This is a genomic window from Paenibacillus sp. OK060, from assembly GCF_900101205.1.
Taxonomy (GTDB): domain Bacteria; phylum Bacillota; class Bacilli; order Paenibacillales; family Paenibacillaceae; genus Paenibacillus; species Paenibacillus marchantiae.
In genome coordinates this window covers 57,672-115,342 of record NZ_FNFR01000011.1, presented here as the reverse complement: position 1 = coordinate 115,342, position 57,671 = coordinate 57,672, and the positions used below count along the sequence as shown (strand labels likewise).

50 protein-coding genes (2 of these 50 cut by a window edge) are annotated in these 57,671 nt (G+C 45.8%); 16 read left to right on the top strand and 34 right to left on the bottom strand.

What is annotated here, in order from left to right:
- A protein-coding gene (locus BLS14_RS29005) for a MerR family transcriptional regulator (RefSeq protein ID WP_090955253.1) crosses the window boundary here: on the top strand, positions 1–691 show its 3' portion. The gene continues 293 nt to the left of window position 1, outside the view; the window shows 691 of its 984 coding nt (coding positions 294–984); its start codon lies off the left edge, out of view; the stop codon is at positions 689–691.
- A gap of 26 nt (positions 692–717) precedes the next feature.
- Here BLS14_RS29005 and BLS14_RS29000 read toward each other — a convergent pair whose 3' ends face one another.
- The 13 genes from BLS14_RS29000 to BLS14_RS28940 form a co-directional block, all read right to left on the bottom strand.
- Positions 718–2,178: an alpha/beta hydrolase family protein gene (locus BLS14_RS29000; protein WP_090955251.1), complete on the bottom strand. Its 1,461-nt coding sequence runs from the start codon at positions 2,176–2,178 to the stop codon at positions 718–720.
- A gap of 227 nt (positions 2,179–2,405) precedes the next feature.
- Complete coding sequence (locus tag BLS14_RS28995; RefSeq protein WP_063567139.1) at positions 2,406–3,785, bottom strand: amino acid permease; 1,380 nt, start codon at positions 3,783–3,785, stop codon at positions 2,406–2,408.
- A gap of 314 nt (positions 3,786–4,099) precedes the next feature.
- Positions 4,100–4,621 (bottom strand): GNAT family N-acetyltransferase, encoded by a 522-nt coding sequence (locus BLS14_RS28990; RefSeq protein WP_063567138.1) that lies wholly within the window; start codon positions 4,619–4,621, stop codon positions 4,100–4,102.
- On the bottom strand, positions 4,618–5,826 hold the full coding sequence (locus BLS14_RS28985) for a Gfo/Idh/MocA family oxidoreductase (RefSeq protein ID WP_090955249.1): 1,209 nt from the start codon (positions 5,824–5,826) through the stop codon (positions 4,618–4,620). The genes BLS14_RS28990 and BLS14_RS28985 overlap by 4 nt, the downstream gene beginning before the upstream one ends.
- Positions 5,823–6,677 (bottom strand): metallophosphoesterase family protein, encoded by an 855-nt coding sequence (locus BLS14_RS28980; RefSeq protein WP_176854832.1) that lies wholly within the window; start codon positions 6,675–6,677, stop codon positions 5,823–5,825. The genes BLS14_RS28985 and BLS14_RS28980 overlap by 4 nt, the downstream gene beginning before the upstream one ends.
- A gap of 14 nt (positions 6,678–6,691) precedes the next feature.
- Positions 6,692–7,600, bottom strand: a complete 909-nt coding sequence (locus BLS14_RS28975) for a carbohydrate ABC transporter permease (RefSeq protein WP_090955245.1) — start codon at positions 7,598–7,600, stop codon at positions 6,692–6,694.
- A gap of 22 nt (positions 7,601–7,622) precedes the next feature.
- Positions 7,623–8,513 (bottom strand): carbohydrate ABC transporter permease, encoded by an 891-nt coding sequence (locus tag BLS14_RS28970; protein WP_090955243.1) that lies wholly within the window; start codon positions 8,511–8,513, stop codon positions 7,623–7,625.
- Positions 8,514–8,640: 127 nt separating this feature from the next.
- Positions 8,641–10,008, bottom strand: a complete 1,368-nt coding sequence (locus BLS14_RS28965) for an ABC transporter substrate-binding protein (RefSeq protein ID WP_176854830.1) — start codon at positions 10,006–10,008, stop codon at positions 8,641–8,643.
- Positions 10,009–10,053: 45 nt separating this feature from the next.
- Positions 10,054–10,920, bottom strand: a complete 867-nt coding sequence (locus BLS14_RS28960) for a DUF6923 family protein (protein WP_090955241.1) — start codon at positions 10,918–10,920, stop codon at positions 10,054–10,056.
- A 173-nt stretch (positions 10,921–11,093) separates the two neighbouring features.
- Positions 11,094–11,945 (bottom strand): helix-turn-helix domain-containing protein, encoded by an 852-nt coding sequence (locus tag BLS14_RS28955; protein WP_090955239.1) that lies wholly within the window; start codon positions 11,943–11,945, stop codon positions 11,094–11,096.
- 229 nt (positions 11,946–12,174) lie between these two features.
- Positions 12,175–13,536, bottom strand: coding sequence for a HAMP domain-containing sensor histidine kinase (locus BLS14_RS28950; protein WP_063567132.1), 1,362 nt, complete (start codon positions 13,534–13,536; stop codon positions 12,175–12,177).
- Positions 13,533–14,207, bottom strand: a complete 675-nt coding sequence (locus BLS14_RS28945) for a response regulator transcription factor (RefSeq protein WP_063567131.1) — start codon at positions 14,205–14,207, stop codon at positions 13,533–13,535. Before BLS14_RS28945 ends, BLS14_RS28950 begins: the two co-directional genes overlap by 4 nt.
- 54 nt (positions 14,208–14,261) lie before the next feature.
- The gene (locus BLS14_RS28940) at positions 14,262–16,235 is read right to left on the bottom strand and encodes a serine hydrolase domain-containing protein (RefSeq protein ID WP_090955238.1); all 1,974 of its coding nucleotides are present in this window, start codon (positions 16,233–16,235) and stop codon (positions 14,262–14,264) included.
- 164 nt (positions 16,236–16,399) lie between these two features.
- Between BLS14_RS28940 and BLS14_RS33630 the strand changes: the two genes are divergently transcribed.
- The 3 genes from BLS14_RS33630 to BLS14_RS28925 all read left to right on the top strand — a co-directional run bounded on the left by BLS14_RS33630 (position 16,400) and on the right by BLS14_RS28925 (position 18,604).
- Positions 16,400–16,771: a DUF6713 family protein gene (locus tag BLS14_RS33630; RefSeq protein WP_338020313.1), complete on the top strand. Its 372-nt coding sequence runs from the start codon at positions 16,400–16,402 to the stop codon at positions 16,769–16,771.
- Between the two features lie 237 nt (positions 16,772–17,008).
- Entirely contained in the window at positions 17,009–17,404 is a 396-nt protein-coding gene (locus BLS14_RS28930) for a hypothetical protein (RefSeq protein WP_072735676.1), read from the top strand.
- A gap of 210 nt (positions 17,405–17,614) precedes the next feature.
- Positions 17,615–18,604 carry a DUF4003 family protein gene (locus tag BLS14_RS28925; RefSeq protein WP_072735677.1) on the top strand — a complete coding sequence of 330 codons (990 nt, stop codon included), beginning with the start codon at positions 17,615–17,617 and terminating at the stop codon, positions 18,602–18,604.
- Positions 18,605–18,700: 96 nt separating this feature from the next.
- On the opposite strand, the gene BLS14_RS28920 is transcribed toward BLS14_RS28925, so the two are convergent.
- Complete coding sequence (locus BLS14_RS28920) at positions 18,701–19,690, bottom strand: phosphotransferase enzyme family protein (RefSeq protein ID WP_090955237.1); 990 nt, start codon at positions 19,688–19,690, stop codon at positions 18,701–18,703.
- A gap of 249 nt (positions 19,691–19,939) precedes the next feature.
- On the opposite strand from BLS14_RS28920, the gene BLS14_RS28915 reads away from it, so the two are divergent.
- Complete coding sequence (locus BLS14_RS28915; RefSeq protein ID WP_090955235.1) at positions 19,940–20,884, top strand: alpha/beta hydrolase fold domain-containing protein; 945 nt, start codon at positions 19,940–19,942, stop codon at positions 20,882–20,884.
- Between the two features lie 113 nt (positions 20,885–20,997).
- Positions 20,998–21,321 carry a hypothetical protein gene (locus BLS14_RS28910; protein ID WP_064642206.1) on the top strand — a complete coding sequence of 108 codons (324 nt, stop codon included), beginning with the start codon at positions 20,998–21,000 and terminating at the stop codon, positions 21,319–21,321.
- Between the two features lie 143 nt (positions 21,322–21,464).
- Here the strand turns inward: BLS14_RS28910 and BLS14_RS28905 are convergent, their stop codons facing one another.
- On the bottom strand, positions 21,465–21,680 hold the full coding sequence (locus tag BLS14_RS28905) for a hypothetical protein (protein ID WP_063567124.1): 216 nt from the start codon (positions 21,678–21,680) through the stop codon (positions 21,465–21,467).
- A gap of 397 nt (positions 21,681–22,077) precedes the next feature.
- Between BLS14_RS28905 and BLS14_RS28900 the strand changes: the two genes are divergently transcribed.
- Positions 22,078–23,418, top strand: coding sequence for a lytic polysaccharide monooxygenase (locus tag BLS14_RS28900; protein WP_090955233.1), 1,341 nt, complete (start codon positions 22,078–22,080; stop codon positions 23,416–23,418).
- Between the two features lie 157 nt (positions 23,419–23,575).
- On the opposite strand, the gene gnpA is transcribed toward BLS14_RS28900, so the two are convergent.
- Positions 23,576–25,750 (bottom strand): 1,3-beta-galactosyl-N-acetylhexosamine phosphorylase, encoded by a 2,175-nt coding sequence (gene gnpA, locus BLS14_RS28895; protein ID WP_090955231.1) that lies wholly within the window; start codon positions 25,748–25,750, stop codon positions 23,576–23,578.
- Between the two features lie 13 nt (positions 25,751–25,763).
- Entirely contained in the window at positions 25,764–26,783 is a 1,020-nt protein-coding gene (locus BLS14_RS28890) for a glycoside hydrolase family 88/105 protein (RefSeq protein WP_090955229.1), read from the bottom strand.
- A gap of 172 nt (positions 26,784–26,955) precedes the next feature.
- Here BLS14_RS28890 and BLS14_RS28885 point away from each other — a divergent pair, with 172 nt between their 5' ends.
- Together BLS14_RS28885 and BLS14_RS33510 are read left to right on the top strand one after the other, a co-directional pair.
- On the top strand, positions 26,956–27,900 hold the full coding sequence (locus BLS14_RS28885) for an AraC family transcriptional regulator (RefSeq protein WP_090955227.1): 945 nt from the start codon (positions 26,956–26,958) through the stop codon (positions 27,898–27,900).
- A 298-nt stretch (positions 27,901–28,198) separates the two neighbouring features.
- Positions 28,199–30,004: a flagellin gene (locus tag BLS14_RS33510; RefSeq protein ID WP_063567119.1), complete on the top strand. Its 1,806-nt coding sequence runs from the start codon at positions 28,199–28,201 to the stop codon at positions 30,002–30,004.
- Between the two features lie 78 nt (positions 30,005–30,082).
- On the opposite strand, the gene BLS14_RS28875 is transcribed toward BLS14_RS33510, so the two are convergent.
- From BLS14_RS28875 to lpdA, 5 genes are all read right to left on the bottom strand, one after another.
- Positions 30,083–30,436: a hypothetical protein gene (locus BLS14_RS28875; RefSeq protein WP_176854827.1), complete on the bottom strand. Its 354-nt coding sequence runs from the start codon at positions 30,434–30,436 to the stop codon at positions 30,083–30,085.
- Positions 30,437–30,528: 92 nt separating this feature from the next.
- The gene (locus tag BLS14_RS28870; protein ID WP_090955223.1) at positions 30,529–31,707 is read right to left on the bottom strand and encodes a DUF4317 domain-containing protein; all 1,179 of its coding nucleotides are present in this window, start codon (positions 31,705–31,707) and stop codon (positions 30,529–30,531) included.
- 170 nt (positions 31,708–31,877) lie between these two features.
- Positions 31,878–33,050 carry an ABC transporter permease gene (locus BLS14_RS28865; protein ID WP_090955221.1) on the bottom strand — a complete coding sequence of 391 codons (1,173 nt, stop codon included), beginning with the start codon at positions 33,048–33,050 and terminating at the stop codon, positions 31,878–31,880.
- On the bottom strand, positions 33,034–33,666 hold the full coding sequence (locus BLS14_RS28860) for a biotin/lipoyl-containing protein (RefSeq protein ID WP_090955220.1): 633 nt from the start codon (positions 33,664–33,666) through the stop codon (positions 33,034–33,036). Before BLS14_RS28860 ends, BLS14_RS28865 begins: the two co-directional genes overlap by 17 nt.
- A 223-nt stretch (positions 33,667–33,889) precedes the next feature.
- Positions 33,890–35,293, bottom strand: a complete 1,404-nt coding sequence (lpdA, locus tag BLS14_RS28855) for a dihydrolipoyl dehydrogenase (protein ID WP_090955218.1) — start codon at positions 35,291–35,293, stop codon at positions 33,890–33,892.
- A 201-nt stretch (positions 35,294–35,494) separates the two neighbouring features.
- Here lpdA and BLS14_RS28850 point away from each other — a divergent pair, with 201 nt between their 5' ends.
- Together BLS14_RS28850 and BLS14_RS33625 are read left to right on the top strand one after the other, a co-directional pair.
- Positions 35,495–36,064 carry a TetR/AcrR family transcriptional regulator gene (locus tag BLS14_RS28850; RefSeq protein WP_090955216.1) on the top strand — a complete coding sequence of 190 codons (570 nt, stop codon included), beginning with the start codon at positions 35,495–35,497 and terminating at the stop codon, positions 36,062–36,064.
- A gap of 315 nt (positions 36,065–36,379) precedes the next feature.
- Positions 36,380–36,460: a putative holin-like toxin gene (locus BLS14_RS33625; RefSeq protein WP_370739116.1), complete on the top strand. Its 81-nt coding sequence runs from the start codon at positions 36,380–36,382 to the stop codon at positions 36,458–36,460.
- Between the two features lie 217 nt (positions 36,461–36,677).
- Here BLS14_RS33625 and BLS14_RS28845 read toward each other — a convergent pair whose 3' ends face one another.
- The 4 genes from BLS14_RS28845 to BLS14_RS28830 all read right to left on the bottom strand — a co-directional run bounded on the left by BLS14_RS28845 (position 36,678) and on the right by BLS14_RS28830 (position 40,729).
- Complete coding sequence (locus BLS14_RS28845; RefSeq protein ID WP_090955213.1) at positions 36,678–37,385, bottom strand: DNA alkylation repair protein; 708 nt, start codon at positions 37,383–37,385, stop codon at positions 36,678–36,680.
- A gap of 370 nt (positions 37,386–37,755) precedes the next feature.
- Positions 37,756–38,916 (bottom strand): cobalamin-independent methionine synthase II family protein, encoded by a 1,161-nt coding sequence (locus BLS14_RS28840; protein WP_090955212.1) that lies wholly within the window; start codon positions 38,914–38,916, stop codon positions 37,756–37,758.
- A gap of 241 nt (positions 38,917–39,157) precedes the next feature.
- Positions 39,158–39,727 (bottom strand): SF0329 family protein, encoded by a 570-nt coding sequence (locus BLS14_RS28835; RefSeq protein ID WP_090955210.1) that lies wholly within the window; start codon positions 39,725–39,727, stop codon positions 39,158–39,160.
- Between the two features lie 15 nt (positions 39,728–39,742).
- Complete coding sequence (locus BLS14_RS28830) at positions 39,743–40,729, bottom strand: tRNA dihydrouridine synthase (RefSeq protein WP_090955208.1); 987 nt, start codon at positions 40,727–40,729, stop codon at positions 39,743–39,745.
- 553 nt (positions 40,730–41,282) lie between these two features.
- On the opposite strand from BLS14_RS28830, the gene BLS14_RS28825 reads away from it, so the two are divergent.
- Positions 41,283–41,489 (top strand): DUF2536 family protein, encoded by a 207-nt coding sequence (locus tag BLS14_RS28825; RefSeq protein ID WP_090811784.1) that lies wholly within the window; start codon positions 41,283–41,285, stop codon positions 41,487–41,489.
- A gap of 92 nt (positions 41,490–41,581) precedes the next feature.
- On the opposite strand, the gene BLS14_RS28820 is transcribed toward BLS14_RS28825, so the two are convergent.
- Entirely contained in the window at positions 41,582–46,048 is a 4,467-nt protein-coding gene (locus tag BLS14_RS28820; protein WP_090955307.1) for an endo-1,4-beta-xylanase, read from the bottom strand.
- A gap of 427 nt (positions 46,049–46,475) precedes the next feature.
- Between BLS14_RS28820 and BLS14_RS28815 the strand changes: the two genes are divergently transcribed.
- Positions 46,476–48,341, top strand: a complete 1,866-nt coding sequence (locus BLS14_RS28815) for a leucine-rich repeat domain-containing protein (RefSeq protein ID WP_090955206.1) — start codon at positions 46,476–46,478, stop codon at positions 48,339–48,341.
- Positions 48,342–48,450: 109 nt separating this feature from the next.
- On the opposite strand, the gene BLS14_RS28810 is transcribed toward BLS14_RS28815, so the two are convergent.
- Positions 48,451–49,032, bottom strand: a complete 582-nt coding sequence (locus tag BLS14_RS28810; protein ID WP_072735700.1) for a TetR/AcrR family transcriptional regulator — start codon at positions 49,030–49,032, stop codon at positions 48,451–48,453.
- 148 nt (positions 49,033–49,180) lie between these two features.
- Here BLS14_RS28810 and BLS14_RS28805 point away from each other — a divergent pair, with 148 nt between their 5' ends.
- On the top strand, positions 49,181–50,119 hold the full coding sequence (locus BLS14_RS28805) for a ketopantoate reductase family protein (RefSeq protein ID WP_090955204.1): 939 nt from the start codon (positions 49,181–49,183) through the stop codon (positions 50,117–50,119).
- 194 nt (positions 50,120–50,313) lie between these two features.
- On the opposite strand, the gene rlmD is transcribed toward BLS14_RS28805, so the two are convergent.
- Both rlmD and BLS14_RS28795 read right to left on the bottom strand, forming a co-directional pair.
- Positions 50,314–52,041 carry a 23S rRNA (uracil(1939)-C(5))-methyltransferase RlmD gene (gene rlmD / locus BLS14_RS28800; RefSeq protein WP_090955305.1) on the bottom strand — a complete coding sequence of 576 codons (1,728 nt, stop codon included), beginning with the start codon at positions 52,039–52,041 and terminating at the stop codon, positions 50,314–50,316.
- 108 nt (positions 52,042–52,149) lie between these two features.
- Positions 52,150–53,031 carry a diacylglycerol kinase gene (locus BLS14_RS28795; protein WP_063568189.1) on the bottom strand — a complete coding sequence of 294 codons (882 nt, stop codon included), beginning with the start codon at positions 53,029–53,031 and terminating at the stop codon, positions 52,150–52,152.
- A gap of 612 nt (positions 53,032–53,643) precedes the next feature.
- On the opposite strand from BLS14_RS28795, the gene BLS14_RS28790 reads away from it, so the two are divergent.
- Positions 53,644–54,360 (top strand): NPP1 family protein, encoded by a 717-nt coding sequence (locus tag BLS14_RS28790; RefSeq protein ID WP_090955203.1) that lies wholly within the window; start codon positions 53,644–53,646, stop codon positions 54,358–54,360.
- A gap of 67 nt (positions 54,361–54,427) precedes the next feature.
- On the opposite strand, the gene BLS14_RS28785 is transcribed toward BLS14_RS28790, so the two are convergent.
- Together BLS14_RS28785 and BLS14_RS28780 are read right to left on the bottom strand one after the other, a co-directional pair.
- The gene (locus BLS14_RS28785; protein WP_090955201.1) at positions 54,428–54,844 is read right to left on the bottom strand and encodes a DUF4395 domain-containing protein; all 417 of its coding nucleotides are present in this window, start codon (positions 54,842–54,844) and stop codon (positions 54,428–54,430) included.
- Positions 54,845–54,919: 75 nt separating this feature from the next.
- Positions 54,920–55,846 carry a ketopantoate reductase family protein gene (locus BLS14_RS28780; protein WP_090955199.1) on the bottom strand — a complete coding sequence of 309 codons (927 nt, stop codon included), beginning with the start codon at positions 55,844–55,846 and terminating at the stop codon, positions 54,920–54,922.
- 168 nt (positions 55,847–56,014) lie between these two features.
- Here BLS14_RS28780 and BLS14_RS28775 point away from each other — a divergent pair, with 168 nt between their 5' ends.
- The gene (locus BLS14_RS28775; protein ID WP_090955197.1) at positions 56,015–56,575 is read left to right on the top strand and encodes a TetR/AcrR family transcriptional regulator; all 561 of its coding nucleotides are present in this window, start codon (positions 56,015–56,017) and stop codon (positions 56,573–56,575) included.
- 2 nt (positions 56,576–56,577) lie between these two features.
- Here BLS14_RS28775 and bioC read toward each other — a convergent pair whose 3' ends face one another.
- Positions 56,578–57,441, bottom strand: coding sequence for a malonyl-ACP O-methyltransferase BioC (gene bioC / locus BLS14_RS28770; RefSeq protein WP_090955195.1), 864 nt, complete (start codon positions 57,439–57,441; stop codon positions 56,578–56,580).
- Positions 57,422–57,671: the end of an alpha/beta fold hydrolase gene (locus BLS14_RS28765; protein ID WP_256336736.1), read on the bottom strand. The gene runs 548 nt beyond the window's last position; 250 of the gene's 798 nt are visible here — the last part of the coding sequence; the start codon falls outside the window, past its right edge — the gene reads right to left on this strand; it ends in the stop codon at positions 57,422–57,424. The genes bioC and BLS14_RS28765 overlap by 20 nt, the downstream gene beginning before the upstream one ends.

Sequence of the window (57,671 nt, the reverse complement as noted above, 5' to 3'; positions counted from 1 at the left end):
GAATTCCATGCTCTCCATTCTGCAACAAGCCAAACAGCAGGAAGTGGAAGATACGCTTCATTCCGGACAGTCTCTTACCTATGTTTCAAGCCTGGTGGATTCACTGACCGTCAATGCCCAAAAAAGAAAACAATTCATCTCCGCCAAAATGGAAGAATCTCACCTGCTGGACGAAATCCCGCACGAATGGAGAGTTTCGTTTCTGCATTTTTTCGATAAATACATGATGAAAGATACAAAGCTGTCTGCCCAGCAAACACTGGCATGGAAGGAAATCCAGGATATCATTAACGATCCGGCCTATATCGCCGATCTGGCCCGTCTCGAACTTCCGTTCTTCACCATGGCGAATCATCCACAGATTGAAGCAGATGCCTGGGTAAAAAAAATGGAGACCCTCCGCATTCGTGCCACTGAAGCTCTAGACAAACGTTGGCCGTTAGATAGCCCTGCAGTGCAGAGCATGGTGTGGGATTTTGTGATGATGTACGCCAGTATTGAACATGCTGGAGATCCGGAAGCATTTTTTCGCAAACAAGCTCGATATATGCTCGACTCCGTAACAGAGCGCATCCTTCGTTTTAACAAGCTCTGCAAGATCGTGAATCCTGAATGGAGCGAGATCGTGGACGGCATTAATCTGTTGCAGGAAGGCATGCGACTGCGGTTAAAACAAATGGAAGAAGTCTGAATTCCAGTCCTCTTCCATTTTTACATTCAACCTTTTTTCAATGAATAGGATGTGTGTTCTCCCACTTCACTGTCCAACTGGAGCGGTTGCCCTTTCAGATAGTGGTTAAAGAAGTCGATTGTTGTATCATTTACAATTTGGTGTGCTTTCCTTGCATCTACACCCTGTGACCATTCCAGAATGGGAGATATCAGATAGAGGTCCGAGAAGCTTAAATGTTTGGTATTACTCAGCTCCATCCAGTAGTTCCCTCCCGCGGTCACCAGTTCATAACGTGCATACACTTCTTCGTAGTATTTCTCAGCTTCCGGACGAGTCGTGCCCATAGCTGCAATCTCATCGTCACTCATGACACTTGTACCTGCAACGGTTGTATCCGCGCTCATCATGAGAAACGGTTTGCCTACACCTTCAGCAGGAATACGCTTCTCTCCAAACAATACGCCATCCATGTTCATACCTGCTTTGACACGAGGATCATCCATCAGCATCTGTACGGTTGTTGCCCCGCCAAATGAATGTCCAAACATGCCGATGTTGTCCAGATCCAGATGACCGTTAAAACGCCCGTTTGCGTCATTGGCAGCCAGTTTCTCCACTTGATCCAGCACAAATTGCGCATCCTTCACCCATGTCTCGTTGAGCTTGTCCATATAACTGAACTGCAGTTGATCGAAGCCTTCCTTGCCCTCGGATTCAAATTGCGCCACACGCCCGTCCGGGAACACCGAGACCAGACTGCTATACGTATGATTAATACCCACAACAATATAACCTTGGCTGACCAATTGCTCCACCTGGAACGTATTTTGGTTTTCATAACCATGTAGGCCATGAGAGAAAAGAATGACCGGATACTTGGCTTCCGCATCAGACAATGATGCCTCCTGAATGGCATGGGTTTTGACTTGAATCAGGTTTGAAAATAAAAGCTTTGGCAGCTTCAGCACATCATTAAAGGCTGTTGCATACACTTTCGGATCATTCACATAAGGAGTCGTTGTTCCCTTGGTGTCTTTATCCGTTGGATACCAGATCTGCACCATCAGTTCCCGTTTGTCTCCGGTAGTACTCGTCAGCAATTCCTCCCGGCTCTCATCCGTCCAATCGTAGGATACCGTACCGATTCCGTAAGGTCCTGTTGGTTTATCAAACGAAAATACCGGGAACAGGAGTGGCAGCCCGATTGTCACAGCAGCGTATACCAATACCAACAGCGATGTTCCGATGATTCGAACACGTCCGAATTTCCGCATAACGGTTGATTTTGACCTTTTAGCGATTAACACAATCAGTGGAACCAGTGTGAGCAAATACGCCGGAATCATGGGCCAACGCAATCCCTCAAGCACCCCATGTACCAGCAATAATACAACCGATATGACCCATCCTCCCCACACCATTTTCCGAGGTTTGTTTCGGCCCCCAATCAACCACACCAGCATTACTACATTGAAAATAAGATAAATCCATTCCAGTGTTCTCATTATTCCTTGCCCCCTTCTCTGCCACAACTGAAATTAAAATATATCGTGCAGCAGCTCTTCTATTTCCAATCATAAAACCTCCAGTTACAGGAGATTCAAGCATGAATTTTGAAAACAAAAAAATGCACTCCCTGTATGACACTGGATCTCCCGAAGGTTCTCCCATGTATTCAAGGAATGCACGTATGATATTACGATATTAACATCAACGATTTTATAATATAAGGTTAGTGATCTTCGCCTTCATCTACCCGCTGTCTTTTTCCTATGCCAAAAACGAAATATCCGATCACAACGATCGCCATAAATGTAGCCCCAACAATGAGGGGTAACCGCGTATCCGGGTTAAATGCCATACCGATAATAACGAGCGTCAGATATACGATGATGATATAGTTGCTGATTGGGAACCATTTGGATTTAAAATTGTGTTCAGCCATCTCATTGCCCCAACGCTTTCTGAACCTGAACTGGCTGAAGGCCAGCGCGAACCACGGAACCATCCCCGGAAGAACACTTGCGCTATAGATGTACAGGAACAGTTTGGAGTCCGGCATCAGGTAGTTGAGCACCACACCCACCAGCAGCAAGGAAATCGTGATGATAATACTGTTGCGGGGAACCCCGCCTTTGGACAGCTTTTTGAAAAAGGCCGGTGCCTGTCCATTCTCCGCAAGCGTGTAAAGCATACGTCCTGCACTATAGATCCCACTGTTACATCCCGACATCGCGGCGGTAAGCACAACAAAGTTGATAATTCCCGCAGCAGCGACAATCCCGACTTTGGCAAACGTCAGTACAAACGGACTTCCCGTCTCTCCCACTTCATTCCAAGGATACAATGTCACGATGACAAAAATGGCCCCAACGTAAAAAATGAGAATACGCCACACGATGTTTTTGATCGCTTTACGCAGCGTGATCTTCGGATTTTCCGCTTCACCTGCCGTAATCCCTACCATTTCAACGCCCTGGTATGCAGCCGTTACGATACACAGGGCAAAGAGGAAACCTTTGATCCCTCCTGGGAAAAATCCGCCATGGCTCACCAGATTCGATAGCCCAATGGGCTGTCCTCCGTTCCCCCAGCCGAAGAAGATCAGTCCGGTTCCGATCACGATCATGAAGACAATTGCCATCACCTTGATCAGTGCAAACCAGAATTCGAATTCTCCATAGTACTTTACCGCTGCCAGATTCGCTGCTGCAATAATAAGCACCCCAGCCAAGGCAGGCAGCCATTGTGGAATATCCGGGAACCAGTAGCCTACATAAATCCCAATCGCGGTGACTTCCGCCATACCAACCGTTACCCAGAGGAACCAGTAACTCCAGGCAGTCAGGAACCCGGCGAGTGGACTGATATACTTATGAGCAAATGTGGCAAATGAACCGGTGACAGGCTCCTGAATCAACATTTCCCCCATAATACGCATGACAAAAAAGATAATGATCCCGGCCAGCAAATAGGCCAGCAGCACCGAAGGACCTGCCCATTTGATAGTACTTGCCGATCCCATGAACAATCCGACCCCGATCGTACCTCCGAGTGCAATCAGCTCTACATGGCGGGGCTTTAGCCCTCTAGATAGTTGCTTTGATTCCAAACGATTCTCCCCTTTTCACATCCACATTAACGCAATGCAGAATTACTTCACCAAATTGTACGAGATGTGCCACAGAAATACAACAAGGAATGTAAGGAAGCGGATTCAGTGCACAAAATCATGTTACACGTCTTTGGCGGGTCAGCGTTTTCGCAACAGGTAACTGCTATACAAAAAATCCACCAGCCGCGAAGCACTAGTGGATATACGGTGAAATGATTTAGCTGGCACAAGGCTTGAGCGAATAACAGTACCGCCTAATAACTCCGTTCGGGGGCAATACGTAAATGACAAAAACCTTTCTGAATGCCAAGTTAACGCATCAGTTCGTTGAATACCTTTTCCCAACGGCCACTGTGTCCATCCTCCATGAATAATGGAACAAATCCCAATCGGAGATAGATTGCAATTGCAGGGAGCCTGAAGTCATCCGTCTCAAGCAGGGCCGCTTGCTTCCCCTCATCTCTCATTCGGTGCAAGGCCGCTAGTGCAATGGTATATCCAAGCCCTTTCCCGGAGTGCCCCGGCAGAGCACCCACCATATGCAGATATCCACAGTCGATATCCCTGTCCTCTTTCTCCCATGCTACAGCAGTGGCAACGGCAAGCCCCTGATAACAGAGAAACAGAATCTTCTCGGGCAAAAACGGCGGCTGAAATCCGATCTTGTCGCCGAAGGCAATCTCCCTGGCAAAAGAAATTCGGATCACATGCTCCCATTCCGTTACATCACCGGATTGAAACGATCTCAAGCTGTAGCCTTCCGGTATGTCCAGCTGCGGCAGATCTGCCAAAGTATCCTTTTTCATGACCAGCTTGGAGCGTTCATCCCTCATCCTGTAAAGCCTGCCTTTACTCTAAAGTTTGGAAAGGAAACCATGTTCCCGCCCTGCTTCACGGATTGCATCGAGAGGAAAAAGACCGCGCTCCAGGTCACGGCATCATACACATCAACCAGCGGGCTGCGGTTTTCCTGAATCGCCGAGATGAATTCCTCCAGCACCAGAAAATCGCCCCCACCATGCTTCGTGCCCGCCGCTAAGTGACCCCACTGCTTCCATTTGGGATGATCATATTCAGGCTGATAACAGGACATTTTCTCCCATACTTCTGAGCCATCCTCTCCGTTTACCGGAGAGCGGTTCTGCAGCCATACGAGATCTTCCTCATAGGGATGACGCGCGGACAAGTAGGCTCCCCTAGTTCCCTGTAGCATGTAATGAGTTTTATTATGCGGCCGGACGGAGACCCAGTCGATACGCAGCGTAATCAGAACGCCATTCTCGGTCACCAGCGCGGCGACGGCTGAATCCCCTTGACTCCAGTAACCTTCACGGGCAGCAGGATGGTCCTTGCCAAACTGCTCGCTAAAATAATTCTGCAACGCCCTCGGTTTGGAAACTTGCGTCGAGATGCTTTTAAGCCGATCTCCTCCCGGTTTATTCAGCCCGATCCACTGCGCGGCAGGCCCAATCGAATGCGTCGGATAATTGACCCCGTTATAATTTTGGTGGAGCTGTCCTCGCCAAGTAAGTGAGCCGTCCGGATGATGAATCAGATGACGTAAATCATGAATATAGCCACCCTCAACATGGGTAATCTCCCCGAATAACCCTTGTTGCGCCATGTAATTAACCGTAAGATTGGACCTGGAGAAACAATAGTTTTCTGACATCATATATTTCAAACCTGTGCGCTCCACCGTCTCGACCAATTCCCAGGCTTCCTCAAGCGACTGCACAGCAATCACCTCACTTAACACATGCTTGCCTGCGTTCAGTGCATCAATGGAATGTCGAGCATGCATATGCATGGGGCTAATTACAAAGACGGCATCAATAGAAGCGTCCTGCAGCATTTCCGAATAATCGCTATACGTTCTGATCCCCGGAAAAATCCCTTTCCATTGCTCCAGAACCAGTTCATTCAAATCACAAGTAGCCGTCAGATCAATACGATCAGCCAGAGAATGCAAGGCATTCAGAAAGCTTGCCCCCCGGTTGCCTCCGACTATAGCCAGCCTTACCCGCCTGCGGGTCATCGCGTCATCCCTTTCTTCTGAGAGGATAGTGACACAATCAGTTCTGCCGAATGGCCGTCGCCTTTGGCATCAGGATGCGGTTCATAATCATACATGCCTTTGACAAAAATGTTTGCCAGCTCCTGATACGGTGTCCCCTTCAGCAAAATAGTATTGATGCTCAACTGCTGCTCCTGTAGGTTCACGAGCAGCACCGCAGGGATATCCGTTACGGCTGCCAATTGTACGAAATGCCAATGATCACGTTGGAAGACAGACTGAACATGATTATGTCCGTTAAAGAAAACGCCCGGTCCCTGATGTTCATTCAGTATCGACCAGATATCGAGTGCTGCATCAAGAGACATCATCGGCTCCGTGGATCTGGCCGTTGTAGCGTATACCGGATGATGGGCGAACACGAGCAGCGGCTTCGGTCCGTACCTGTTCATCTGTTCGCGCAGCCAGTTCAGTTGCTCTTCATCGATCATACCGCCCCAATGGTCGGGATTCTCACGCGCAGTGTCTAGTACTAGCAGCACTGCCTCCTCTTCTTCAATGGCCAGATAGCGATGCTGTCCCGTCCTTGCCTGAAGATCGACCTTGGAACAGGTATGCGTGTCATGATTGCCAAACGCATATAAAAATTCACCTTGCGATAGCTCACTTTTAACCTTGCTCATAATAAAATCGAACTCCGAGGGTTCGCCGGCATGTGTCAGATCACCAATAGACAGATGATAGTCAGCGGAGAATGCCAAAAACTCTGACAGATAACCGGTATAGAAAGCCTCCCTGGCCTGAATCATCTGATCATCCACCTCTACCAACTCGCTAGAATAGTGCAAATCGCCCATTACAATCAGTCTCATTATCATAATCTCCCTTATCCTTTGATGCCTGAATGCATAAAGCTACTGATAAACTGCCGTTGGAACAACAGAAAGCCAATCAGCATCGGCGCCGTTACAATCAGGGTTGCTGCGCTGACATCCGTCCACTGAGCACCTGCTTCGGTTGATTTGGCAAACATCGCCAGTCCTACAGTCAGCAGACGATTTTCCGGGGAATTCGTCACAATAAGCGGCCAAAGAAAATCGTTCCAGTGAAAGCTGATGGAAACGATCGCAAACGAAAGATAGACGGGCCTCGACAGCGGCATATAAATACGCAGCAAAATGCCTAGTGAAGAGCAACCCTCTACACGCGCAGCCTCATCCAGTTCGTTCGGAAGCTGCTTAAAGGCCTGCCTTAACAGGAAAACGCCAAACGCAGAAGCAAAATAAGGCAGCATAATACCGATCTTTGTATCCAGCAGTCCCAACTCGTTAATGATTTGGTAGTTGGAGAAAATGAGTACATCCGATGGGACCATTATCTGGACGAGAAAGAGCATAAAGACAAACTGGCGCCCAACAAAAGCAACGCGGGCAAACGCATATGCGGCCAGGGTTAATGTAACAATCTGAACTGCAAATATTCCAGAGGTTACAAGTAGAGTATTCCACATGTATTGTCCGAACGGTGCCCCTTGCCAGACCCGACTGAAATTATCCAGCGTAAAATCCCAGGACCAACCTGCGCCAATGGACGCATCCTTTGGAAGAAAGGCATTGCGCAGCATCCACATTAGCGGAATCAGCCAAGCGGCAGCAAACAACAGCATAATTGCATGCCACAACGCTTGTCCGGCCATCCGGCGGCGCTTTGCGGATCGAAACTTCCGGTTCAGCGACTGCTTGGCCTTTTCTGGCCGCAATGTAGCGGACAAGGACAGCTCGGCAGCATTTTTCATGATTCCTATCCCCTTTCACCTTCTACTGATAATGAATTTTGCGTTCCCATCCCGCAAACTGAAAGCAGGATATGACAAGAAGCAGAACGATCATTACCACGGTCATTGCCGCCGCCATCCCTTGGTCATTGAAACTAAAAGTCGTCTCATAGATATAATATAGAAGCAGGCTGCTGGCATGATCCGGCCCTCCCTTGGTCATCATCCACAGATGATCCACCCATTTGAAGGCGTTCGTAATCGCGACGACGGTGACAAACAGCGTTGTGGGCATCGTCAATGGAATGGTGATCCGCAGCTGCTGCGTCCACACGCCAATCCCGTCTACTGAAGCCGACTCGTAAAGATCTTTCGGAATTTGCTGCAGGCCAGCCAGATAAAAGATCATGAAATATCCGGCTTCCTTCCAGACAGTCATCACAATCAGAGAGCCAAGCACCGTATCCGGATTGCCAAGCAGATTAACCTCGCTTCCTGTGAACCAGGAAGCAAACCGGGCAAACAAACCAAACTGAGGCATATAAAGAAACAGCCAAATGCTCGCAGCGGCGATCATTGGAATCATATTCGGGTAGAAAAAAGCAATACGGACCACACCTTTGCCCCGGATCGCTTTATCTGCGAACAACGCCATGACAAAGGCCAGCGCCATCGAGACGGGAACCGTACCGACCGCGAACCAGATGTTATTTCGAAACACTTCAACAAAAACAGGATCATGCAGCAATGCCTTATAGTTGTCCATTCCTACGAATACGGGCATACGAACGGCCAAATTATGCTCAAATAGACTGAGCCATGCCGATTTAAGCATTGGATAATAGGTGAACATGCCAAGAAACAGAAGGGATGGTAACACAAGTCCCCACCCAAACCCGTTCCGCCTAAGCTTTTCGTTCCAGCGGGTATTCATGCACGATTTTCCTCCTTGTACAATCTGCGCCTTACATCCCTGCAACTGCGGAAAGAAATATCGGCGGGAAGTACTGTAATGGCTTCCCGCCAGGATCATAACTGAGGAAGGTTCTAATTCAGCAGCTTTATTTGTTAAAAGGAGCGAGCACACGATCCGCTTCTTCTTGTGCGGCCTTCAATGCACTGGCCGCATCGATTTTGCCAGCCAGCGCGGATTGAATCTGGTTGGTCAGTGCGGAGGACACCTTGCCGTGATTATGCGTGGATAACTCCCGGAACGCATACTGCAACTGGTCGCGGGCCACGAGTGCCTGCGGGAATCCATCTGTGTACGCCTTCATGGCATCCGTATCGTAGGTGGATTTGCGAACCCCGACATAGCCGGATGAAGAACTGAACAGTGCAGCCTGTTCCGGAGCAGTCATATACTTGGCAAATTCCCAAGCCGCTGCCTGTTTCTCCGGTGTGGTATCTTTGAAAATATACATATTCCCCCCGCCCGTAGGCGATCCGTATTGCTTATTGGCTGGTGCGAAGGCTACACCAAAATCGAATTTGGCGTTGGTTTTCACGTTCGTCAAGTTGCCGCTGGTGTGCATCATCATAGCCGTTTTACCTTCAATAAAATCGGTTGGCGTAGCCGCCCAATCAATAACCCCTTCCGGCATTACCTTGTACTTATGGGACAAGTCAAGCCAGAATTGCAGAGCTTCGACGTTCTCTGGCGTATTGAAATTGGCCTTCCTGCCGTCGTCCCCCATAATGCTCTGCTTGGGGTCGCTCGTATTTTGGCGGGCAAGCATCTGGAACATCCAGTAGGAGTCATCATTCCCCGGAATCTCCAGCCCTGTATGTCCATCACGATTCAGCTTCCCGGCATATTCCACCAGCTCATCCCAGTTTGTCGGCGGCTTATTCGGGTCCAGACCAGCAGCTTTGAACATATCTTTGTTGTAATACAAAATAATTGTGCTTCGCTGGAACGGTACACTGTACGTATGTCCATCCGCTTGGGTATCCTCCACAAAGGCCGGATAGAAATCATCCTTGTTATATTCCGCATCCTTGGCGATAAAATCATCCAGAGGAATAATCGCGTCCGTGTTCATCATGCTGTACAGCTCAGTCGACATCATAACAGCCACATCTGGCGGCTGCTTGGCCTGTACACCTGCCTGAATTTTGATCGTATTATCTCCGTAGTTTCCGGTATAGACCGGTTTAACCTTAATATCCGGAAATTTTTCCATAAAAGATGCGCTCATCCCGTCAATAACCTTTGTAAGTGGCCCACCTACGTTAACCGGGTAATAGAACGAAATTTCAACCGGCTCCTTGGGAGTCTGATCCAAAGTGGTGTTTGCATCAGCTGTCGAAGCCGTTGTACCTGTACCCGCCTTGGTATCAGCTGCATTACCCCCTCCCTGACCGCACCCGACCAGCATTAACGTTAACCCCAGCGCAATCAGCGCCATTTTCCCCTGCTTTAGCATTTGTTTTCTCCCCTCATATGTGCAGAGCGTTCCTGTTGGCTCTGTTTAAAATGCATAATGTCTGAAATTCATGCTTACACGGTTGGAGTCTACATCAAGGATATGCAGGACAGCACCTTCGGCTGTTGGAAGTACAGTGATGCCTTGCGCTTCATTACTACTTCCGAGGTTCCGGTCAAAGGCCAGCGTGACAGCTCCGGTATCCGGATCAATCCGGTAGACGGATTTCTTGGAATTATTATCGGAGGAGGCATACAGCGCACCATTATATATCTCTGCGCCTTGAATACGATCAATCGTCTGACTAAGCGGTACGGTTTTGATGAGGGACATGTCACTGAGTCGAAACACATTCAGCACCGGGGCATTGTTCCACTGGGCCGTATAGACCTGACCGCGATCGGCATCTACGGCTACCCATGGCACACCACCGGGATGAAGGTTCAGCGGAAGCGCATAGGAGGTTCCGGTATATTGAAGTGTGGAGGCATTATAGACAGCAATGTAGGGATGTTCGTATTTCTTGCTATCTTCAATAGGAGCATAAATCAACCCGTTGTAATAGGAAATGTCACCAATGTGGTCACCGCCCTGCACTGCTATCTCAGCCGGGATTGCTGCCGCATTTCGTTTCTGAACCGTCTTTCCGTCCAGTGCCGTCTTTAATAAACCAAGCTGCGAGTTGAAAATCCATGAGTTTCCATCTGTTGTGACCCCTTGTCCGCGCTCAAAGGCATCCGTTAGCCAAAAGGTTTGCTTGGACACCTCATGCCAAGATTCGGCGGCCTGTGCAGCATATACCGCATTTTCCGCAGCTTCGGCCGATACGGGCACCGCCCATGCTCCTGATGTAAGAGAACCTGCACTTAACATTCCCGCACAAACCCAGCCTGACACTTTTCTCAGTTTCATGATATTAACGCCTCCTGAATTGTAGGTCTGCTCCAATAATGGTTCGTCCATTATAGAAGCAGTGACCCCCGTTTTAGCCAGCGGGATTCACTGCCCGATCGGCTTAAACTAATTGTAGCTTTCAGGCCAAGCACGTCTGTTGGACAAAATGCGGTTTTTATTGAACAAAACAATCATTTTAGAATGATCCGGTTCGAAGAAACCTCGTTCATATACTGTTTGGGCGTCGTTCCAGCGATCCGCTTGAACATTCTTGTGAAGTGACCCTGATCGGAAAAACCGGCACGGTCGGCAATTTCCTTCAGCCCGTACTCTCCCTTGCTGATCAGCAGCTTGGAATGTTCAATCCGCAGGCGAATCAGATAATGATGCGGTGTATGCCCCGTCTGCTGTTTGAACAGCCGAATATAATGGGACAGGCTAAGGGCAGCCTTGTCAGCAAGCTCCTGGATGGAGAGCTCCGCCTCCAAATTTTCTTTCATATATTCTATGGACTGATAAATTTCCTGATTGGCCGTCATTCTGGAGGGAGTGCTGTTCGTGCATACCTGAGAATAATGGTTCAGGAGATGCAGGATGAGCATATTGGAGAGTGAATCACTATATATCTTTCCTTGTCTGCCTCCATTCTGCAGCTCTTCAAGCAACCAGAGTCCTAATTGCAGCAGCTTGGGGTCCTTGACATAATACTTCAGTTCCAACTGAATATACCCTTCCTTCAGCAGTCCCGATTCACGTGCGATGTGCTCCAGATAGGAAGGCGGAATTTCGATCTGCAGGAAATACAGGGAGGCCTTTCCCCAGGAACAGAGAACGGGTTCTCCAGCAGGCAGGATGTGAATGGTGTAATAGTTCTCATAGTAAGCCGAACAATGTATGGCAATCTGATGCTTCGTTCCGGTAAGCCCCCCGGTAGCATGCTGAGGACTCGGCCACCGGGACACCTGCAGATGATCCCATCCCAGGGTATGGCTCGTGAGTACAGGCTGGTTGTCAGCAGGATATGCTCTTTCGGTTGTTCTCATCCTTATCACCCCTTTTCATCACGTTAGCAATCTACTATGCGGGATGTATAAACTGTGGGTAAAAGAGTTTGTCTTTTTCGAAGGTGGAGCCAGCTGACTGCTTTGTTGTTTGATCTAAATATTCAGCGAAAATAAAAAAACACGCCAACCGTGGCGCGTTTGAAGCGATTATTCTTATGCTTATGATAATGGTTACCTTAGCTTCGCTAATCGTCTCGATGCTGTCCAATCATGCAATAGAATCTATAGGCAGATGAACCAGCACCGTCGTACCCTCACCCTCCTGGCTTTTCATTTCGACGGTTCCGTGATGGAGCATCACAATTTTCTTGACGATCGCAAGGCCCAGACCGTTACCGCTGATGCTGCGGTTTCGCGACAGATCTGTTTTATAAAACCGATCAAACACATAATCCAGCTGCTCTGGCGCTATTCCAATGCCCGTATCCGTTATCGTGATGAGAATTTTGTTCTCTAACTGGTGCGTCCGTATATGAATATGCCCACCTGCTGGCGTAAACTTGATGCTGTTCCCCAGCAGATTCATCCAAACCTGATCGAGCTGATCCCGATCTGCTGTAACTTGAATCGGTTCTGCCAACTCCAGATGAACCTGAATATTTTTAGTGGACCACTGCGGCTCGCAAGTAACGATAATTTGCCGGATTTGCTCATCAAGATTATAGGTAGCCGCCTCGAACGGATGATGATCGGAGTCCAGAGATGCAAGCTCCAGCAGATTATCGCTAAGTCTGGATAGCCGTCCACTCTCCGTAATAATAATATCGAGGTAATAGTTACGATCAGCCTCAGCAACTAGGTTACTATTTTTCATCGCCATGGCAAAACCGGAAATAGAGGTCAGCGGGGTTTGAATCTCATGAGATACATTGGAAACAAAATCCTGTCTCATCTGTTCCAACTGTTTGAGCTCACTCGCCATCTCATTAAAGCTGTGTGTCAAAGCTCCCATTTCGTCCACACGTTTCGTTTGGATTTCCACGTCAAAATCACCCTTCGCCAGCTGTTTGGTTGCACGAGTCAATACCTGAATCGGTTTCACCAAGTACCTTGCAGCAATAAAAATACATAGGCTTCCGATAAACAGTGCGAGTAATAATATCAGGAGGACCATCCGATTAATGATATTTTCGTTCTGCGGGGAATATTGCATAAACACGGCTTGCGGCTTCCCTTGGAATGGGAAAGGAAGACCGATAAAGGTCTGATCCACCTCAGCCGGAGAACGATAGACCTGACCCTGCAATACCATTTGAACCACCTCTGGTGCAATTTGAACGGTCTCCGTATTGTCCAGATCATAGTATGTTACGTTGCCGGAAACATCATATAGATGAATGGGATAGGTGGATATCTTCACCATACTTTTAATGAATGCCTCCCGGTCCTCCGGGTGTGTTTGTTCATAGAGACGTATCATTTCCTCACCTGTTGCAATCATGTCATTCTGACCGAGATGGTTTACTTCTTTTTTGAACAGAAAGAGCCCTATGAGGAAAGACGACAGCAGGCTGAAAATAATGACAACCAGAAATGTGATAATGATGCGAACGTATAAGGTCTTGATCATGTGATCACTAACCGGTAGCCCAGACTTCGGGCCGTTTCAATCTGAAAATGGTGGGCATCACCAGCGAATTTTTCCCTTAATCGCTTAATGTGAACGTCAACCGTTCGGTCATCCCCTTCATAGTCGCTCCCCCAGATTTTCGTAATTAGCTGTTCCCGGGTAAATATCTGCCCAGGCTGATTCGCCAGCATGAACAGCAATTCGAACTCCTTTAAAGGCAGATTAAGCGTCTCCTCCCCTCGAATCACTTGAAAACTGCGGCGATTCAGTGTAATGCCCCCCAATTGAATCGTTTGGGAAGAGACAATCAGATACCGTTTCAGCAATGCTTTCACTCTCATCACAAGCTCCAGTGGATCGAAGGGCTTCGTCAAATAATCATCTGTTCCAAGCTGGAATCCCTTCACTTTCTGAGCCGATTCCCCTTTTACCGTAACCATCAAGAGCGGCATATTCAGATCCATGCGCCGGATCTCCCGGCATAGTTCCCAACCATCCAATTTTGGCATCATAATATCGAGGATAACCAGATCAATTGGGGATTTCTCAACAATATCCAATGCTTCTGCACCGTCTTTAGCCACCACGATCTCAAATCCCTCATTCCGCAAAAACAAGGTAATCAGCTCACGAATGTGCACATCGTCGTCCACGACAAGGATTTGGGTCATATCAAATGCATGCCTCCAATATATTTCTTCTCCTCTTCCACCTGGGTGGAGGGTTCAACCAAAATGCCAGCCCAACAGATTCCAATGATAGAAAAATAAACATAAGGTTACTGCTGCTAGAGTTACGAACGTATAATACACACGCTTAGGTAACGTCCAATATTTGTTTTTCCATGCCAGAACGTTCATCGTTACGATTGCCACACTCCATCCCACAAGAATCAGAGGCATGAACAGATAAAGACGTAGAGATAGTGGAATATGACTGAGTCGATCGATCAGATCTAAGTTCATCACCAGAAGTGTAGCTCCCAAGGTCACCAATGACCACACGGACGTAACTACCGACAGCAGGACTGCCCATTTCTGTGCCCTTGGCATCGCTTTGATTTTGCGTCTACGATAAACAGCTCCCAGTAGTACGGTAATGAACAGAACGGCCGAGATACCGAGCAACGGAAGCCAGAACTTCGATTGATTAATTAACGGGGTTGGTTCCAGTGGCATGGGGTTGAGTATATCCAGAAACAGATACGTGACCTTGCCCTCTGTATCCGTACGGAATCCCATCTGATGCTTGCCGCCGACTTCCTGGAATAGATTCACTCCAATCGGAGTGTATACTTGCTGATCTGCACCACTTCCAATCGACAGCCGGTTATCCGAAACCTCAATATTGATCTGAGTCAGAAAACTGAAAAACTTATCGATCTTCGTGTGATTACGACGTGTAAATTGATAGGAACCTGCATATTTCTCCAGAGGCTCCCCCAGTTCAATAGAGGTTGCAGCAGGCTGATTCGTAATATGGGCAGGATAGTAACGATCAAAGAAGGCTTGCGCCAATCCTCCTGCTGCCGTTCCACCGTCCCCTCCACTATAGGAAACAAATATGCCGACTTGTTGGTCTGGTACAAGATAAAGCGCTGTATTAAATAGCTCGTCGGCACCTCCATGAGAGATCACACGCAGTCCATTCATGTTCAACTCATAAAATCCCAAGTCCATGGCGGGTAAACGTTCGTCAAACTGGAATGCCGGGGAATGCATAAGCCTGGCGGTTTCCGGCTTGAGAATTTGCTTATCCTCATATTGTCCGTCCTGTAAATGGGCAATCATGAAATGAGCCATATCATTCGCCGAGACACTGCCTGATCCTGCAGGTCGGAAGCCACCTTCAAACGTAGGACGCTTGGTTACATACTCGCCATTAGCTCGGGCATATCCAAGTACGGCATAAGGCTTCAACGATGCCGGAACAGGCTCCTCCACCGTAGCATGCTTCATGCTCAGCGGATCAAATATATTTTTCTGTATATAGTCATTATAAGCAATGCCACCAACTTCTTCGACGATAAGTCCGGCGAGTGAGGCACCATAGTTGGAATATGCCAGCATCGCGCCTGGAGGCATGACCCGAGCTGGCATATGGTTTGCCATTGTTTCTGCAATGGAGACGGGGAGCTTCTCTGGATCGGTGGTAATCTGATATCCAACACCGCCTTCCTCAAAGCCTGCCGTATGGGTCATGAGATGACGTAACGTAATTGGTTCCGCATAGGTTGGTGGTATTTTCACCGTTTTCAGATAGGTGTTAACGTCAGTGTCCAGATCAAGCTTTCCCTCCTCAACCAGCTGCATCACTGCGGTCCATGTGAACAGCTTTGTGGTCGACGCAATCCGAAACAGGCTGGTCTCGGGATCAACGGGTTTATTTTCTTCGATGTTCGAATGTCCGTACCCTTTGGAGAGCAGAATCTTCCCATCCTTCACAATCGAAATGACGGCACCCGGAATCTGTAAAGAATCCATTTGAACATCCATAATCCCATCAATGAATGCTGCTAGCTGTTCTTTGTTATCCAGGTTAACAGCGATTCCCTTCTCTTGTGTACCAGAACTCAATCCGGAAGAGTAAGCCTCTGCTGATACGGGAGCTTTCATCCCTAACCAAGTTGCCCCTAGCGTAGCACCCAACAATACCAGTAACATCATTTTGCAAACCATTTTCCTTATCGACGATGACATAACAAACCTCCACCACTCCGTATATTTTGTGTTGATCACTGTTCCTCGGCTTTCTTTCGAGAGCATATCAAGAACATATGAACGGAGCGTGAACCTTTTAGTCATATTTTGCCAAATATAATTGGCTTTAGTAAGATAGGGGAAGGTTGAATAAGAAAGGGAGAATGGGTATGCCTGACTTTTTACTAGTCTTATTTTTGTTTAATTTATCTTTATTTCTATTGCACGAAATGGACGCCATTAGACGATCTGAGTGGAAATTGTTTATGGTACTGAAAGATATGGAAGATGAAAAAGCCTATAAATGCTTCACATTCGTTCACCTACCACTCTACACCGTCATACTCGCACTGCTTTTCAGCTCATATCAAACGATTACGTTCTGGGTGCTGGATATATTTTTCATCATTCATGCGGTACTGCACCTATTTTTCGAAAAACACCCTCGTAATGAATTTAAGAATTCATTTTCCAGATCATTCATTTACCCCATGGGGATTATTGGGGCCATCCATTTGTTAGCGTTATTATTGTAATTTCATTAGATCGTACATTGAGAAATAAGAAACCGTATGACCGCCTAAAGCGGTCATTTTTTGTATACTCTTTTCCGCTATTTACAACTGTATTTTATTGGTATATATTATAGCCGTCAGGAATGTTAACGCTAACATAAACTGAAAAAAGGAGGATGTCTCCATCCACTTCGAAAAGGTTTTCGTTTTATTGAGGTTACCCTTTAAAACATTTCATTTTGAAAGGATGAGGTATCGATGAAAAAACTTAGCAGCACCTTGTTTGTGTTTTTTATGGGCATATCCCTTATGTTTGGCCTGACCGCATCAGCTAATCCCGCCATCGTAAGTTATGGAGGCAGCTATTCCAATACGCTCACTGCTGGTCAAGGATACGCCTACATTCTCCCTAATGCCAAAACCACCGGTACAAGCGTAAAAATTACGGCTTCCGCAGCCAATGCACTTCAACTGCACTACTACTGGAGCTACAATAATACGACAATCGATCTGGGGACAGCCATCGTAAACAACAACAATTACACCGGCGGTTCAGCCTACTACAATCCTGGCACTCTGGTCACTGTGGTAGAACGCGTACCCGCGTCCACGACGTTGTACCCTTCCGTATCCTACACGATTTCTTTCAATTAACAATACAACGAACACATAGTAACTATTCTTATATGAAGATTTAAATACATGAACTCTTTCAGTTAAATCAAAAATGCACCTCTTAGAAGTACAAATTGGAGCCTGCCAAGGAATCCATAAACTTCTGTTGGGGTGCTTTTTTTCTGTGAACGGTGAGGCCCCATTTATAGTAAACTGGAGAAAAGGTCCAATCACTCGGGAGGTCTGCTTATGCAAGAGCAACATGCTGCACGAGTCGAATTATTCGTTACCAACACTCAGATCATCAAGAAATCATTCAAATGGCAAAATGTGATGATGCACCGTCTGGCAGCCCTATTATATGCAGCGGAAAATAAACAAGCTGATGGCGAGGCTATTCGTCAAAGTCATGAATTGATTAAGCAAAACACCAATCTCTTCTCGGCTTTCAGAGGAAATTCGGCGATCAGCGTCGCTACCTTACTCTCGCTTACAACAGATCAGGAAAAGAAACTGGAAGACACTCTCTTTATCTATGATCTGCTGAAAAAAGTGAAATTTCGTACGTCCGATTTTCTGGTTATTGCCGCCTATCAGATTGCAGCTCACGCGGCGCCTGACCAATTCGAGCTTAAGGTCGAACGAGCCAAAGCATTTTATGATCACATGAAAGCCCAACACCGCTTTCTTACCGGACAGGACGACTATATTTTCGCTGCCATGCTGGCCCTTTCCGATCTCGACGTAGAATCCGGTGTGACCCGTATGGAGCAGCTCTATGCAGAATTAAAACCTGAGTTCTCACCGGGCAATAGTGTGCAGGCATTAACGCAGGTGCTGGTCCTAGGCGATGATAATCCGGAGGCGGGCGCTCATGTGATAGCGTTAAATGAAGCATTCCGCAGACGGGGAATACGATTAGACAAAATGTACACCCTGCCGGCTCTGGGGATCCTCTCCTTACTGCCCGCTGACATAGATACGCTAGTAGAACAAGTTGAGGAAACGTATGAATGGTTACGCACACAGAAGGGCTTTGGTGCCTGGTCAATTAACAAACAGGAATTGCTGCTGCTCTCGTCCTCGCTGGTGGCTGTACAATATGTGGAGGATCTTCGAAACGGCGTCCTGACCACGACGGTCTCCACCAGCATCACCAACATTATCATTGCCCAACAGGCCGCCATGGCCGCTGCTGCAACATCGGCTGCCGTCGTAGCTTCGACTTCATCGAACTAAGTAAAGGTCATGACATGCATCTTACAAAATAAAACAGGCCCTCTGGAACCATCCAGAAGGCCTTCTTCATTTGAATCCAATTGCTGTAAGCCATCACTACTTAACAATTCCCGTATCCCGGAACTCTTCTACGAAACTATTGAGCCAATCCGAACCATAATCCAGCGCACCCATATCACTTTCGATAAAAGCAACATCAAGACCCATAACCCAGAATCGGCGAGCGAAAATAAAGAGATCAACAGCCTGTTCATCTTCGGTAGAGAAGCTTCTAACTGAACGATATCCTGCCATGAGCGCACTCCATAACACTTCTTTTTGCTCACCAGACTGTCTCTTTCGAGCCTTCACCTGCGCCAGATCGTAGGCACGCCAGCCTTTAGCCGCCCACTCAAAGTCATAATGGATGAACTGATTGCCCTGTTGAAAAGCGTTATTGTTCCCATGCATATCGCCATGGCACAGCCCCTTGTCCAAACCTAGTTTGGATGCGACGCCGATTCTTTCTTTTAACTCTCTAGCAAACGTATTTAGAAATAATGCTGCTTCATTTTTTTCACCGATGTAGTTGATGATTCGTTCAAGAGGCTCGTCAATGAGAAACTTCGTATCCAACTCATATCGAGGCTGCTCCAATACCACTTGGTCCATCGCTTTATGCAGCTCAGCCGCAGACTGACCAAAAGCGTAACACGACTCTTCATCTTCAAGGTTGTTTTCGATACCCTCAATATACCGAAACATCACAGCAACCCGCTTGCCTTCCGCGGCCTCCAACACCGTATATCCAGTATGATCTTTCTTCTCGATGTGTTCTCCAATATCGGTATGTACAGATGAATCTAAAATGCCCTTTAATTGAGATAACAGGGAGAGTTCGTACTGAACATCAACCTCCGTAATTTCAGTACGGTAGACACGAAGAATAAACATACCAGTGGATGTAGTTACCCGGTAGGTATCATTTAACCCTCTCAGCCAAAATAAACATTCTTCCCACGATCCGATGTCATATTGATCACTCAATACAAACTCCAGATATTTAGGGTTGAGCACAGAACGTAAAGCAGTCGCTTGATTGAACATATGTATGCTCCTTCAGTTTGATATGATCATCACTATAGTTACAGATAAATGATCCCTTCATCTATCAACCTATAACATAGTATATTTTTAATTTATTTTCCAGAATATATATTTAATTGGGTGAATCCTTAGCTGAATTCATTTCGCCTTTTTTATGCGCACCAATCACTTTCCCAGCCTTGACCTTGAAGTATACTTCAGGCTTTATACTGTGGATAACATACTTTATGGATGAGAGGCGGCGCACAGATGAGTGTAAATATATATAACAAAAAACGCTCTTTCAAGAGCTATTTACTAGAAAAATACATTGGAACTTTAGATAGCAAGAAGAATTTATCCACGCGAGAAAACACCCTGAAGCACTTGGAACACATGGGTGTAGAGAACACTAAGCCTTATGAGCTGGGTAAGGTTAAATTAATCTCTTCAGTAAACGAACGTTTCTTTGAAGACATGCAGGTATTTACTTTGAATGACCAGATGTCTGCTGACCAAAAAGTGATTCTATATATACATGGCGGCGCTCATACGCACCAGCCTCTAACCTTTCATTGGAAGTTCATGGACCGCATCGCACAATCGTTGAATGCCAAAGTTATAGCACCCATCTATCCCAAAGTGCCTCATTTCAACTACCAGCATACATATCCAAGACTCTTGAACTTATACCGTGAAATCATTGAATCGATAAAGAGTCCTGCACAACTTACCATTATGGGAGATTCAGCGGGAGGAAATATTTCGCTTAGCTTTGCACATTACATCAAGACGAATCTTCTTCCTCAACCCAAAGATATCATTTTGTTATCTCCATGTGTGGATATGGTTCTGGACAACCCGGTCATATTCGACTATGAGACCCGAGATCCGATGCTGGCTGTGGAAGGCTATGATGTAATTCGAAGAATATGGGCGGCAGATAAAGATCTGGATGATCCACTGATTAGTCCAATCTATGGAGATTTCAAAAGACTCGGAAAGATTACCATTTTCATCGGAACTCATGAAGGTTTATTTCCCGACAACATGAAGCTCGACAAACTGCTTACCGACCAGGGCATTGACCATAATACCTTTGTATATCCCAAAATGAATCATGTCTTTGTGCTTTACCCTATTCCTGAAGCCAAGGATGCAGAGCACAAAATCATTAATATTATTAAGCATGCATCACATGAAATGCATATATGAGACGACTATTGAAAAAAAACCAGAAAAATCATATTCAGCCCTTGTAAATTGTATTATTCCGGGTATAATACTCGGTATATAGAAAAGTGTAGCTGACTGGAGTGAATAACGCCATGGATTCTTTGACACAAACTTGGGTTAACGATTATTTGGACTTATATAATTATGCCCGTACCATAGAAGACTCGGAATGGGCTGAAGATATTCTCAGGAAGCTTCAAGATCAGAAGGACGCGTTACTGGAGGAAGAACGAAAAGCGATACTGCTCCGTGAGCTGCTTACAAGCTACGATCGGATCAACAAACAACTGGTAGACATTTTCAGCAAGCTGAGAGTCGCTTCAGAGGGTTACCAGACTGAGTCTTTACAGGAGCAATGGTTCAAATTAAAGCTAATGCGGATTGATGTCTCTCGTAAGATTCTTCAATATAAATAAAATAAACAAGAAAAAAAGCCGGTCTGCAGTTCGTCTGCTTAACCCGCCTTGATTAAAGGCTTGCTATTCTTTTGATGCGTACAGTCAACTGTTCCACACATATGTAAAGCCCGCCAGCTTTACATGAAATGAATGATCGATAATTACATGGATGCTTTCTTCATGTTGCTCATCATGCCCATCATTGTGGTCATCATTTCGTCGCATTCTTGCATACAGGACATCATTTTATTCATGTCCATGCCTTCCATCATGCTTTTATCTTCCATGCATTCCATCATCATCTTCATGGATTTCATCTTGCACATCATTTCTTCCATACACATGTTCATCATCATGTTCATACACATATTTTCCATTTCAACTTCCTCCTTTCAAATATAGTAAACTTCCTTTTTTTAGCATAAACGATTCCCCACTTAAAAGCAATCTTTTTCCTCTTGCCTTTTCTGTAAAATCGATGTATAATACGCATTTTACTTATCAATCCAGTCGGAAATAAAGGCTTTTGTGGAGAGATGATCTCTCCGCAAAGGCCTTTTTTTATGCCTACCTAAGTCTTGAATAACTGGATTATCTATCAAATTTATCCTTGTTCAGCAAATGTAGGTCCTTTACAATAACTTTAGAAATTCCCGTATATCGATTTCTTCATCAAACGATATCCATATATGGTATATGGCATAGCACTTCCTTAATTACGATATAAGCTCTTACTTGAGTTTATATAAAAAAAATGATACAGGAGGCTATCGAATGTTCAGATTCATTTTACCGTCTTCAAAGCTAGTATTGATTTGCTGTCTGCTGGTGCTTACAACGGTAAGCATGCTGTTCAACAGTCCAAAGGCGTTGTCACATGGTTACGTAGAAGGGCCGGCGAGCCGAGCTGCACTGTGTGCTTCGGGAGTCAATCAAGATTGCGGCAGTATCGTGTATGAACCCCAAAGCCTGGAAGCACCTAAAGGCTTCCCTACTGCAGGACCTACGGACGGCCATATTGCAAGCGCTAACGGCGTCTTCCCTAAGCTCGATGAGCAATCCGCCACACGTTGGTCGAAAGTGAATATGTCTAGTGGCAGTAATACGTTTACTTGGAAGCTGACAGCTAACCATTCAACGGCAAGCTGGAAATATTATATTACGAAAACGAACTGGAATCCGAATGCACCTCTATCCCGTGATTCGTTTGACCTAACACCGTTCTGTTCAGTTCCTTATAATGGCAGCCAACCACCATTTAGCTACACCAACTCATGCAACGTACCCGAACGTAGCGGTTATCATGTCATTCTAGCAGTCTGGGAGGTTGCGGATACTCCCAACGCCTTCTATAATGTCATCGACGTAAACTTCTCCGGGACAAACCCGGTTGATAATGTGGCACCAACACCTCCAGCTTCACTTGTGGCAACTGCAACTGCTGCGACCAGTACATCCTTATCGTGGAAGGCTTCCACAGATAATGTAGGCGTAACGGGGTATAAAATTTACAACGGGACTACCTTAATCGGCAATGTATCCGGCACAACTACAAGCTATACCGTCACAGGGCTGACAGCAAGCATGGCCTATACCTTTACTGTCAAAGCAGTCGATGCAGCAGGCAATGAATCTGCAGCCAGTAATAGTGTAAGCGTTACCACAACTGCACCTCCTGCAAACGACACTACCGCACCTACATCTCCAGGCGGGCTGCATGTGATGGGAGCACCAACCTCCTCCAGCATTCAGCTGATGTGGACGGCATCTACGGATAATGTAGGCGTGACAGGGTATAAAATTTATAACGGCTCTACTTTAGTTACAACGACATCCGGGACGGCAACGTCTTATACGGTAACCAATCTTGAAGCGAACACAACCTACAACTTCTCGGTTTATGCTGTTGATGCAGCAGGCAACCAATCTGCTGCTAGCACAGTCAGCGGTAAAACAGCCGCAGCTGCTACTGCACCTGCATGGGCAGCTAATACTCAATACACAGCGGGTACAATCGTGAGCTACAATAACTTGACTTACAAATGCCTTCTTACACACACGTCTCAAGTGGATTGGATCCCTTCGGCAACACCAACCCTCTGGCAGCTGCAATAACGGGATTGACTGGAGGATTAGTTAAAAAGAAGTCCATTTAGATTATGATTACAACCATAGCCGGTCCATATTCAGGGATCGGCTGTGTATTACACCATGTAAAATAAGACGCTTCAGGAATTAGTCCCGAACGTCTTATTGCTTGCTTTTTATGTTTCTATACTGATTTTATTAAGCCAATATGGGTGATCTTGGTGTCATAAGGATCTAATTCTACGGTTTGTTTTCCATAGTCGGTATCGATCGTCGTCGTTTGAACCTGATCACTATTGTTAATGACGACCAACATTTTACTCTCCGGATAATAAGTACACTCTGTAAATAAGTTATCCGTGATGTACTTCGTTTCATGAGATTCACGGCCCGCAAAACGAATCAGATTCAGCAGCAACCTTGTGTTCTCCCAACTGAATTCGAATGAAGGCAGGTAGATTCCTTTCCCTTTACCAAAATCATGTGTAGACAATGTAATCATACCATCCGTTTCATCCACCACAGCAGCTGTTCCATCGGTAAGATATATGTTATTCTTCGGCGTTATTCTTGCCCCTTCCGGCAACAAACCATGCTCATCGCGAGTCTCATATGTCCATTTTCCATGAACCACCCTGGCGCCAGTATCCTCATCCACCCCAAGAACATGTGCCATTCTGAAAAAGCTGTCGTACCCTTCTACCGCCGATGGCTGGTTGATGCCAATAAAAGTACCGCCTTCATACACCCATTTGGTCAGCAGGTCCACACATTGGTAGTCATTCCAAAGTTCTCCGCCGCTCCAGGCTGAACCAACAGAGCCGGCATTGATCACGACATCTATATGTTGCAGCACGCCCTGACGGATATCTTCAAAATCAATGAACTGCACTTCCACCGGTAAGCCCGACAAGGCTTCATTAACATGAATCAAGTCATGCATATACGTTTCATGGAAATGGCCGGACAATGTCCACGATCTTAATTTGCCCCAGCTATGCAGAACAGCTACCCTCGCCTTAATCTGATAGGGCTTACCCTCATGATGAAGCTCTTTTATTTCCCTGAACTCGTCCGCAATCTTCTCAATATAATCGCAAAAGTCCGGGTAAGGCTCAACCAGATGCAGATATCCACCCAGTCCAATCCGATCAATCGGCTCTCTGAGCAAAGCTCGCCTGATATTGATCCAATACTTTTTGGCATCCAGCGTAGGGTTGCCGCCCTCCTTAAAGGTAGGAAGTCCGCCTAAGCCCACCGGAAACAAGTAGGGATGCAGACGAATCTCATGGGTATCCACGTTGACACCTGAACACATTCTTGCCTCATAACCGGAGAATACACATTTAATCATCCCATCGAATCCAAACTCCTGAAAGCGATCATTATAAGGCTCCATGCCAACCCAGCTATCATCATAGAAGACATACGCCAGCTTGCCGTGGTTATGCACGATATCAATTAACTTCTTACCGAATTCGATGACAAAATCATTGATAAATGCCATCCAGTCCAGCTTGCGCTGCTGCGCCGGGATATGACTTACGCGATATTTGCCGCCATTCACAAAATCCTCAGCAGAGAGCGAATATCCAACTTTTTTGGCAAACAGATCAAGTGCTCTCGAACTTACCGTAAAATCATATGAGCCCCAATCCGAGAAGAGATGGCGATTACGCTCGTCGCTGCCCCAGATCCAGGCGAAATTATAAAACAATGAGGTGAAACGAACCACCGTTGTTTCCTGATGCTGCTGACACCAATTCTCCATCCAATCCAGCAGATATGTCTGCGTTTCCGAATAGATCGGATCAATTTGCATCAAATGCTCCTTGTCCCAATGGTTCGTGGTGTGATTGTACATCGAAATCTCTTCCCAGATCCGATAGGCCATGAAGCTAACCGTGTATTTATGCCAAGGGAGGATGCCGGTAATGACTACATGGCCGGATTCCCTCTCATAATTCCACTGTCCTCTTGGCACTTCCTCCCCGGTTGTCCGGTCAAAGACCTGCCAGTACTTAAACGCTTCTTTCGAATCATTCACCTTGAATTGCTCAGCGAAAAAATCCTCCATCAGATAGAACGATACATAATCTTGTACAGCTACCTTCGGATTCGTAATTAAAAAACATTGTTGGAGCTTATCTTGATTTCGAGATGCCCACTCGTTATGATCCCGGATGATGCAGATGGTCGAATAAATGCCATACCCCGCGTTAATAATCTCATCGGATAATTGTGTACCGTCACTGTCACGAATGACATCGGCCCCCCACCGTTCGGCAAGTTCCAAAGTCAGTGCCTCATAACCGGATTCGCCGGGTAGTGTAAAGGAGCCTTTAATTGGTTTGGACAACTTGGTTCCCTCCCTATTTCAACATGTCGGACAGGAAAGCGAGCGCCAGGCCCTGACCCCAGCCCTGAATCCAGTCTTTTGGAATATTGCGATAGCCATCCCGATCCTTCATTACCGCCGTACCACCAGATACACCAAGCACACGTCCATCTTCACTAATGTTGTTCAGAATGCCTTCCAATGCTTTTTGCACGTATTTGGTATGTAGCGGATTACCGTTATTGATCATGGCTGCTGCAATACCAGCGGAAGCCGACACCTCTTCATACGAATCCTCGTCATCCAGAACTGTCCGCCACAAGCCATTCTCTGTCTGCACGAGCTTCAGAGCTGCCAGTTGATCCCGCAGCGAGCACTCCACGTCCATGCACTGTGGATATAGATACCAGTCCTTCAACTGTGGTTTTACTTGCGACATGGTGTAAGCGCCCCAGGCGTTCGCTCTACCCCAATATAATCCGGACATGTGGTCCTTGTTGACGTTATTGTAGCCATGGTACCAGAAACCGCTGCTCGGATCTTGCAGGTATTTGATATGCCAGTAATATTGATTAAGGGCATCCTGGATCATTTCCTGATCCTTTAATTTGCTTCCCACACGGAGCAGGAAAAATGCCGCCATAAATAAAGTATCCGCCCATGCCTGCTCGGGAAAATCATTGGAAATGGATACGGTATGCTGCAGCACGTTATCTCCAAATCTAAGCGCATGATTTTGAAGATAATCCACCTTGCTCATTACAATATCCCAGTATTTCTGGTTCCCTGTTTCTTCATATAAAGTAATCAGCATATGGCCCATCGCACATGTATTTACGGTCCAGTCTGGCAAGCCCAGCTCGATGTATTCATCCGCCCATTGGACAAGCCCGTCCAAATACTCTTGGTTGCCTGTCGTTTGATAAGCTCTGGATACACCATAATACGCCACACCGCAAGGCCAATCCCACGTCAAATCCATCGCCAGTGTTTTTTTCGTAACGTTATCAATAACGTTTAAAATTTCTTCCCTGTCATATTTCACTTGAAGCATCGGTGATTCCCCTCTCGTAGCGCACATGCCCCCAAATGCGCTTGAGAGCTGTCCGTCCTTGGTTTGAAAACGCTTTACTTATTCCATTGTACGCAGTAAAATAGTGTCAATCTAAGCATATTCGCAACAAAACTGCGCAATTTCAATCATTTATGAATGGGAGTTATCGAATATGCCCAGAAAAAAGCAGCCTATTATTGAGTACCGCCACTATAGCTTGCCAATCCACTTTCCTATTCTGCTGTTAAGCGGTGAACGTTGGAAAATCTCTGATATCAAAAGTGAACATCTTCATTTCCACAACCATCTGGAGATTGGTATTTGTCATTCAGATAGCGGCATTATGGAGATCAAAGGTGAATCGGTACCTTTTAAAGCCGGTGACGTGACCTTTATCCCCAGATATCTTCCTCATACAACGTATAGTTCACCCAATGAAGCCAGCTTATGGTCTTATCTCTTTTTCTCGCCCGAAGACCTCTTTCAACAATCGTTTAAGAGAAGTGCCTACAGTAACTTTGAACCCAATTTGAGGGCAATTAAGGGATTAAACTGCATTTTAAACAGGGAGGAACATCCGAGGATTTATACCCTTGCGACATCTGTGGTAGAGGAATTAAAGCAGAAAAATCCTTTTTATCAGGAAAGTGCCTACGGCTTATTATTATCCCTTTATATCGAACTCCTGCGAATCCATTCCCGGAATGAACCCTTGGCAGACCAAGAAACGCAGCATAATCTAAAAGGTGACCTTGTTATTTCTCCGGTTCTGGAGTATATCACCAAAAACTATATGTCGCCCATTACCATCGATTTTCTCGCTGATCTGTGCCACCTAAGCACCACTCATTTTCGAAGAAAATTTCATGACATTATGGGAACCGCGCCTCTGGATTTCCTGAACAGCACCCGGATTGAAGAAGCCTGCAAACAATTAAAAAGCACGGACGCTTCCATTCTTTCAATCTCCGAACAAGTCGGTTTTCAGTCCATTTCCAGCTTCAATCGCTGCTTCTCCAGACTTATGGGGAAATCACCGAAAGAATGGCGCAAAGGCGCACAGTCCGAAGTGCAATCTGCGAAAGCCTCCATATTGGAGTTTACGGGATGGGTGTAGGATTAAAAGGGAGGAAAGTTGGTAGCACTTCTAAATTTCGATGTCAATCCAGTTTTTCATTCCAAAAAACGCAACCCCAAAAGGTTGCGTTAACGTTCATCCCTTACACATTCTTTCCTGTGTTCTCGCCGGTTAATGCCTTTTCGCATGTTTTACCGCAGATAAATATACATGGCGACAATCGTCGCCGCCATCGTCAAAACCGCTACCCGACTCAACATTCACGAAGTATTAGACACATTTATGGCTACATGGTAAAATAAATCAGAATATCCATTTTAAATCGAGGTATAAAAACATGATCATCTCACATAATCTAGCGGCTTCAAACACGTTAAGAAGATTGCAGGAAAGCTCGAAGGCCGGTTCGAGTCACATGGAGAAATTATCCTCGGGATTTCGGATCAACAAAGCATCGGATGATGCGGCAGGTTTAGCGATTTCCGAAAAGATGCGAGCACAAATCCGAGGGTTGGACCAAGCATCTAGAAACATTCAGGACGGCACCTCCGTCATACAGACCGCGGAGGGGGGCCTCGATGAAATAACCAGCATTTTGCAACGACAAAGAGAACTGATCATTCAAGGTTTAAACGATACAAACACTGATCAGGATCGGCAAATGATTGACCAAGAAATACGGGAGCTTACGAATGAAATCGACAGCATTTCCACAAAAACAGAGTTTAATACAATTAACTTATTAGCTAGAGACGATTACGAAATACTTGCCGATCGGTCCAACAGTAATACCGTCCATACCGTCAGCGATCCGCCTCCAACAACAACAATACATAAGTCCGTGGTGTACAAACCACCGGGGGAACCCGAAGAACCAAGGCATCTGGTAAGCAGTATAGATACATCCGTAACAAGCAATACACTCTCCAATACAAGTACCATTACTCCGATTGTTTTACCAGATTCAAGAGAGGGGTACAACGAATATACGGTCGACACCAACACAACGACTGTAACAGATACAACAACTACGGTCCATGAAAGCCTGATGCTATCTAATGACCCTAAATATTCGGAACCTAGCTATTGGTATTCCGTTGGCATGAACAAAACCAGCTTCGGTCCGGAAAGCTTTGCCGATGTATATGGTTCAATGCTCGAAAACGTAGAAGTCAACGGAAGCACGAGGGCCTTAGAATATACCTCTCGCAGTAACCGAGGAACTGTTCCGGCTTGGGACCATATGTGGTTTCCTGGAACCAATCTGTCCATAACGAGATTCCGAACCATACTGCCCGATAACTCCATGGAAATTAAATATGTCATCAATAATGGTGACCCTTCGGACTCCAGTTTTAAACTGAGCAATGTAATGGATCCCCCGGTTGATTCTGTTATCTATGATGCGAGTGGTAATCCATTGCCTGCTGGAAGTAACGCATTTACTCCCCCGTCAGGAAACACGTTTAATATGAATGGGACCAACGCTAACGCTGCCATCATATTTGATGATTCAATTGGTTTTACATCCCCGACGGAGCTGGTAGTAAATAACCCAGTTGGGGGCCAATCCCAAATTAATTTCGATTGGGATTTTACAATCCCTGGCGGTTCAAGCATAACTTTAGGTTTCTCTTACGGGCCGTTTTCCTTAAACATGGAAGTCTTCGAATTTACTCGTGAAACGGAAATAATCAAGCATATTGATACCACCATTGTTACGGACATTACGGACATCGACTATAGACCGCCCAACCTCGACATCCAAATGGGTGCCAACACAGGTCAATCCTTATATATTCCTCTCTTTAATGTAAAGGCTGAGGGATTGGGACTCACCAATATGGGACTATTGCCGCCAGCAGATCCTAACCAAGCCTTGGTCCAAACAGACCGAGCTCTAGGTAAGGTAACTAATTACCGGAGCATATATGGTGCACTCCAGAACCGCATGGAACATGCGCTGAATAACACAAACAATTCCAGCACCAATTTAACCTCGGCTGAGTCGCGTATCCGCGATGCCGATATGAACAAAGAATTGTTGGGTGTGACCAAATCTAATATTTTAATTCAAGCAGCTCACGCTATGCTGGCCCAAGCCAATCAGAATCCTCAAACCGTGCTGCAGTTATTAAAATAAAAGAACACAACCTACGCACAAATCCCCTTCCACATATTTGGAAGGGGATTTCGTCTATTCTATATGTTCCAGTATCTTTCAGCTGTTTTCCAAAACTTCATTGAAAAGTTGTCCAGCACCATCGACATCAATGATTTTAAGACGACTCGTGTTTTTAATAAAAATAGTCTTGTATTTCTCTTTACCGTACTGGTTTGCAAGAAGAAGAATACGTTCATTTTCGTTATCGCTTACGGTTCGAAAGGTATACTCCTTCGGATTAATAGTCCGAACAATCATGTCATATTCGGGAAGTGAAGACCACTCACCGCGATTAGGGCTTTCCTCCGCTGGTTCGTTGTCTTTCTGCACCGTCTCGGTCGGTGCGGATTGCTCATTACTGCCTGTATCGTTGTCGGGATTGGCTTCGTTCGAATTGCAGGCCGTCAGCATCATTACGGCCTTTTGTTCATCGAAGTCATCTCCTGTTGCGATAGTCCTTTTTATGGTAAGATCCCTGATCGTTGTCCTGCATTGAACGTGGTTTAATCTAAAAGTGTCTCTGAGGCTAGCGTAAACCCTTCAATCACGACATCTTCGTCCACTTCAATCATGATACACCGTCTGCCTTGATAATTCACTTGTTTCACATATCTCAAGTCTTGTGGGCTAACTGATATCGTAGCGACTTTGGTTTCAATCTTAATGGACTTGGACGTAAACTTCGGCATAACACTCGTCGCTTTCATTTCATAATTCTTGTTGTCGACGATGGTTTCAAATGCGCGTTCCACTTTCTCCGACGTCAGGTCCTCTACACCGCTTGCTGTCAGCACTCGTTCCAGATCTTTATAATCGAGCTTCGGAGGTTCTTCCTCATGTGACTCTTCGTTAATTTCGATGACCCGGTTGATCTCCTCGTACACATGTGCAATTGTGGCTGAGTCGAGCTGTTCACCGGCCACTTCCTTCACGATATCTTCGAAGATCGCTCGTTCTTCCAGTGCTGTCACAGACCTTTCTCCATTCAATACATTTTCGACAAAATGAGGGTCCGGGAAATTCGATTTCCCTGTGCAGTACAGAACACGATTCACATCGGAGTAGTTGTCCGTTACGCTCGGGTACAGGAAACCCTGCTCCGGGGTGCTTAATTTGACAACCGGATCTACAATGACATTGTATTTAAATTCTCTCTCCACGTAATCAAACAAGAGCGTTTTCCGCTGCTTCTCCGTGGAATTCACACTGCACAGAATGAATGGATGTGCGAACACTTCGTTTTTCTCGCTTTCTTCCGCTTCATCGTTCCGAGCCTTGGTTGGCAAGTAATACTGTCCACGAACAAACGTGATCACCATATCCCGTTCATACTTGGCATCCACCAACATTCTTTCCACCAATAGCAACATCAGGTCCTGCCATTCCTCCGGATCTCCTGTTACCAGTGCTTGGTGAAGCATCACCTGAGCCGGCTCCTCCGCTTGCTCCTGGAACTTCAGCTCAAACAATTTCTGATCCAGCTCGCCCGTCAGCAATTTTTTGAAATTGCCCATGTAAAGTTCCTGCTTCTCTCTGTCCACCAGCTCAAACGGATGGCGCTCCCAATGATAGATCTCGTTCGTTTCTTTCGTAATATACACGTTGAGAATATCGTAAATATTCAGTAAATCATGATCCATCTTAAACTGTTTGCGTATATGCGCGACTTCTTTTTTATTCATGATTCGTTAGACAACTCCTCAAGTAAATTGGCCTTACAAGTATAAACGATATAAAAAACCTTCGCTAGAAGGACCTTTATCGTTATATGTCATCTGCAGTAATAAAAAAGAAAGACGCATCAGGAATGATTCCCGTGCGTCTGTTCTCGTTTTAATGCTTATCTTTTCAATTAACTGCTGCTCGGCAACATATCTGCATTCAAAAGTGCTTCACGGCTGGGAGATACTTTGCTCCCTTCACGCAAAATCAGTAACCCCATGAACAAGGACACAACGCCAATAATAATCAGCAATGCCCCCAACTCCTGACTGTAAGCTGTAAGTGCTCCGTCCCTAAAAGCCATTCCACGAATCAGGCGGTTAAGCCAGTTCATTGGTAGTGCCCATGCGAACATTTGGAACGGTTCTGGAAACGCCAGCGGCGTTAGTTGAATTCCCGTAGCTAGAAAGGAAGGATACAATACAAAGCTGGTTCGTAGGTTGACTTTGGATATGTCTTTGGCTGTGTATCCAATCAACATACCCAGAAGTGACAAGGCGAAGGCATAAATAACCAATGGGATGATAAAAAGATAAGGCTCCGCTTCAAAACGCATTCCCCCCACCTGCTTTAACAATCCATAGGATAGGAGCAGCGATAGGGAGCTCAACACAGCGTACGGCACACTCCTAACCCATAGCTGGAAAGGTGACCTTCCGTTTGTAAATAACTTCCCTTCCTGACGAAGCCGAGGTGCAATCGAGCCCGCTGCACTTGTTGTAATCATCAATACTACGATATTCACAAATCCTAGCACCATAAAACCGACATAACTGGAGGTTGGATTAAACAGCATCCGTTGCTGAAGGGATAACGGTGACACGATTCCTTTAGCTGTTTCGGCATCCATCCCTTTCTGGATCAGACGTGTCATGGAAAGGGTCATATTTTCCGTCTGGATGATCTCCTGAATCGCGGTCCGTATTCCGGTTAGCCCCGAGGGCATTGTGTTATCCATCAAGATGCCGATATTCGTCGATTTCCCTTGTTGTTGACGTAAGCCCAATTGATTGGGAAGCATAATGACCGCTACAGCCTGCTCATTGGCAAGCAATGTTTCCGGACTCATTCGGCTCGCATATACGCTTTTGACGCTCATATATTGCGAGGCATTTATTTTGGAGATCAACTGCCGTGAATATTCGCTATGATCCTCATCAATGACCACAACTGGCGATTTGCTAATTTGATTCTGCGAGAACATTAAACCAAAGAATAAGGCTGCAATAAGCGGGCCGATAAAAATCAATCGAACATACTTACTTCCCGATACGTACTTCCATTCGTCAATCAGTGATTTCATCAAGTTTCACCTCTGCTGTCATCCCGGGAAGTAAATCAGCATTCGAATCCATCGATATTCGGACCAGAAACATACTTAGATCGGCTTGCCCCTTTTCCCGTGACATGCGCAAGCTCGCGAATTGTGGGACAGATGAGATGGAAGTAACAACTCCACTCACCTGTGTTGGCTGATCCAAATAGGGAAAATGAACATCTATGGCTTGATTCACTTCAAGCTTTTGAACTTCACTTTCCTGGATGTAGAGGTCCGTATAGTAATTTTTCTTTTGCAGAACCGCCAGCGGCACTCCTGCTTGTACTTGATCTCCCTGCTTTACAGCAACTCGGTCAACCAAACCATCATACGGTGCAAGTACATCCACATCTCCTTCCCCAGCTGACTTCACTTTGAATAACACCTTTCCCTTCTTCACGGAGTCACCTGCAGATGCACCCACCTCTACAATCGCCCCAGGACTATTCTGATAAAATAAAGTCGTTTGCTCTGCCTCAAGCATGCCTTGTTTCCTGCTCTCAGCCTGACTTACAGCATCCTTCCCTTTAACAGCCAGAAGTGAACCTCCAACAATAAACACCATCGCAATTCCGATATACAAACCCGCTTTTATCTTCATTTTTATATCTCTCCCATTCCCAATCCTCGTGTATATAAGTTGAACTAAAAATTATTTACACTGGACACTCCGATGACAGAACAACCTTCCGATCGCTGTTATCCCCAGATTTTTTTGATTCCTTTTATAAATGGTAAATCCAGTGATAAAGGCGAACGCTCCGCTTCTTCAGGTTCTTTCTGTCCTCTCCGTTTCGTGTAAATGTTTAGTTCAATTTATATGGTTAAATTTGCTGCGTATTTTTAGTTCTCATTATCATTTTGGTGACCGCGTTCTCGGCAGCCTCCATGATCACTTCTCCCAAAGTGGGATGAGGGTGAATCGTCATGGCCAGATCTTCTACGGTTGCGCCCATCTCAATTGCAAGTCCGAGCTCCGATATCAGTGTGGACGCCTCCACGCCAACGATTTGCGCACCTATGACAATTCCCGAGGTTGGTTCAGCTACAATTTTTACAAATCCTTCGGTTTCCCTTAATGCCAATGCTCTTCCGTTGATCCCAAAAGAAGATTTTCCGATAACCACCGGAATGGCCTGTGCTTTGGCTTGCGTCTCACTTACTCCAACACTGGATAGCTCCGGATCAGAAAAGACGACAAGCGGGATCACCTTATAATCCACTTTGGAGGTAAGACCCGCAATGGCCTCTGCTGCTACTTTTGCTTCATAGGAGGCCTTGTGAGCGAGTGCCGGACCAGCCGTAATATCTCCAATGGCATAAATGTGCGGAATAACCGTCCTGCACTGTTCATCCGTCTCAATCAGTCCCTTGTTCGTTACGGACACACCTATGCGTTCCAGTCCTAACTGGCCGTCTGTATTGGGTTTCCTGCCGATTGTGACCAATACATATTCCGCTGTAATCTGGTGCTGCTCTTGATTTTTCGAATAATGCAGTGTAATGGAATCAGCCTTCTGCTCCACCTTTTCAGCAATCGCTCCGGTTACGATGTGCATGCCATCCGCCTTCAATTGTTTGACTACAGGGGCTGCAAGTTCCGCCTCAAATCCGGGCAATACTTGTGCTCCTCCCTCCAGAATCGTTACCTTTGTTCCGAATTTGGCATACATCTGTCCAAGTTCCACACCAATATACCCTCCGCCGATCACAACCAGACTACTCGGAACCTCCTGCAGAGACAGTGCCTCTGTGGAAGATAAGATACGACCTCCAACTGGAAATGCTGGCAGCTCAATTGGACGAGATCCTGTTGCCAGTATGAGGTTTTTAAAAGAAATGCTCTGCTCCTGTCCAGCTTGCTGGATCATCGCTGTGTGCTCATCCACCAGACTGGCCTCGCCTTCGAAAATGGTCATATTCGCAGTCTTTAACAAATAGTGGACGCCACCTGCCTGTTTATTCACAACCCCCTGCTTGAAATCCTGTGCAATCTTAAATGTCGCTGCCGCGTCAGCTTGATTGAACTGTCTGAACAAATCATGGCGATGTGATTCCGCAATTAATGCTTTGGATGGTATGCAACCCACATGCGTGCAGACCCCGCCGAGCTGTTTACGTTCGACGATTGCCGTCTTCATCCCCAGTTGCGAAGAACGAAGCGCCGCCACATATCCTCCCGGACCTGATCCAATAACTAACGTATCTACAGATTCAAGCTTACTCATATCCTGATACCTCCCGATTTGAATCCGATTTAAAATATGATGATCGTAATATATTATAACCATCATATTTTAAGACAGTCAACAACCGTATTGGGCCCTTTTGTAAATTAAAAGATATCCAGTCGCCAAATTGACAGGCTTTATTATGATGACTATAATATTTTAAAAAAGCAGAATGATGAAACTATGGAGTGAATGATAATGCCCTATCCCAAAGGCCATAAAATAAAAGTACGAGGTAAAATTGTTGAGAGTGCTGCTCGTGCTTTTCGCACCAACGGCATCCAAGACGTCAGTGTACCGTTCATTATGAAGGGAGCCGGATTAACTCATGGAGGGTTTTATTCACACTTTGACAACAAGGACCAGTTGGTCGCCGAAGCCTGTGAATATGCCATTAGCGATACCATCGCACTTCTTCAGAAAGTCGCGGATCAGGAAGAGCAGAACCCCAAAATCAATACAGTCATCGATTATTATCTCAGTCCCTATCACCGTGATAAAACGGAAATGAGCTGCATTTTCCCTGCCCTTTCCGGCGAAATATCCCGCTCTTCCGAAGAGGTTAGGCAGGTATTCACTCATGAACTGGAGCGGATGGTCACTTTTATCTCCAATCTGGCAGATATGGATGTATCCAAAAGTCGTGCACTGTTTAGTACATTAGTCGGCTCGCTTGTTCTTGCACGCTCTGTTAATGATCCTGAACTAAGCGACAGCTTTCTCGCGGCGGGCAGGCAGCAAGCCAAAGAATTGGTTAGAAGTAATTAAAAAGTAAACGCTCCGGGCCCTTATAAAATGTGTAACTTTGATGCTGTTTAATTTTTGTTATTCAGCAGTAAACACAAAAAACACGCCTATAAATGGCGTGTTTTCTCTTATTTGTTTTCAACTAAATAATGCTTCATACTAGCCACCGTAATGCTCTTTTCGCATTCACTGTACTGGGGAATTATCATGCCAAGACTTTTATGAAAACGAATATTGTTCATCTATTAGCTCCAAGAAAAATATGGTATACTCACAGAGCAATGGAAAGGCTTATATGGGCGGTCGGCTAATCTCCCGGAAGGGAGGTTATGCCTTGTGACAGTATTTGAAGCAATTATGCTAATGCTTACCTTCGGTTTGCTGATTGTAGCGCTGCTGTCCAATAAAGACAAATAGACCGCCCTCTGGCTAAGGGATGCGGTCTATTTGGTCGGTACCCTGCTTGTTAAGCCCACCGCCCTTAAAAGCGGCTATTGCATCAGAGAGTCGTGTTAGCGCACGGCTCTCTTTGCATTATAAGCTGTTTCTGTCCTTATTATAACATGGTGATTGTGGATTTCAATTCACAGATTCGGACGTTCCCTATGCCAAAACTGACGATAAGGCGAAAGCGTCAGCACCTTACATATTTACGCTTGAACCCAGTTCGCCCTTTTTCCACTGCCTTTTGAATATTTTCGGAAGCTTGCAGGAACTTGCTCTTAGGTTTGTCCTTGTCGACTTCAACAGGTCCCACGGCCTTGGCTGTCTCCACGGCCTGGTCGTGCAGCGGTTGATAGGATGTCGCGACGGTGTAAAGGAAGTTGTTCATCGAATATTTCGTTCGTTCGGGAGATTCGTGGATCGTCTGTTCCACCTGTTTAAGCATATCGTTCAGTTTACTTTCGGAGAATTCGCTATCCGGTCGGCTACCGAGTAACCAGCAATAACAGCTCCAGCCTGCAGACATTTTCAATTCATCCCCGCTCGCAATCCACTTGTCCGAAACCGCTTGGGCAATATCTGTCTCTGCCAGCGTGACGGATACGATGAAGTCAGAGATCATGTAAAAATAAGCAGCATCAATCCAACGGTCAAAATCAGCTTCCGTCATCGCTTGGGGATCGGCTATCACACCAGCAAAATACATGGCATCATAGTTTCCCGTAGCGTAAAGCAGCTCAGCCAAAGGCTGATTCTTTTTTATTTTCTTGGCGATTGGTTTCATCGCTCCAGTAGCTACTCCAAAAAGCGGTTCGTGTGCACCATTGGACATATATATTTTCTTTGTTCGTTCTTTCCCTAGCGCTTCTAGCTCATGCATAACCTCTTCCAAATTCATTGTGTAAAACTCTCCTTTTTCATAGGATATATACATTTCTAATTTGTCGTTTAGAGGGAATACAACTGCCAAGATGATCCGTACAACAATTTCATTTTCATTGTATCACAGCCTGTTGTCACGCTATACATCCAGATTCCACTAAATTCACTCCCATTCCAACCTCACCAATGATGCTAACAACTCCTATCTCTCCTACAGTGTCTTAATCACCGATCTGAGAAAGAGCCACTTATCGCGCAATACAATGGCGGAACAGGAAACTACGATAATTTGGGGAGAAAAGATGTATAAAAAATAGAGATGCCTCGCATGTCCATTTCTGGCCCTACGAGGCATCCCTTTTAGCTCAAGATGCTGCTATTCGAAATTAGTTTTCCCAGTATTGCTTGGCAATCTTTTGACCTTGAACGATTTTGGCCCATTGCTCAGCTTCGCTTAGTTCGTTACCGCCATCGCAGGATGCAAAGCCACATTGATGCGAAAGCAACAGACGATCCTTATCAATAATTTTAGATGCTTCATCAAGCAGACGGATTACGCGCTCTTCATCATCAAGTGTATTGGTCTTAGATGACAACAAGCCTAATACGATTTCCGTTTCAGGTCTGTCCTTGAAAACCTCCAGGGCTTCGATAGAACCCGCACGATCATCATCCCACTCCAGGAAGAAACGATCATATTTCAATTGCTTCAGGAACAGGTTAGCGATTTTCGCGTAAGATCCACCGCCCATGTTGCGAGAATCATAGTTGCCGCGGCAATTATGTGTCCACATTTTCAAACCCAGGCTGTGACCGAAGTCAATCACTGTATTGTTAATATCAATAAATTCGGTAGCGAGACCCTGTACTTCCTCTTGATTAATGTGCTCCCCTGTAAACGGAGAGTTCGGGTTGTCGTCTGCAAACAGCTCCCACAAGCAGTCATCCATTTGCAGAATTTTACCGCCTACCGCAGCGAATTCTTCCACAAATTCCTTATATGCTTTCACAAGACCCGCTTTGAGCTCCTGAATATTCTGATAAACAGCGTCCGTACCGCCGATATTATCAGACCAGGAGAGTTCACCAAAAATATGGGATGGGGACGGAACGCAAAGTTTCGTTTGCTGGTCACCCGCCGTGTCTTGCAGTTGTTTGAACAGTTGAATGAAATGATGATTTTTACCGCTCAATTCGCCAGTTATGCGCAGGCCAATATCTTTACGTGTTTCATATTTTGAAGATCCATCGACATCTCGGAAAAAATAGCCATGGTCTGCAATATAACGCTCAACTCCACCAAAGCCCCACACAAAATCCAGATGCCACATCGATTTGGAGAACTCTCCATCTGTAATAATCGACAGGTCATGCTCGATTTCTTTTTTCACCACTTGTTTGATGGCCTCAGTCTCGCATTTTTCATAACCTTCAAAACTCTCATAGAATGGATATTTGATATCATCACGATGTTCAATTTGCGTTTTATATGTCAGCAGCTCATCAGGACGCAACAAACTACCTACGATCTGGAACTTATCAGTCATGTCAAAAACCCCCTCGTTGTATACCATTATCATATCATGCAGAACGAGGTTGGCTGAGATACTTAAATGCCATAACTAGTTATAGTTAAAAGCTATAGCAGAAAAAAATTGAACAATAAAAAAGTAGACTTTTCAACATGCACAGGTTGAAGTCTACTTGATCATCTCTTCTCTTGTTAAGCTAATGTTCAGTAGGACCACCCTCGATAAAGGGTGCCCCGTCATTGATATTTATTAATTCTCACAACGTACTGCGCCTTAATTCATAAAAATACTGCACAGCTGGATGCTTTAACTTTATCTGCTCGGACATATTTAGGATTCGCTTTTTACCAACTCGTCTGTCTATCAAAGCCAGAATATTCAACAAGATATCATGACTCTCTAGACTTTCCTCTATAGAAATTGATAAAAACGTAGTAGCTGCAACAGTAAAATTCGATTTACTTAATACGGCCTGCGCAGAAAGGAGCTCTTTAGCATGCCCTGAGCTTTTTCTGCTTCTTCCTATGACTTGAAGACGATCCTCTGGAACGGTCCCTTTGGTTTCTTTTCTGATGGCTTCAATCTCTTCATGACTTACAGGAATCAGCAAATCCGGGTCATTTTTGATCTCCTGCTCCGTCAGATACCATCTGATCGAGCCAGTTAGATCACTCATATTGAGTACGTTCTTTTTATCTACGGTAATGTAACAATTTCCTGATTTATCAGGTAAATAACGGTAGCTGGTTGCCCGGTATTCGACGGTTCCAACTAACGTGGGACTAAGGAAACTCTCCAGTTGCTGCTTCAATTTACTCCAGGACATATGACCTCCTGTATTCTATTCATTTTCCTCTACCCCATCATGCTCCTTACTTCCAAATTCATCGAGCAATTCGCGTACTCTAGTTGTAGTTTTGGCGTTCATCAAGCTGTTTCTCAGCTCACTTGCCCCGCGGAATCCACGGACGTAGATTTTGAAAAAGCGGGCCAGCGGGCTGAACGCACGCGGTTCAAGCTCTGAATATTGATCATGCAGGTCCAAGTGCAGCCGCAGCAGATGAAGGAACTCCTCTGTGGTATGTTCCCTTGGCTCCTTTTCAAAAGCAAACGGATTCTGGAAAATGCCTCGTCCAATCATAATACCATCAACACCATACTGCTCGGCGAGTTTGAGTCCGGTCGCACGGTCAGGAATGTCTCCATTAATGGTTAGCAGCGTATTCGGTGCAATCTCGTCCCGAAGTTTCTTGATCTCCGGGATCAGCTCCCAGTGCGCATCGACCTTGCTCATTTCCTCTCTTGTACGCAGATGAATGGACAGATTCACAATGTCTTGCTGCAAAATATGAGTCAACCAGTCGCGCCATTCGTCCACCTCGGTGAACCCGAGGCGAGTTTTGACACTGACGGGCAAACCACCGGCTTTGGCCGCCTGAATAATCTCCGCTGCAAGCGCAGGACGGCAGATCAGACCGCTTCCTTTTCCATTCTCCGCCACATTGGCGACAGGACAGCCCATATTAATATCGATGCCTTTGAAACCTTCCTTCGCCATCCCGATGCTCATCTCGCGGAAGAACTCCGGCTTGTCTCCCCAAATATGTGCCACAATCGGCTGTTCATCTTCTGTAAAAGTCAGACGCCCGCGTACACTTTTGTTCCCCTCCGGGTGACAATAACTCTCTGTATTCGCGAACTCCGTAAAAAACACATCCGGTCTGCCCGCTTCACTTACGACATGACGAAACACAACATCCGTCACATCTTCCATCGGCGCCAGTATAAAAAATGGTCGTGGCAAATCACGCCAAAAATTTTCTTTCATATTAGAAACTCCTCTATATATACCAGGACAACCTTTGTCCTCATTAATGTTAAAATCGTAAGCCATACATCTGCAATCGTATCATTTACATTAGCAGATTCGTTGCAATTTACATTTTGATGTCCTTGCTTCTTCTTCACTTATACCATGCAAATGTAACTTCGTTCAAACATCAGTATCTGTTAATCACATCAAGATGAATATATCCTACCCCGAAGAGAAGCGTACCCTTCAATAGACTCGCATAAAAAAGAGGGGCGACGCCCCCCCCTTTGCTAGTTACCTTATGGGTCCGGGTTTCCCCTTTCTCCATTTATTACTCCACCAATTTTACCACGTCTTTAGCTCATTTTCAGCACGAGTTTATTAGTGATTATTTGAAGCATAACTTTATCTTATCGTTTTGGCCCGCCGGTATAGAAATCAGACTGCCTCCATCGTTCTAATGATTCGCTTTGTTCGCTCTTGCCGAACCGGACAAGCTCCTCTACAATAAAAGTTCGGCAGGCTTTTGTACCTGCAAATCGTGACATGGAGGAGGCCTGAAACAAACATGGAAATTTCACTCGATATTATCAAAGACAAAGTCGAATGCTTGCAGGCTTATGACTTCAATGAACTGGAACGGGCGATCGAGGACCGAATCGGAATGAACAAGGCATTGCTGCTTCGAGTGAAGCAGGTTCAGCATCAAGTGACGTTCGACCCGTTTCGCAACAAGATGTTATATAGTGCAGTTGTTCATTTTTCTGCAGAGTGATAGACGAGTTCTTTTACTTCGATATGAAATAGTAGAACTCCCCCCGTCTGGATTATACGGGGGGAGTCTTTTTTTAGCTGTTTAATTAAACTTTACATTTCCCAGATCCGGTAGAGAACCATCGCTGCTTCAGCACGGGTCAATGGTTCGGCTGGTGCGATTTTGCCATCTTTGCCGTTGACAATTCCGCTTCCTACGAGGGAAGCTACACTATCCATCGCGTAAGTGGAAATGCTTGCAGCATCGGAATATGGAGCTAGATTTCCGTTGCCGGTAGATTGCTTACCCGCTGCTTTCAGGGCTTTCGCCGTAAGAACCATCATATCTTGACGGGAAATGCTGTTGCCTGGCTTGAATGTGTTATCTTCGAATCCAGAGACAACTCCAAGTTCTTTGGCAATAGCCACAGCCTGTGCATAGTGAGCAGTTGGCTGTACATCGCTGAAGGCTGCCCCGTTCGTGCCCGAACCCTTCAACTCAAGTGCTCTGACAAGCAAGGTGATAAAGTCGGCTCTCGTGATGGAAGCTGCAGGAGCGAAGCTGTCATCAGAGATTCCTTTAATAATATCGCGTGCAGCCAGCGCTTCGACTGCTTGTTTTGCCCACAGGACATTTTGCACATCGGCAAAAGTCTTGGTTACGTAGACTACAGCATAAGTGCTGAAATGAGTTGTTTTGAACACCATTGAACCGGATTTAGCATCATAGTGTCCGCTTGGCACGGCTGTTGCATGCCCTTGATTGTCAATGTGAAGAATCACGATCTGATGTGCATTGACAAGCTCCTGTGCAGCAGGCGTGTACGGAACAGATACCGTTACAGGTGCCGCTGGATTGTTCCAGGCAAGGAGACGGTCACCAGCTTTTACACTTAGATCGATCACCGGACGGCTGCCCACAATAGCGCGAACATCTGCGCTCAGACGATCTGCCGAGACTTTGTTAATCAGAATAGAGACTTGATCCGCTTGCTCCGTAATATTAGAAAGCATATTGGACGGAATTTGAATTGTTTCATTCTCCGTCTTAAGCACAAACTCAACATTATTGTTGCTTTGCAGGATTGAAGTCGGCAATTGCACAACATAGGATTGTACATTTGCTTGCTTCGGCACTTCGATGGTAACCTGCTTCTTGCCATTTGCACCTGGAGAAGCTTTTTCAATCGCTTTATTCAGGCTGTCGCTTGAAATGGTTGCTGTGGCTGTTCCATTTTCAACTTTTATTACCGGCACTATCTTCGAGTCATTGTCTGGAAGCTGTGGTTGAGGTTGGGGCTGCGGAGTAGTCCCGGAATTTGATCCGCCACTGCTACCACCATTGTTCCCCCCGCTGTTGTTGCCTCCACCGTCGTTTCCTCCGCCATTGTTTCCGCCAGAAGAGGGTTTGCCAGTGAGCGTCAATTCACCGAATACGGACGTATCCTGGTAACCCTGACCAGATGGATCATTCCATGCATTCACGCTGATTCTGTTGCCGTCTTTCGCATCATTAATCTGCGCATCAAAGCCAATTTTGGCATTGTTCGCAGGCTTAACCTTTTTGAACGGAATCTTCATTTCAACCGTGTAGTTGGTACCGGAAACAGAGACTTTGGATTCGAAACCTGCAGCGATTTCCGCAGGATTAAAGGTAGCAAGGTTCTCGAAGTTCACTCTGTATTGTCCATCATCATCCTGGAAGCTGGACGTTTTGCTGTTATTTTCATCGACGAATATCTCGACGGAATCCTGTTCCCATACATTTGGATTGGTCTTGTTCAGTTGATCATCTCTGACTTGAACCAATACATACAGATTGTCGTCATCCCACAGTGCTTTTGCCGTTCCTGTCGCACCTGACCATGCCATTTGCTTCGTATCCAGTTTCATTTCAGGAGCTTTGCTCCATACACTGTCTACAGAGCCATCAATAGCTGGTGTCCCATAATAAGCGCTTGAGCGCTTGTATTCAAGCTCTTCAGGCGGATTTTCCGCCATATACTTTTGCGGATCAACTACCGCGTAGAACGCCTTTTTTGCTTGAAAATTCTTATCAAACAAGGTTGGATTCTGCTCGGCTCTCCAGCTGGTGCTGTCATTTAATCCCCAGAAGGTGACACGCGGAATATGCTCGCTGTTCTTCTTATACAGATCCATCAATTGGGCATACAGATAGGCCTGCTGCTTCGCTTCTTTTTCAGTGATTGTAGAATTAGTGCCTGCCATAATGTCCAACTCGGTGACACTGACTTCTACTCCCAAGGAAATGAAACGCTCGAGCGACATCTTGACATTATCCAATCTAGTGCCCAAATTGTAGTGGGCTTGCATGCCGATGCCGTCAATTAGTTTCTCGCCAGGGTGATTTAGGGCATACTTCTCATTGAGCTCTTTCACCATGCTGTAGATCGCTGTAGCTTTATTCTGGTTGTCATCGTTATAGTCATTGTAGTAAAGCTTGATATCCCAGCCATTTTCATCAATGACTTCTTTGGCTGCAAGGAATGCCTGCTCTATAAATTCAGGGCCGATGGCTTGTAACCAGCCTGAATTACGCAATGCATTTTTCCAGTCTTCTGGATTAGCCGGGTTATCGTTCATCGCTTCATTGACAACATCCCAGGAAATGACTTGATCGCCAAAGTGCTCAACAACCGTTTTAACATGTGTTTTTAGATTCGTCAGAGCTGCTTCACGGCTCAATGGTTTACCACTCTCTGCCGTATAAAGCCATGTAGGTGACTGCGCATGCCATACGAGCACGTGACCGTGCAAGTCAAGGCCTGCATCCTGTACTTTTTGGACAAGAGCATCTTCTGCGGTGAAATCAAATTGTCTGTCCCCGTTATAGGCATAATCCGGCTTCATGTCATTTTCAAACGTAACGACATTGTGATGCTTGGTCAGAAGCTTGAGCCGAGTCTCGTCAAAGGTAGCCGGATTAACAATATTCCCGATCAGGAAATCATCCTCGTAAATATCCTTGATATTAGGAAGATTTTCTTGAATCGGAGGCGCGGCAGTTACAGGTCCCACATATTTTAGAGCAAAGTCATCCAAGAAGAAGGTACGGTTGCCGCCGTCATTGTTTGCTGTTTCAATATAAGCATTGAGTACGCTTGGAGTAGTGGTGAGCGTATATTTACCCGTTAAGTGTACCCATTCCTGATCTGTAACAGTTGCATTTGGTGAAACGTTCGCAAAGCCGCTGTCAGCATATTGAACACTAATACGAAGGGTCGTAGGCGCTTCGCCAGGTGCCATTTTCACCCAAGCAGACAGCTCATATTCGTGATTCTTTGCCATTTTTCCAGTAGCATCAACCAAGGCTGCATCATATTGTGTCGTAGTCGTCACAAGCAAGCTTTGCTTGCCGCCAGATGTATGATTATCGTCTTCGGAAAGTGCTACCGTTTCACGGCCGTTCCGTGCTTTGAATCCATCCAGACCATTCTCAAAGTCTGCAGAGATGCCCGTTTTATCTACAATTTCAGGTTCTGTTTGATCAGGGGTTACATCGGTGATGATGACTTCATCAATGTAAATATCCGAGGTTAACGTATTGTCCGATGGTTCAACATAGATGATGACCTCATTCGTTTTAGAAGGGATTTCGTAGCCTTTGGTTTCTAAGAGTGTCCAGTTAGAAGCGGTTACAAGCTTGTTGCCTATAATCCAAGGATACTTCTGATCATCCGACAATATTTCAGAATCTATCTTGGAAGCCAGATGGAACTGGCCTTCACCTGAACTGAGTTTAACCTTGAGGGAAATATCATACTTACGGTCGGATTTCATTTTGCCCGTAAGTACGAGAGCAGGAACGGCCTTCTCATCGGCCCGGTTGAAGAATTTCAGAGATTTCGTACCTTCGGAGGCTACGTCGTTAACGACCGCAGTATCCCCGTTCGATCCCCAACCCAGCTTGCCCCATCCACCGTTACTGCCGTCTTCAAAGCTTTGGTTAAGGACTACCGTGGGTTCGACAGGTGTTACTGTCTGGGTGATCGTGATATTCCCGATATAGAAAGAGACACCCTTACCTGCTTCATCAGACTTGATTCGCAGAGCTGTATTCTCCACACTGTTAACGGAGAGATCGGCGGATAGTGTAATGCCTTGTCCTGCTTTAAAGTCAGCAGAGCTAATTCCAATGTATCCTTCTGAGCCAGCAACCCCCTTATTGCTTACAACCTCCAGTACTGCTTTACCAGCTGCAGGCGGGTTAGCATCAGTATCGACATAAACGGAAGCGGTTACAGAATACTCTTTGCCAACTGACAAACCAAGGTCACCAAAAGCGAGGTCCACGCCATCCCAGTTATTAGATCGGTTACTAACTTTTAAAGCTGCTCCATCATCATTGCCTTCAAACGGCTTGCCTGTTACAGCGTCCAGCTGGGCACCGCCTGATTGACTTGCCTTGCCTTGACCATTCTGGAATGTTTCCTGATACACAATTTGTGAATTAGTTGCCACTAGATCTGCAGCGTTAACTGCCGGAGCTATCAAGCCGCCCGGAAGAAGCAGAGCCGCTGCGAGTAACCCGGAAACGACCTGCTTAAAAGATTTCCTCATTCGAAGCATTCCCCCCACACCAAATTTTTTATAAAACATATAAAGCGCTTACATAATTTGCTGTAGCCAGCCTCCTTTCACCCCAGATAATACCACTTCATGAAAGAGAATTCTTACTCCAAATTAAAGGGGAATCTTAGTTTTTTACAGAACTCTACCAACTCTGATACTCGTACAGACTTGCTCTTCTTTCCGATGATCAGGTCGCGGCAATAAATTCGTCGCAGCACTCACAACAGATCCCCTTTTAATAATGCCTACTACCACCAGCCACACTTTAAAAAAGACCAAAAAGGAGCAGGATTCCCCTGCTCCTTCGCTATGTGAAACTTCTTTCTCTCATCAAACGTAAATTCACAAGGTATAATGAAGTCAGATGACCGTTCAGCATGATCTTATGACCATCATAATGAAGGAGGGGACATTCGTGGCGTTTATTCCGCTAAACTGCCCCAATTGCAACGGAAGAATTGAATACAAAGAGGGTGAGATTTTAAAGTGTCCATATTGTGAAACAGAGCTTTTATTGAAGCAAAATCATGTCTATTACGTAGACCAGACCATTAATCATTACCACGGAACGCCCCCTAAAGCACCGCTGAAGCAGGCTGTCTCCGTAAAGCTAATGCTGATGCTAATGTTAGTCCTAACTGGTGCCATCGGTACGTATTTTTATTATAGTAACAACTCCACCTATCCAAAAACAGAAGCCAATCTGCCTGTGCGAAAGATGCCCGAAAGCGAGGTTCTGCTCTCATTTTTGCGAGATATCTTCGATAAAGGGTCCGCCTTGCCGACAGAGGAGGAACTGGCTCGTCTTCGCTATTTAACCGTAGAGCATTCGGAGAATGATCAGTGGAAGTTTACATATAGCCTCTCTGATCCCTTCAGCGATGAACAGGCCGAGAAGATCACTTATATTACTCAGGACAAGAAACTGAATAGCCAGCGGATTGATCAGCGAGATTTTGAAGCTTTTAAGGGACTGACGGCATTGGACCTGACGAATACCTATGAAATCTCCCAGACGGACCAAACCACTTTGGCCCATATGCCCGGATTAAAAAGTTATGGAGGCGCTTTTAACGAATCCTTTAGTACATTTTCGGGCTACTTTGGCGACAAGTCTAAAATTACGGAAATTTCCACTCAGCTTCGCAGTAATCAGGAATTGGCCCTACTGCTGGAATTTCCTAATCTGAGCTCTTTATCCATTACCTATGTGGATGAGTCCGTAACGGATTTCTTTCTGTTGAATAAACTGCCGCTCAAGTCCCTGTCGCTCACCTTTGTCGATGAACTGGGATGGCTGTCTTCCATGACCAGGCTATCATCCTTGTCCATACATTACAGTGAAGCTACAGACCTACAGCCGCTGTATGCCTTAACCCAGCTTCAGGAGCTTCAGCTTTCCTATTTAACCAACGTAAAGTCCATCGACTTTGTACAAAATATGCCTGCTCTACAAACGCTAGATATCGAAAATGTAAACTTTTCAAGCATGGAGCGCTTGGCCGACAAGGCCTCCATTACTAAACTACGCCTGGCTTCTCTAAGTCAGCTTGGCTCGGTAAAGACCATAAACAGTCTGTCTTCACTGCGGGAATTAACGTTGTCCGGTTATTACGAGAAAGCAGAAGCGCTGACATTGCCAAATGTAGTGCGGGTGGAAGTCCCAAGCTCCTTTCTCTCCGGGCTGAAAGCGCCCGCCGCAACCAGCCTGACGCTCCGTGGCGGAAGTGGAGAGTTGAATTTAGCGGCGCTGGGGAAATTCCCGAAACTGAAGCAACTCTCCCTCTGGGAGATCAGTGAAATCACACGTCTAGGCGCCCTGGACAGCTTGTCCCGCCTAGAGACCCTAAGCATTTACGACTCGTCACTGTTCAAGGAAAGCGATGCCTTATTTCGTTTGAAACAGGTGAAGTCTCTGATGTGCTCAGAGTGTAGGCTGAACTTTGAACAAAAGGCGGCCGCGGAGAACAGCGTGCTTGAACATTTGACCTTAGAGCAGCCATATTTCAGCATAAACAACACCTCTGTTACTGAGGTTGACCAAATGATGCCTTACTTTGCCAAAATGACCGCTCTACGTTCCTTCACTCTGCAAGACAGCAATTTGGCTTCTCTCAAATTTATGAGTAACTGGCAGGCCATAGAAAATCTTCATCTCGAGAACAATGCCATTTCCAATATAGAGACCCTAAGCCAGCTGCCTGATCTGCAAAAGGTATATCTATCCGGTAATTCCGTACAAAACAAATCCGTACTTGGTACGGGTGTGCATGTGTATTAGACTACTATAATTAATGGATGATATTGAAACAAAGACAAGAAGGGGTTCGAGAATTATGTATAAATTCTCGAACCCCTTCTGTTTATGTTTAGCTTTCTAACCATCATCGCTACACTCCAGAACGCTGCGGATTGACCGTGCCAAAGATATGATACGGTGTTATCCCCTTTGAAAATAGACTATCGATCAGCTTGATCAATTCTTCCGACGATAGATCTTTGTCTCTGTGTATCCAAAGGCGAAACATAGATATTAATGTTGATATGTAAAACTCGATGATATACGGTGCCAAGACATCATCTGTTGGAAAATCCACAATCAATCGCTCAAAGGGAATTTCTCTTTTCAAGCGTTCCACAAAATGAACAGAACCATAGTCGCCCAATATAGCTTTAAGAACTGAAATTTCCTCTGCATTTTCCAAGCATTGAAGTGCATCTTGGATAGTATGTGTAGAAAACTCTCTGCCTGCCATTTCCTCCTTAATGGATTTCAAAACACGCTCTTCAACGCAGTCCAACAACTCATAGATATCTGTAAAGTATTGATAAAATGTACTCCGATTATATCCTGATTGTTTAGCAATCTCTTGAATGGATATCTTTTCGATTGGTTTTCGGCAATATAAATCACAGAATACATTTATGAATGTCTGCCTTGTTTTGTCCGTAATTTCAGGTTGCTTATTCATGATTGACCTCCATTTTCTGTTCAATTGATTATACGACAGATATTAAAAATCTGATGGTTGATGACCGTATAGTGAATCTATACAATAACATTATACAACACGTTGTTGGATCATTAACAAGGATGAATATGGATATTAGGAGGCTAAGATGAGAATTTTATTTTTCGGTAGAGGTGTAATATCGACCCAATACGCTTGGGCTTTAGAGAAGGCAGGGCATACCGTTGAGTTTTACGTTAGAAAAGGGAGAAAAGAAAAGTTCGGAAGTCATATAGCGCTTGAAATGTGGGACGCACGAAAAGGGAAACAATTCATCCAAGAAAGCTGGAAAATCAAGCTGCATGAGGAGATAAGCCCAAATTACGATCTCATTATTGCGAGTGTCAACACAGAGCAACTTCCCGAAGCAGCAAAATTACTTTCGACTACTGCGGGTAACACCCTTATCCTAATATTCAATAATATTTGGAAGGATTTAAAATCATCAATCTTGCCCCTGTCTATGAACAATGTTATCTTTGGGTTCCCAGGAGCAGGAGGCGGCATTGAGGACAATAAGCTTAGGGGCGGCTTTTTAAAAATGATATTTCTGGAAAAACCACGGGTAGGCACGGAACAGATAAACAACAAGGTCAGAGAACTATTTGAAGGCGCCCATTTTAAAATCAATTGGATCAAGGATATGCAAAGCTGGTTATGGAATCACTATGCCATGAATGCGGCGATGGAGACCGAGGTGTTAAAACGGGGAAGTTTCCCAGCAATCTTGAATCATAGTGACTCATTCACAAATGTCGGCAAGAGTATGCGGGAAATGAAGCCTGTTCTTAAAGCAAGAGGCGCAAAGATGGACGCGATTACTCTACTGTTGACCAAGATCCCACCGGCACTTATCGGCACGCTGTTTAACAAGGTCATTTTTGCAAAGGGCAGCTTACCACGACTTTTCATTGAATACAATAATAGTACATCCAATTTTGCAGTACTTGAAGTTGTGAGAGAAGCCAAAAAGTTAGGTATACCTTTGCCACGTCTTACCTCGGCATTAGAAAACACTGAACAACACACAAGTATCGAAAACGGATAAACTGGAAAACTTCATATTGTTCAGACCAAGATCAACTCTACTAATGATTATATAAAACTATCATCCGTCGAACGGAAGCCTCATCAAATACCCTTCGCTGAATGAATGACTTCGGTTAAAACAATTATAGCCCGAGCTTTAGAAGCCTCGGGCAAATTAGCTATATTAAAACAGGTAAATGTAGCTTCAAAACACTACACCCTAACCAACATCGCTACACTCTCCACATGCACCGTATGCGGGAACATGTCCACCGGCGTTACCTCAACCGTGCGATAGCCACCATCCTCCAGCACACGAAGATCTCGTGCCAACGTGCTGGGATTACAGCTCACATACACCACACGCTCAGGCTTCATCTCCAGAATCGTATCCAGCAAACGTGGATCGCAACCTTTACGCGGCGGATCAACAACGATGACGTCGGCTTCAATGCCTTGTTCTTTCCAGCGTGGAATAACGTCCTCGGAAGCACCCACTTCGAACTTCACGTTCTTCATGTCGTTCAACACCGCATTGCTGCGAGCATCTTCAATTGCTTCGGGTACAATCTCTACCCCGTACACCTGATCGGCATGTTGCGCGAGGAAAAGAGAAATCGTACCGATGCCGCAATAGGCATCAATGACAGTCTCTTTACCACTCAGTCCTGCGTACTCTACCGTCTTCCCATAAAGTACTTCCGTCTGCACCGGATTCACCTGGTAGAACGAACGCGCTGAGATCGCAAACTGAACATCACCGATATAATCATAAATTACATCACGGCCCCACAGGACGCGGGTTTCATCGCCAAATATAACATTGGTCTGCTTTTTGTTAACGTTCTGGCAAATGCTCGCCACATGCGGGATCGCTTCACGGATACTACCGATCCATGCATCCTTGTGTGGAATGTCGCGGCCATTGGTGACCAGAACAAGCATCATCTCGCCTGTACGGAATGCCTTCTTCACGACCACATGACGCAGCAGACCGCGACCTGTTTCTTCGTTATATGCGCTAATGCCAAGATGGCTGCCTAGCTCCTTGACCTTGGCTACCACTTCGTCATTGTGCTCATGCTGAATAAGGCAGGTCTCCATGTCGATGATCCGATGACTTCCTTTGGCGTAAAAACCACCCACTAAGCCTCCATCGGCTGCACCGATAGGCACTTGTGCCTTGTTGCGATAGCGCCATGGCTCGTCCATGCCCATCGTTGGCAGTACACGGATACCTTGCGTTGTGTCATCTTCGATCATGACACCTTCCATGCGAAGGCGAATACGATTGCTGCCGTTCATTTGTTCTTCAGTAGAAGTTTGTTCAGTTTGGATTGCCTGCTCATCATCCTCCACCAACACATTCAGCTTACCGATCCGCTGCAAATTGTCCACCACCAGCTGGCGTTTCCACGCAAGCTGTCCGGCGTAACTCATATGCTGGATCTGGCATCCGCCGCATTGATCGTAGATCGGGCAAGGCGCGGATACACGATCCGGGCTGGCCTTCACGATCTCCAGCAGTTTGGCGTAGCCGTACTGCTTCTTGGTTTTCATCACTTTCACGCGTACGGTTTCGCCCGGAAGCGCACCTTGCACGAACAGCGTGTATCCATTGGCACGGCCGACACCTTCACCGTCATGGTTCATACCGATGATGTCGATGACGGTCTCTTCATTTTTACTTACAGGGAGTCCTTCGATTGGTGCAGATTCACGTTCCCGTCCCTTCGGACGAACGGCAGAAAGAGATGCGCCTTGTGGCCGCACCTCTTTCCCTTGCTGACGTGTAGATGGACGAGATGATTTGCTCGGCTGGCGGGATGATGAAGCATTCCCTTGCCCCTGAGAGGCAGCCGAATTCCGGCGGTTTTTTCCACGACCGCTGCGGTTCGTATTAGACAACGTACATTCACTTCTTTCTTCATATATGTTCATCCCTTGTTCAAGGGAGATTCCATTCATTTTCAGGCACCATGAGATTATACGTGATCCCACTGCCCACGGCAACAGGAAATCACATTTTCTCCCCGATCCATACTACGCTTAACGATACAACATCAGGTGATGACGCAGGTTCTTGAATGTCGCAGGCAATGTGCCGCCCAACTCGCCATCCAGGTTCAATTGCACATAGCCCGGCGACGTTACTTCCATATAATCCGTTTGGAAATGAACGACCTTCTTGTCATTCAGATGTTCACCACGCAGCGCAAGGGTTACGAGGCGAATCATGTCAGCCAGATTACATTTGCGCACACCGATCACATCGAACAGACCATCATCAATGGTCGCACCCGGAGCTAGCTTCTCGAAGCCCCCGACGGAGTTTGTATTGGCAATGAGGAACAGCATGAATTCATCATGAATTTCTTCCTGACCCGCGGCACGGATAACCAATTCCTGCGGAGACAGGCTCGCCATTTTCTCAATACCCTTCATATAATAGGCCAGTTGCCCAATCATCGTTTTCAGACGGCTTGGCACCTCATAGGTCAGTTCGGTTAACGAACCCCCGCCCGCAATATTGATAAAATATTTATCATTCGCCTTGCCCAGATCGAGCGGACGAAGCTGCTGGTTAATGACCAGATCCACGTAATCTTCCCACTGCCTCGGAATACCGAGCGCACGCGCAAAATCATTCGTCGTTCCCAAAGGAAATACACCCAGCGGAGGACGATTCTCCCGCTCGGCCATGCCGTTAATGACTTCATACAACGTACCGTCGCCGCCAGCAGCAATAATCATGTCATATCCTCGTTCAATCGCCAGCTCCGCTTCCCGGGTTGCATCTCCCTCACCCGTTGTTGCGTGACACGAGGCTTCAATACCACCTTGATCCAAACGCTGCAAAATATCAGCCAGACGTTTCTTCATTTCTTCCCGGCCTGAAGTCGGATTATATATCAAGCGAGCTTTTTTCATCTCATACGCCACCTATTCCACATTATCCATGAGTCTGAACGACCTCATATTCTTACTATCTGAGAGTGACCGTAGTCGGGCATCATTTTACACAATGACTCACGTCCGTTAATCCTGCCCCAACACTTTTCTCTACTTATATATATGCATAAGGAATTCCGTCTCATTCCAAAGCCTTTATGTACTATCATATCATCAAATGTGAAGATGTCCTAGCCTGTGATACATAAGTAATTATTTTCATATCTATTATAACGAAATTTTACATCTGGATAACAATAAAGATAAAACCTTAAGAATTATCCCACTCCAGCAATGACGAGCATGCTCTCTGTTCACTTCCGAACTTGTCTATCCTTTACAAAATAAACCTCTAGCACTCCTCTTGAATCTAATCCTATGGATTTCCTGTCATTTATAACCATCCATCACCATTCTGCCCGCTTGGGCCGGAAATAGTCTTATACCCTCTCAAATCATGAGAACAACCATATCCTGCAAAAAATTTACAAAAACCTGAATGAGATGACAAATAAAATGAGACCTTCTCCAATATAGTCTTAGTGCATCCTCAACACATTCCAATATCATACCCATGAAGGAGATCACCGAATGAAAAAACTCGTATTATTGCTTATGGTTTCGCTCTTGGGCTGTATTTCCTTTGTCACAGACGTTGAAGCGGCAGTCATTAACCATGATCAGGTTGTCGGATTCCAGGAAGTAAACCCCGTCACTGTGACGCAAATAGCAGCCAAGCGTTTCCAACACTACTTAAAAGTCTACCATGGATGTGTTCCATTCCCCGCCGTGGATCAACAGGGCAATACCAATGCAGGCTTGCAAACCTCCGGTTCACCTAATGGCAACTGCAGCTCAAGTACAGGGCAAGTGTACTCCCGTTCGGCATGGCATAATGGCGTATGGGCTATTATGTACGCATGGTACTTCCCGAAAGACTCCCCTTCCTCCGGTCTCGGCCATCGTCATGACTGGGAAGGTATCGTTGTATGGGTAGACAATCCCGCAGCACAAAATCCTCAAATCCTCTCCATCGCCTATTCAGGACATGGGCAGTTCACGAATGTTGCACCAAATAACACGAACCTGAACGGTACGAATCCTTTAATTAGTTACAACAGTACCTGGCCTCTAAACCATGAGCTTGGTGTTACTGGAACCGTCGGTGGAATGCAGCCTTTGATCGGCTGGGATGATCTGACGTCTGCGGCACGCGATGCGCTGAATACGACCGATTTTGGCAGTGCTAATGTTCCGTTGAACGACAGCAATTTTACAAACAATTTAAACAAGGCCTGGTTCAGATAAAAAAAGTAAAATCCCCTTCAAGTGGACACAGAACTTGGAGGGGATTGTTTTTGCAACTACATATAGTTTAGAAGCCAATCTTTCTGCCAGCACGGAGCTGTTTATACCAAAAATATACGGTGCAGCCCACACAGTAACCGAGCAATGCGGCACTTGCAGCGAGGAGAAGCATCGACGAGAAAATATAACCTGCTACCTGCCAACCAAGGCCGAATGAGATAAGTGCCAGCGTAAGAAACAATACGGCCAGAACATTGTTGAAGCGTTGCAGTTCCACTGCCTGTGTCTCTGTCCCTTTTCCAGTAAACACGGCCTTCCCAATCTGCACAAACAGATTAAGCTTGCCTCCGGATGCCAGACCAATGACTTGGATGATCCATAATGCTCCCAGAATTAACGGCTGGTTGAACAGAAATGACAGGACAACAAATAGCACAATCCCAATCTGGTTCGCTTTGACATAGCGCATAGGCACTTCCCGCATCTGCATATCTCCTTATCCCCATTTTATTAGTTGGCTTAATTGTAGTCGGGATCGGGACTTTGAGCAATAGTCATCTCATTTGAGATTAGAATATTCTTTTTTGAGCACATCCCAATGAGGAGTGGGCGTGCGGGTAGCCTTTTTCCAATCAGTAAATGCATTATCTAACGCCTCGATCTCTCCAAAGGAACCCGCAACCAGTTTATAGATCGGAAGCATGCTATACATCTTCAACAGAAGATAAAACATCCATTGATGTTTGCGAATCAGTTTGGCCTGAATCTCCGGTATAATCGTTATACCCATAGCCTCAAGCACGCTAAAGCCCTCACTCATCGCCCCAATCATATGCTGGAGTTGCTTCCTGTTCCCGTCCACCTTGATCATCTCACGCTTCTCATTAAAACTCACCGCATTAAGCATCAGAATGGGCACAATATGGCTTTTCAGCCAGGCATCGATATCGTCCAGGTAATTCAACTTGTATTTCGTCTTCTCAAAAGCTTGATCCAGTATCGATTTAAAGGCAATCTCACCGTCCAGTCCACCAATCACCATTTGCCCGCTTGCTCCACCAATGGATAACATCCGGTCTTCTTGCCGCCGCCCACCGCTGACCTGGAAACCAAACGCTATCCTTTTTTCGACCTTGCTGTTTTCCTCCAAAAAGATTTGCATGCTTCGTGCATCTGCATTGTTACCGACGATCACCAAGTTCCTGCTATGATTGGCTGCCAAAATAGGCAGTACTGATGGAAAATCGTTGTACTTCATAACCACGAAAATAAGATCATATTCATCTTTCTCTTCCAGCGTTCTTGTTACCCGAACCGGATCAACGGTCGTTTTAAGCTGGAACACATGACGAATGACAATACCATCTCTCTCCAGTTCCTCTGCCCGCTTCCCTCTAGCCAGAATGGTGACGTCATTTCTTCCGCGTACCAGAATCTGCGCCAGCTGACTGCCCAGAACGCCTGCGCCATACACTAATATATTCATTAGTTATCCCTCTATTTCAAATTTTTATGGATACTCGTTGCTTTATCAACATTTGTTGATAAAATAAGAGTAACAAAGCATCTGCAACGCTTCAATCGCTAAAATATCCGTTATTGTTGAATAATCAACGAATGGATCCATATTGTTGAAAACATCAAAGGAGGCGCCATGGACAGACGAGTGGTCAAAACAAGAAAAGCCATAACCGATGCCTTTATCGGGTTGTTAGAAGAGCAGGATTTCGAGCAAATTACGATTAATGAGATTGCTGATCGGGCCAATGTGAACCGTGGTACCGTCTATTTGCACTATACGGACAAGTTTGATCTGCTGGATCAAAGCATTGAGACGTATTTGCAGCAGCTGGTGGAGAGCTGTATGGTGGAAAGTCCTACAACGCCCATGTCTGTTAGGGAGGCGTTGCTCCGAACCTTCCGTTACCTGGAGCAGCACGCCCCTGTTTATACCACGCTATTAACCCAAAAAGGCATTCCTGCTTTTCGAAACCGGCTGATGAAAATCCTGATTCAGGGAGTGGAAGAGCAGGTTGATGCGTGCGGCATTCACAAAGGTATCAATCGGGAGATCACTGTTCAATTTCTGGCTTCTGCCGCCGCTGGGCTGCTGGAATGGTGGATCATGAATTCCATGCCATATCCGGCACAGGAGATTGTCGAAGAACTGATGTCTTTGCTAGAGCTTCATCTGATTCTTCCTTCTCAGGTATAGGATTAATAAGGAGCTACGGATTGAATGAACAGGAGATCATATGTCGCAGTGACTCCTCCCTGCGAGCTGAACATATTCTCGTACTCCTTATACATGTTGGTGAACAAACGTCGTAAACTGTACCCAGGAATCGTTGCTGCTTCTGAAGTGCTGGCTCCCATTCCTTTAACCGAATACAGAAAATCTCTTGCGGAAGCATACTTTTCCATATGAATCGAACGCTCACAATGGAAACTAGAATATTCGGATTCCTGAAGCATGATTTCCCATTGAACAGGTGAATGAAACGAAAGTCCATGTCGCTGTGGTTCCATCCCGATAGATCGATAAACTTCATTAAATGCCTCATGCATCTCACGAAATGTACCAGGCCCGAAGGTCGTAAATATGAGCAAACCTCCGGGGCGTAGCATTCGCCTCAGATGACTCAGTGTTTCTTGCGGCGAACTTAGCCATTGAAAACAGGCGTTGGAGACGATGATATCCACTGAGGACTCCGATGCATTTACGGCCCATGTCTCAATATCCGCCTGTAGAAAACGCAAACGATCCGTTGTACAATCCCCTTCACCTGGATGCTGTGCTGATCGGAACCGTTTTGAAGCCACTTCGATCATCTCGGGTGCAATATCAAGTGCAGTAATATTCGCACTAGGCCATTCATTTACTAGGATTTGAGTCAAAGCCCCTGTGCCACAACCGATTTCGAGAATGCTCGGATCACTTAAGACCCCTTTGTTCTTCCATTCTGCGAGGGATCTTGCTAGCTGATCAGCCATAGAACGCTGAATAAGAGCATGTGCATCATAAGAAGTGGCACTACGATTAAATTGGCGTTGAACAACACTACTTCTTCCAATGGTCATGCCACCATCTCCTCCATTCATCAGCGATGTGTACTTCTTTCCCCAAAAAGGGTGCATGCCCGCAGCCTATTAATGTAATTAACTTAGCTTGAGGTAATTGAGTCATAAGTTCCAAGCCAGCACCGTAAGGACATATCCTATCCTCAGTCCCATGAATAAGAAGAACCGGACAATCGATATTGGGCAGTATAGACAAGCATTCCTCGCTTCGTAAAATCTGCAGGCCTGCC

Excerpts from the sequence above, each read along its gene's own strand:
- BLS14_RS28860 (WP_090955220.1), bottom strand. The coding sequence starts at position 33,666 with ATGAAGATAAAAGCGGGTTTGTATATCGGAATTGCGATGGTGTTTATT.
- BLS14_RS28820 (WP_090955307.1), bottom strand. The coding sequence starts at position 46,048 with ATGAGGAAATCTTTTAAGCAGGTCGTTTCCGGGTTACTCGCAGCGGCT.
- BLS14_RS28955 (WP_090955239.1), bottom strand. The coding sequence starts at position 11,945 with ATGAGAACAACCGAAAGAGCATATCCTGCTGACAACCAGCCTGTACTC.
- BLS14_RS28805 (WP_090955204.1), top strand. The coding sequence starts at position 49,181 with ATGAGAATTTTATTTTTCGGTAGAGGTGTAATATCGACCCAATACGCT.
- BLS14_RS28990 (WP_063567138.1), bottom strand. The coding sequence starts at position 4,621 with ATGAGGGATGAACGCTCCAAGCTGGTCATGAAAAAGGATACTTTGGCA.
- bioC (WP_090955195.1), bottom strand. The coding sequence starts at position 57,441 with ATGACCATTGGAAGAAGTAGTGTTGTTCAACGCCAATTTAATCGTAGT.
- BLS14_RS28915 (WP_090955235.1), top strand. The coding sequence starts at position 19,940 with ATGAGTGTAAATATATATAACAAAAAACGCTCTTTCAAGAGCTATTTA.
- BLS14_RS28975 (WP_090955245.1), bottom strand. The coding sequence starts at position 7,600 with ATGAAAAATGCTGCCGAGCTGTCCTTGTCCGCTACATTGCGGCCAGAA.
- BLS14_RS28845 (WP_090955213.1), bottom strand. The coding sequence starts at position 37,385 with ATGAATTTGGAAGAGGTTATGCATGAGCTAGAAGCGCTAGGGAAAGAA.
- BLS14_RS33630 (WP_338020313.1), top strand. The coding sequence starts at position 16,400 with ATGGGTATGCCTGACTTTTTACTAGTCTTATTTTTGTTTAATTTATCT.
- BLS14_RS28965 (WP_176854830.1), bottom strand. The coding sequence starts at position 10,008 with ATGCTAAAGCAGGGGAAAATGGCGCTGATTGCGCTGGGGTTAACGTTA.
- BLS14_RS28920 (WP_090955237.1), bottom strand. The coding sequence starts at position 19,690 with ATGTTCAATCAAGCGACTGCTTTACGTTCTGTGCTCAACCCTAAATAT.
- BLS14_RS28825 (WP_090811784.1), top strand. The coding sequence starts at position 41,283 with ATGGAAATTTCACTCGATATTATCAAAGACAAAGTCGAATGCTTGCAG.
- BLS14_RS28905 (WP_063567124.1), bottom strand. The coding sequence starts at position 21,680 with ATGGAAAATATGTGTATGAACATGATGATGAACATGTGTATGGAAGAA.
- BLS14_RS28925 (WP_072735677.1), top strand. The coding sequence starts at position 17,615 with ATGCAAGAGCAACATGCTGCACGAGTCGAATTATTCGTTACCAACACT.
- BLS14_RS28985 (WP_090955249.1), bottom strand. The coding sequence starts at position 5,826 with ATGACCCGCAGGCGGGTAAGGCTGGCTATAGTCGGAGGCAACCGGGGG.
- BLS14_RS28950 (WP_063567132.1), bottom strand. The coding sequence starts at position 13,536 with ATGATCAAGACCTTATACGTTCGCATCATTATCACATTTCTGGTTGTC.
- lpdA (WP_090955218.1), bottom strand. The coding sequence starts at position 35,293 with ATGAGTAAGCTTGAATCTGTAGATACGTTAGTTATTGGATCAGGTCCG.
- BLS14_RS28910 (WP_064642206.1), top strand. The coding sequence starts at position 20,998 with ATGGATTCTTTGACACAAACTTGGGTTAACGATTATTTGGACTTATAT.
- BLS14_RS28785 (WP_090955201.1), bottom strand. The coding sequence starts at position 54,844 with ATGCGGGAAGTGCCTATGCGCTATGTCAAAGCGAACCAGATTGGGATT.
- BLS14_RS29000 (WP_090955251.1), bottom strand. The coding sequence starts at position 2,178 with ATGAGAACACTGGAATGGATTTATCTTATTTTCAATGTAGTAATGCTG.
- BLS14_RS33510 (WP_063567119.1), top strand. The coding sequence starts at position 28,199 with ATGATCATCTCACATAATCTAGCGGCTTCAAACACGTTAAGAAGATTG.
- BLS14_RS28940 (WP_090955238.1), bottom strand. The coding sequence starts at position 16,235 with ATGTCATCGTCGATAAGGAAAATGGTTTGCAAAATGATGTTACTGGTA.
- BLS14_RS28840 (WP_090955212.1), bottom strand. The coding sequence starts at position 38,916 with ATGACTGATAAGTTCCAGATCGTAGGTAGTTTGTTGCGTCCTGATGAG.
- BLS14_RS28885 (WP_090955227.1), top strand. The coding sequence starts at position 26,956 with ATGCCCAGAAAAAAGCAGCCTATTATTGAGTACCGCCACTATAGCTTG.
- BLS14_RS28875 (WP_176854827.1), bottom strand. The coding sequence starts at position 30,436 with ATGCTGACGGCCTGCAATTCGAACGAAGCCAATCCCGACAACGATACA.
- BLS14_RS28900 (WP_090955233.1), top strand. The coding sequence starts at position 22,078 with ATGTTCAGATTCATTTTACCGTCTTCAAAGCTAGTATTGATTTGCTGT.
- BLS14_RS28835 (WP_090955210.1), bottom strand. The coding sequence starts at position 39,727 with ATGTCCTGGAGTAAATTGAAGCAGCAACTGGAGAGTTTCCTTAGTCCC.
- BLS14_RS28795 (WP_063568189.1), bottom strand. The coding sequence starts at position 53,031 with ATGAAAAAAGCTCGCTTGATATATAATCCGACTTCAGGCCGGGAAGAA.
- BLS14_RS28980 (WP_176854832.1), bottom strand. The coding sequence starts at position 6,677 with ATGAGACTGATTGTAATGGGCGATTTGCACTATTCTAGCGAGTTGGTA.
- BLS14_RS28810 (WP_072735700.1), bottom strand. The coding sequence starts at position 49,032 with ATGAATAAGCAACCTGAAATTACGGACAAAACAAGGCAGACATTCATA.
- BLS14_RS28790 (WP_090955203.1), top strand. The coding sequence starts at position 53,644 with ATGAAAAAACTCGTATTATTGCTTATGGTTTCGCTCTTGGGCTGTATT.
- rlmD (WP_090955305.1), bottom strand. The coding sequence starts at position 52,041 with ATGAACATATATGAAGAAAGAAGTGAATGTACGTTGTCTAATACGAAC.
- BLS14_RS28945 (WP_063567131.1), bottom strand. The coding sequence starts at position 14,207 with ATGACCCAAATCCTTGTCGTGGACGACGATGTGCACATTCGTGAGCTG.
- BLS14_RS28830 (WP_090955208.1), bottom strand. The coding sequence starts at position 40,729 with ATGAAAGAAAATTTTTGGCGTGATTTGCCACGACCATTTTTTATACTG.
- BLS14_RS28775 (WP_090955197.1), top strand. The coding sequence starts at position 56,015 with ATGGACAGACGAGTGGTCAAAACAAGAAAAGCCATAACCGATGCCTTT.
- BLS14_RS28970 (WP_090955243.1), bottom strand. The coding sequence starts at position 8,513 with ATGAATACCCGCTGGAACGAAAAGCTTAGGCGGAACGGGTTTGGGTGG.
- BLS14_RS28780 (WP_090955199.1), bottom strand. The coding sequence starts at position 55,846 with ATGAATATATTAGTGTATGGCGCAGGCGTTCTGGGCAGTCAGCTGGCG.
- BLS14_RS28930 (WP_072735676.1), top strand. The coding sequence starts at position 17,009 with ATGAAAAAACTTAGCAGCACCTTGTTTGTGTTTTTTATGGGCATATCC.
- BLS14_RS28890 (WP_090955229.1), bottom strand. The coding sequence starts at position 26,783 with ATGCTTCAAGTGAAATATGACAGGGAAGAAATTTTAAACGTTATTGAT.
- BLS14_RS28960 (WP_090955241.1), bottom strand. The coding sequence starts at position 10,920 with ATGAAACTGAGAAAAGTGTCAGGCTGGGTTTGTGCGGGAATGTTAAGT.
- BLS14_RS28865 (WP_090955221.1), bottom strand. The coding sequence starts at position 33,050 with ATGAAATCACTGATTGACGAATGGAAGTACGTATCGGGAAGTAAGTAT.
- BLS14_RS28870 (WP_090955223.1), bottom strand. The coding sequence starts at position 31,707 with ATGAATAAAAAAGAAGTCGCGCATATACGCAAACAGTTTAAGATGGAT.
- BLS14_RS28850 (WP_090955216.1), top strand. The coding sequence starts at position 35,495 with ATGCCCTATCCCAAAGGCCATAAAATAAAAGTACGAGGTAAAATTGTT.